The organism is Microbacterium sp. zg-Y1090, assembly GCF_030246945.1.
GTDB lineage: Bacteria > Actinomycetota > Actinomycetes > Actinomycetales > Microbacteriaceae > Microbacterium > Microbacterium wangruii.
Window position 1 is genome coordinate 2,029,833 of sequence record NZ_CP126742.1, and the last position, 57,047, is coordinate 2,086,879.

At 70.6% G+C, this 57,047-nt stretch carries 53 protein-coding genes (2 of these 53 cut by a window edge); 10 read left to right on the top strand and 43 right to left on the bottom strand.

The genetic code is table 11. The features are described 5' to 3' along the window. Together QNO26_RS09685 and dnaE are read right to left on the bottom strand one after the other, a co-directional pair. Nucleotides 1-963: the 5' portion of a hypothetical protein gene (locus QNO26_RS09685; protein WP_257530120.1), read on the bottom strand. 234 nt of this gene lie to the left of the window's left edge; the window shows 963 of its 1,197 coding nt (coding positions 1-963); its start codon is at nt 961-963; the stop codon falls past the left edge of the window. 50 nt (nt 964-1,013) lie between these two features. Next, a complete protein-coding gene (gene dnaE, locus QNO26_RS09690) occupies nt 1,014-4,484 on the bottom strand; it encodes a DNA polymerase III subunit alpha (RefSeq protein WP_374679381.1) in 3,471 nt (1,156 codons plus the stop codon). Between the two features lie 116 nt (nt 4,485-4,600). Between dnaE and QNO26_RS09695 the strand changes: the two genes are divergently transcribed. After that, nucleotides 4,601-5,074 carry an NUDIX hydrolase gene (locus tag QNO26_RS09695; protein WP_257530117.1) on the top strand — a complete coding sequence of 158 codons (474 nt, stop codon included), beginning with the start codon at nt 4,601-4,603 and terminating at the stop codon, nt 5,072-5,074. Here the strand turns inward: QNO26_RS09695 and QNO26_RS09700 are convergent. The 20 genes from QNO26_RS09700 to QNO26_RS09795 all read right to left on the bottom strand — a co-directional run bounded on the left by QNO26_RS09700 (nt 5,071) and on the right by QNO26_RS09795 (nt 24,259). After that, nucleotides 5,071-5,640, bottom strand: a complete 570-nt coding sequence (locus QNO26_RS09700; RefSeq protein WP_257530116.1) for a GNAT family N-acetyltransferase — start codon at nt 5,638-5,640, stop codon at nt 5,071-5,073. The genes QNO26_RS09695 and QNO26_RS09700 overlap by 4 nt on opposite strands. 20 nt (nt 5,641-5,660) lie before the next feature. Then, entirely contained in the window at nt 5,661-6,581 is a 921-nt protein-coding gene (locus tag QNO26_RS09705) for an RluA family pseudouridine synthase (protein ID WP_257530080.1), read from the bottom strand. 2 nt (nt 6,582-6,583) lie between these two features. Continuing rightward, nucleotides 6,584-7,192, bottom strand: a complete 609-nt coding sequence (gene lspA / locus QNO26_RS09710) for a signal peptidase II (RefSeq protein ID WP_257530078.1) — start codon at nt 7,190-7,192, stop codon at nt 6,584-6,586. A 9-nt stretch (nt 7,193-7,201) separates the two neighbouring features. Next, nucleotides 7,202-7,804 carry a DivIVA domain-containing protein gene (locus tag QNO26_RS09715; RefSeq protein ID WP_257530076.1) on the bottom strand — a complete coding sequence of 201 codons (603 nt, stop codon included), beginning with the start codon at nt 7,802-7,804 and terminating at the stop codon, nt 7,202-7,204. A 120-nt stretch (nt 7,805-7,924) separates the two neighbouring features. Next, a complete protein-coding gene (locus tag QNO26_RS09720) occupies nt 7,925-8,227 on the bottom strand; it encodes a YggT family protein (protein ID WP_257530073.1) in 303 nt (100 codons plus the stop codon). Nucleotides 8,228-8,233: 6 nt separating this feature from the next. Then, nucleotides 8,234-8,698 (bottom strand): cell division protein SepF, encoded by a 465-nt coding sequence (locus QNO26_RS09725; protein ID WP_257530071.1) that lies wholly within the window; start codon nt 8,696-8,698, stop codon nt 8,234-8,236. A 35-nt stretch (nt 8,699-8,733) separates the two neighbouring features. Beyond that, entirely contained in the window at nt 8,734-9,426 is a 693-nt protein-coding gene (locus tag QNO26_RS09730; RefSeq protein ID WP_257530069.1) for a YggS family pyridoxal phosphate-dependent enzyme, read from the bottom strand. Further along, nucleotides 9,423-10,583, bottom strand: a complete 1,161-nt coding sequence (gene ftsZ / locus QNO26_RS09735) for a cell division protein FtsZ (protein ID WP_257530067.1) — start codon at nt 10,581-10,583, stop codon at nt 9,423-9,425. The genes QNO26_RS09730 and ftsZ overlap by 4 nt, the downstream gene beginning before the upstream one ends. 177 nt (nt 10,584-10,760) lie before the next feature. Next, nucleotides 10,761-11,993, bottom strand: coding sequence for an FtsQ-type POTRA domain-containing protein (locus tag QNO26_RS09740; protein WP_306816311.1), 1,233 nt, complete (start codon nt 11,991-11,993; stop codon nt 10,761-10,763). 5 nt (nt 11,994-11,998) lie between these two features. After that, nucleotides 11,999-13,411, bottom strand: coding sequence for a UDP-N-acetylmuramate--L-alanine ligase (murC, locus tag QNO26_RS09745; protein ID WP_257530056.1), 1,413 nt, complete (start codon nt 13,409-13,411; stop codon nt 11,999-12,001). Between the two features lie 53 nt (nt 13,412-13,464). Further along, nucleotides 13,465-14,538 (bottom strand): undecaprenyldiphospho-muramoylpentapeptide beta-N-acetylglucosaminyltransferase, encoded by a 1,074-nt coding sequence (gene murG / locus QNO26_RS09750; protein ID WP_257530054.1) that lies wholly within the window; start codon nt 14,536-14,538, stop codon nt 13,465-13,467. A 22-nt stretch (nt 14,539-14,560) separates the two neighbouring features. Then, a complete protein-coding gene (ftsW, locus tag QNO26_RS09755; RefSeq protein ID WP_257530052.1) occupies nt 14,561-15,787 on the bottom strand; it encodes a putative lipid II flippase FtsW in 1,227 nt (408 codons plus the stop codon). Continuing rightward, nucleotides 15,738-17,300, bottom strand: coding sequence for a UDP-N-acetylmuramoyl-L-alanine--D-glutamate ligase (murD, locus tag QNO26_RS09760; RefSeq protein ID WP_257530050.1), 1,563 nt, complete (start codon nt 17,298-17,300; stop codon nt 15,738-15,740). Before murD ends, ftsW begins: the two co-directional genes overlap by 50 nt. Next, nucleotides 17,282-18,391, bottom strand: coding sequence for a phospho-N-acetylmuramoyl-pentapeptide-transferase (mraY, locus tag QNO26_RS09765; RefSeq protein WP_257530048.1), 1,110 nt, complete (start codon nt 18,389-18,391; stop codon nt 17,282-17,284). The genes murD and mraY overlap by 19 nt, the downstream gene beginning before the upstream one ends. Then, nucleotides 18,388-19,800 carry a UDP-N-acetylmuramoyl-tripeptide--D-alanyl-D-alanine ligase gene (locus tag QNO26_RS09770; RefSeq protein ID WP_257530046.1) on the bottom strand — a complete coding sequence of 471 codons (1,413 nt, stop codon included), beginning with the start codon at nt 19,798-19,800 and terminating at the stop codon, nt 18,388-18,390. The genes mraY and QNO26_RS09770 overlap by 4 nt, the downstream gene beginning before the upstream one ends. A 48-nt stretch (nt 19,801-19,848) precedes the next feature. Continuing rightward, nucleotides 19,849-21,627, bottom strand: a complete 1,779-nt coding sequence (locus tag QNO26_RS09775) for a peptidoglycan D,D-transpeptidase FtsI family protein (RefSeq protein WP_257530044.1) — start codon at nt 21,625-21,627, stop codon at nt 19,849-19,851. 5 nt (nt 21,628-21,632) lie between these two features. After that, nucleotides 21,633-22,238: a cell division protein FtsL gene (ftsL, locus tag QNO26_RS09780; protein WP_257638507.1), complete on the bottom strand. Its 606-nt coding sequence runs from the start codon at nt 22,236-22,238 to the stop codon at nt 21,633-21,635. Beyond that, a complete protein-coding gene (rsmH, locus tag QNO26_RS09785) occupies nt 22,235-23,188 on the bottom strand; it encodes a 16S rRNA (cytosine(1402)-N(4))-methyltransferase RsmH (RefSeq protein WP_257530040.1) in 954 nt (317 codons plus the stop codon). The genes ftsL and rsmH overlap by 4 nt, the downstream gene beginning before the upstream one ends. 98 nt (nt 23,189-23,286) lie before the next feature. Next, nucleotides 23,287-23,718 carry a division/cell wall cluster transcriptional repressor MraZ gene (gene mraZ / locus QNO26_RS09790; RefSeq protein WP_257530505.1) on the bottom strand — a complete coding sequence of 144 codons (432 nt, stop codon included), beginning with the start codon at nt 23,716-23,718 and terminating at the stop codon, nt 23,287-23,289. A 169-nt stretch (nt 23,719-23,887) separates the two neighbouring features. Next, a complete protein-coding gene (locus QNO26_RS09795; RefSeq protein ID WP_257530038.1) occupies nt 23,888-24,259 on the bottom strand; it encodes an SCO2097 family morphological protein in 372 nt (123 codons plus the stop codon). 66 nt (nt 24,260-24,325) lie between these two features. Between QNO26_RS09795 and QNO26_RS09800 the strand changes: the two genes are divergently transcribed. Continuing rightward, the gene (locus QNO26_RS09800) at nt 24,326-25,417 is read left to right on the top strand and encodes a polyprenyl synthetase family protein (RefSeq protein WP_257530037.1); all 1,092 of its coding nucleotides are present in this window, start codon (nt 24,326-24,328) and stop codon (nt 25,415-25,417) included. A 41-nt stretch (nt 25,418-25,458) separates the two neighbouring features. Here the strand turns inward: QNO26_RS09800 and QNO26_RS09805 are convergent, their stop codons facing one another. After that, the gene (locus QNO26_RS09805) at nt 25,459-25,812 is read right to left on the bottom strand and encodes an Rv2175c family DNA-binding protein (protein WP_374679378.1); all 354 of its coding nucleotides are present in this window, start codon (nt 25,810-25,812) and stop codon (nt 25,459-25,461) included. A gap of 140 nt (nt 25,813-25,952) precedes the next feature. On the opposite strand from QNO26_RS09805, the gene QNO26_RS09810 reads away from it, so the two are divergent. Further along, complete coding sequence (locus QNO26_RS09810) at nt 25,953-27,182, top strand: lytic transglycosylase (RefSeq protein ID WP_257638508.1); 1,230 nt, start codon at nt 25,953-25,955, stop codon at nt 27,180-27,182. 70 nt (nt 27,183-27,252) lie between these two features. Continuing rightward, the gene (pknB, locus tag QNO26_RS09815; protein WP_257638509.1) at nt 27,253-29,181 is read left to right on the top strand and encodes a Stk1 family PASTA domain-containing Ser/Thr kinase; all 1,929 of its coding nucleotides are present in this window, start codon (nt 27,253-27,255) and stop codon (nt 29,179-29,181) included. A 336-nt stretch (nt 29,182-29,517) separates the two neighbouring features. Here pknB and QNO26_RS09820 read toward each other — a convergent pair whose 3' ends face one another. From QNO26_RS09820 to QNO26_RS09830, 3 genes are all read right to left on the bottom strand, one after another. Continuing rightward, entirely contained in the window at nt 29,518-30,852 is a 1,335-nt protein-coding gene (locus QNO26_RS09820; protein WP_257530030.1) for a class II 3-deoxy-7-phosphoheptulonate synthase, read from the bottom strand. Between the two features lie 61 nt (nt 30,853-30,913). Continuing rightward, complete coding sequence (locus QNO26_RS09825) at nt 30,914-31,600, bottom strand: lysophospholipid acyltransferase family protein (protein WP_257638510.1); 687 nt, start codon at nt 31,598-31,600, stop codon at nt 30,914-30,916. A 2-nt stretch (nt 31,601-31,602) separates the two neighbouring features. After that, nucleotides 31,603-32,538: an ROK family glucokinase gene (locus tag QNO26_RS09830; protein ID WP_257530027.1), complete on the bottom strand. Its 936-nt coding sequence runs from the start codon at nt 32,536-32,538 to the stop codon at nt 31,603-31,605. 144 nt (nt 32,539-32,682) lie between these two features. Here QNO26_RS09830 and QNO26_RS09835 point away from each other — a divergent pair, with 144 nt between their 5' ends. Continuing rightward, nucleotides 32,683-34,509, top strand: coding sequence for an AMP-dependent synthetase/ligase (locus QNO26_RS09835; RefSeq protein ID WP_257530024.1), 1,827 nt, complete (start codon nt 32,683-32,685; stop codon nt 34,507-34,509). Nucleotides 34,510-34,608: 99 nt separating this feature from the next. Here QNO26_RS09835 and QNO26_RS09840 read toward each other — a convergent pair whose 3' ends face one another. The 3 genes from QNO26_RS09840 to QNO26_RS09850 are packed head-to-tail and all read right to left on the bottom strand — an operon-like array spanning nt 34,609 to nt 40,345. Next, nucleotides 34,609-35,100, bottom strand: a complete 492-nt coding sequence (locus tag QNO26_RS09840; RefSeq protein ID WP_257530022.1) for a peptide deformylase — start codon at nt 35,098-35,100, stop codon at nt 34,609-34,611. Beyond that, nucleotides 35,100-36,890: a MinD/ParA family ATP-binding protein gene (locus tag QNO26_RS09845; RefSeq protein WP_257530019.1), complete on the bottom strand. Its 1,791-nt coding sequence runs from the start codon at nt 36,888-36,890 to the stop codon at nt 35,100-35,102. Before QNO26_RS09845 ends, QNO26_RS09840 begins: the two co-directional genes overlap by 1 nt. Before the next feature lie 47 nt (nt 36,891-36,937). Further along, entirely contained in the window at nt 36,938-40,345 is a 3,408-nt protein-coding gene (locus tag QNO26_RS09850; RefSeq protein ID WP_257530017.1) for a pyruvate carboxylase, read from the bottom strand. Between the two features lie 93 nt (nt 40,346-40,438). Between QNO26_RS09850 and QNO26_RS09855 the strand changes: the two genes are divergently transcribed. Further along, nucleotides 40,439-41,248 carry a ParA family protein gene (locus QNO26_RS09855; RefSeq protein ID WP_257530015.1) on the top strand — a complete coding sequence of 270 codons (810 nt, stop codon included), beginning with the start codon at nt 40,439-40,441 and terminating at the stop codon, nt 41,246-41,248. Nucleotides 41,249-41,526: 278 nt separating this feature from the next. On the opposite strand, the gene QNO26_RS09860 is transcribed toward QNO26_RS09855, so the two are convergent. From QNO26_RS09860 to QNO26_RS09870, 3 genes are all read right to left on the bottom strand, one after another. Continuing rightward, nucleotides 41,527-42,072 carry a MerR family transcriptional regulator gene (locus QNO26_RS09860; RefSeq protein WP_257530013.1) on the bottom strand — a complete coding sequence of 182 codons (546 nt, stop codon included), beginning with the start codon at nt 42,070-42,072 and terminating at the stop codon, nt 41,527-41,529. Nucleotides 42,073-42,166: 94 nt separating this feature from the next. Then, complete coding sequence (ftsR, locus tag QNO26_RS09865; RefSeq protein ID WP_257530011.1) at nt 42,167-42,850, bottom strand: transcriptional regulator FtsR; 684 nt, start codon at nt 42,848-42,850, stop codon at nt 42,167-42,169. Then, nucleotides 42,850-43,344 (bottom strand): FHA domain-containing protein, encoded by a 495-nt coding sequence (locus QNO26_RS09870; protein WP_374679379.1) that lies wholly within the window; start codon nt 43,342-43,344, stop codon nt 42,850-42,852. Before QNO26_RS09870 ends, ftsR begins: the two co-directional genes overlap by 1 nt. A 161-nt stretch (nt 43,345-43,505) precedes the next feature. Here QNO26_RS09870 and QNO26_RS09875 point away from each other — a divergent pair, with 161 nt between their 5' ends. Next, nucleotides 43,506-43,895 (top strand): hypothetical protein, encoded by a 390-nt coding sequence (locus QNO26_RS09875; protein ID WP_257530009.1) that lies wholly within the window; start codon nt 43,506-43,508, stop codon nt 43,893-43,895. Between the two features lie 16 nt (nt 43,896-43,911). Here the strand turns inward: QNO26_RS09875 and QNO26_RS09880 are convergent, their stop codons facing one another. After that, nucleotides 43,912-44,307, bottom strand: coding sequence for a four-helix bundle copper-binding protein (locus QNO26_RS09880; protein ID WP_257638514.1), 396 nt, complete (start codon nt 44,305-44,307; stop codon nt 43,912-43,914). Between the two features lie 103 nt (nt 44,308-44,410). On the opposite strand from QNO26_RS09880, the gene QNO26_RS09885 reads away from it, so the two are divergent. Together QNO26_RS09885 and lpdA are read left to right on the top strand one after the other, a co-directional pair. Beyond that, the gene (locus tag QNO26_RS09885) at nt 44,411-45,094 is read left to right on the top strand and encodes a copper resistance CopC family protein (protein ID WP_257530007.1); all 684 of its coding nucleotides are present in this window, start codon (nt 44,411-44,413) and stop codon (nt 45,092-45,094) included. 10 nt (nt 45,095-45,104) lie between these two features. Further along, a complete protein-coding gene (gene lpdA, locus QNO26_RS09890; protein ID WP_257530005.1) occupies nt 45,105-46,505 on the top strand; it encodes a dihydrolipoyl dehydrogenase in 1,401 nt (466 codons plus the stop codon). 397 nt (nt 46,506-46,902) lie between these two features. Here the strand turns inward: lpdA and QNO26_RS09895 are convergent, their stop codons facing one another. The 3 genes from QNO26_RS09895 to QNO26_RS09905 form a co-directional block, all read right to left on the bottom strand. Further along, complete coding sequence (locus tag QNO26_RS09895) at nt 46,903-47,568, bottom strand: CYTH domain-containing protein (protein ID WP_257638727.1); 666 nt, start codon at nt 47,566-47,568, stop codon at nt 46,903-46,905. Between the two features lie 4 nt (nt 47,569-47,572). Next, on the bottom strand, nt 47,573-47,806 hold the full coding sequence (locus tag QNO26_RS09900) for a response regulator (protein ID WP_257533936.1): 234 nt from the start codon (nt 47,804-47,806) through the stop codon (nt 47,573-47,575). A 75-nt stretch (nt 47,807-47,881) separates the two neighbouring features. Further along, entirely contained in the window at nt 47,882-48,802 is a 921-nt protein-coding gene (locus QNO26_RS09905) for an NAD(P)-dependent oxidoreductase (RefSeq protein WP_257533937.1), read from the bottom strand. A 156-nt stretch (nt 48,803-48,958) separates the two neighbouring features. Here QNO26_RS09905 and QNO26_RS09910 point away from each other — a divergent pair, with 156 nt between their 5' ends. Then, on the top strand, nt 48,959-49,690 hold the full coding sequence (locus QNO26_RS09910; protein ID WP_257533940.1) for a glutamine amidotransferase: 732 nt from the start codon (nt 48,959-48,961) through the stop codon (nt 49,688-49,690). A gap of 17 nt (nt 49,691-49,707) precedes the next feature. On the opposite strand, the gene QNO26_RS09915 is transcribed toward QNO26_RS09910, so the two are convergent. The 7 genes from QNO26_RS09915 to QNO26_RS09945 all read right to left on the bottom strand — a co-directional run. Next, nucleotides 49,708-52,158: a glycogen/starch/alpha-glucan phosphorylase gene (locus tag QNO26_RS09915; RefSeq protein ID WP_306816836.1), complete on the bottom strand. Its 2,451-nt coding sequence runs from the start codon at nt 52,156-52,158 to the stop codon at nt 49,708-49,710. Nucleotides 52,159-52,294: 136 nt separating this feature from the next. Continuing rightward, the gene (locus tag QNO26_RS09920; RefSeq protein WP_257638728.1) at nt 52,295-52,978 is read right to left on the bottom strand and encodes an NAD(P)H-hydrate epimerase; all 684 of its coding nucleotides are present in this window, start codon (nt 52,976-52,978) and stop codon (nt 52,295-52,297) included. Next, nucleotides 52,975-54,012, bottom strand: a complete 1,038-nt coding sequence (locus QNO26_RS09925; RefSeq protein ID WP_257533943.1) for a YihY/virulence factor BrkB family protein — start codon at nt 54,010-54,012, stop codon at nt 52,975-52,977. Before QNO26_RS09925 ends, QNO26_RS09920 begins: the two co-directional genes overlap by 4 nt. 96 nt (nt 54,013-54,108) lie before the next feature. Beyond that, on the bottom strand, nt 54,109-54,672 hold the full coding sequence (locus QNO26_RS09930; protein ID WP_257533945.1) for a hypothetical protein: 564 nt from the start codon (nt 54,670-54,672) through the stop codon (nt 54,109-54,111). A gap of 3 nt (nt 54,673-54,675) precedes the next feature. Beyond that, on the bottom strand, nt 54,676-55,515 hold the full coding sequence (locus QNO26_RS09935; protein WP_257638729.1) for a hypothetical protein: 840 nt from the start codon (nt 55,513-55,515) through the stop codon (nt 54,676-54,678). Then, nucleotides 55,512-56,696: a type IV pilus assembly protein PilM gene (pilM, locus tag QNO26_RS09940; RefSeq protein ID WP_257638730.1), complete on the bottom strand. Its 1,185-nt coding sequence runs from the start codon at nt 56,694-56,696 to the stop codon at nt 55,512-55,514. Before pilM ends, QNO26_RS09935 begins: the two co-directional genes overlap by 4 nt. Nucleotides 56,697-56,715: 19 nt before the next feature. Continuing rightward, nucleotides 56,716-57,047: the 3' portion of a prepilin peptidase gene (locus QNO26_RS09945; RefSeq protein WP_257533951.1), read on the bottom strand. Its footprint extends 517 nt past the window's final position; 332 of the gene's 849 nt are visible here — the last part of the coding sequence; the start codon falls outside the window, past its right edge; the stop codon is at nt 56,716-56,718.

Consider the following 57,047-nt stretch of genomic DNA (forward strand, 5'->3'; position numbering starts at 1 on the left):
GTCGACGTCGTCCGGCGCGGAGACGATGACGGCCTCCTCGGAATCGGTCACGATGACCGCCTCGGTTTCCCCGTCGTCGACGACCGCGGCGGACGCGAACGGCTCATCGTCGTAGGACCGCTCGACATCGGGGTTCTCGCCGAAGGCGGCGACGTCGTCGGCAGGGGTGCCCGCGGGCGCGGAGGCGTCGCGCGACGCGTCATCGGCCGGAACGTCGTACCGGGGCGCCGGTGCGGAACCTCCCGGCGCGGAGGCATACCCTGCGGGAACCGCGGCGGGAGGGGTGGCGCCGGCCGCGTCAGCAGGCTGCGCCTCATGAGAGGAAGCAGGACGCGGGGTCCGCGGACGGGGGGTCACCGGCCGCAGGGGGCGGGCGTTACGGTGCGCGGGCACTTCGCGGCGGTGCTGGAAGTCCTCCGCCAGCGCCGGGATGAGCGGGGCGAACACCGTCAGCACCACTCCGGCGAGCATGAGGAAGAACTCCACCCACACCACCCAGCTGCTCAGCCAGATGCCGGACTGCACACCCCGCGCGACGTTCGTCCACAGCGCGGCGAGCCACACCGTCGCCGACACCGAGAAGGCGACCGAGGCGAATTGGTCGATGCCGAGCGAGCCGACCCGGCGGATGCCGTCGGGCGAGAAGCGGCGCAGCACGATGAGGAAGACCGCCACCGTCGGCACGCCGATGGTGAGGATCCAGTCGAGGCCGGCGTTCCATACCGAGCCGCCCAGTCCCAGGCCTGCCTCGAGTCGCGGGTCGTGGTACAGCGAGAAGAACGACACGACGAAGGCGAGGACCCACACCGCGATCAGCGCCACTTCGCGCACCGAGAACGGGCCGACGCCGTACTGCACGGGGGTCCCGGTCGTGTCCTGTTCGGCCGTCGCGCCGCCGTGCGGCGCATCGGTGCTGTGGTCGGAGGTCGTAGCGGTGCTGTCGTCGATTCGATCGTCGGTCACGGTGCTCCCTTCGTCGTTGCGCCGAGGCGCGTGTACCGATGCTAGCGGTCTCATCCCAGGCAGTGGGGACCCAGCAGGCCTTTCAGCTCGCCGTAGAGGTCGGCGGTGATCTGAACATGCATGGGCACTTCGAACACCTTCGCCACACCGCCCTTGTGCACCTTCAGCGTCACTTCGGTGTCACCGCGGTGACGGGTGAGCACGTGCGCGAGCTCTCCGATCACCGCCTCGGTCGCCCGATGCTCGGGCAGGGTGAGGGTCAGCGGACCCGATGCCTCGGTGCTGCCGAGGTCGGGCGAGAACGCGGACTGCCCGTGCAGATTCAGCCCGTCGTCGCGACGCGACACGCGGCCGCGCACGACCAGGATCGAGTCGGCCACGAGCATCGACTGGAACTCGGTGTAGGTCTTGCCCATGAACATCACGGTGACCTCGCCGTTGAAGTCCTCCACCGTGATCATGCCGTAGGGGTTGCCGCTCTGCTTCGCGACGCGGTGCTGCACGCTCGTGACGAGACCGGCGATGGTCACCTGGTCGCCGTCCTGCACGTCTTCGGAGGCCAGCAGATCGTGGATCGACATCGAGGCGTGCTTGGCCAGTGGGATCTCCAGCCCCGCCAGCGGGTGGTCGGAGACGTACAGACCGAGCATCTCCCGCTCGAAGGCGAGCTTGTCCTTCTTGGTCCACTCCGGACGCTCGGGCACCTTGGCGGGCGCGACCTCCTCGGCCTCGTCGTACAGGCTGTCGAAGTCGAACCCGATGGCGCCCGTCGCGGCCTTCCGCTTGGAATCCACGGCCGCCTCGGTGGCATCCTCGTGGATCTCCATGAGCGCGCGGCGCGTCGAGCCCAGTGAGTCGAACGCACCGGCCTTGATGAGCGATTCGACCGTGCGCTTGTTGGCGACGTGGATCGGCACCTTGGTGAGGAAGTCGTGGAAGCTGACGAAATTGTCGTCGGCGCGGGCGGTGACGATGCCGTCGACGACGTTCGTGCCCACGTTGCGCACCGCACCCAGTCCGAAGCGGATGTCCTCTCCCACGGCGGCGAAGTACCGGATGGACTCGCGCACGTCCGGCGGCAGCACCCGGATGCCCATGCGGCGGCACTCGTTGAGGTACACCGCGAGCTTGTCCTTCGCGTCGCCCACGCTCGTCAGCAGCGCAGCCATGTACTCAGCCGGGTAGTGCGCCTTCAGGTACGCCGTCCAGTACGACACCAGGCCGTAGGCGGCGGAGTGGGCCTTGTTGAAGGCGTAGTCGGAGAAGGGCAGGAGGATGTCCCACAGCTTCTGGACGGCGGCGTCGGAGAATCCGTTCGCGTGCATGCCGGCCTGGAAGCCCGCGTACTGCTTGTCGAGCTCGGACTTCTTCTTCTTGCCCATCGCGCGACGCAGGATGTCGGCCTGGCCCAGGCTGAACCCGGCGACCCGCTGGGCGATCGCCATGACCTGCTCCTGGTAGATGATCAGGCCGTAGCTGGTGCTGAGGATCTCGGCGAGGGGCTCCTCGAGCTCCGGGTGGATCGGGGTGATCTCCTGCAGCCCGTTCTTGCGCAGCGCATAGTTGGTGTGCGAGTTCGCGCCCATCGGGCCGGGCCGGTACAGGGCGATGACGGCCGAGATGTCCTCGAAGTTGTCGGGCTTCAGCAGCCGCAGCAGCGACCGCATGGGCCCGCCGTCGAGCTGGAACACGCCCAGCGTGTCACCCCGCGCCAGCAGGTCGTACGCCGCCTGGTCGTCGAGGGCGAGATCTTCGAGCACGACCTTCTCGCCGCGGTTGGCCTCGATGTTGTCCAGCGCGTCGTCGATGATCGTGAGGTTGCGCAGCCCCAGGAAGTCCATCTTGATCAGGCCCAGGGACTCGCACGCCGGGTAGTCGAACTGCGTGACGATCTGGCCGTCCTGCTCGCGCTTCATGATCGGGATGATGTCGATCAGCGGCTCGCTGGACATGATGACGCCGGCGGCGTGCACGCCCCACTGGCGCTTCAAGTTCTCGAGCCCCACCGCCGTGTCGAAGACGGTCTTGGCCTCGGGGTCGCTCTCGATGACGGAGCGGAACTCCGACGCCTCCTTGTAACGGGGGTGCTTCGGGTCGAACATGCCGCCCAGGGGCATGTCCTTGCCCATGACCGCCGGGGGCATGGCCTTGGTGAGCTTCTCCCCCATGCTGAACGGGAAGCCGAGCACCCGCCCGGCATCCTTCAGTGCCTGCTTGGCCTTGATGGTGCCGTAGGTGACGATCTGCGCGACGCGCTCGTCGCCGTACTTCTCGGTGACGTACTGGATCACCTCGCCGCGGCGACGGTCGTCGAAGTCGACGTCGAAGTCGGGCATCGAGACGCGGTCGGGGTTGAGGAAGCGCTCGAAGATCAGCCCGTGCTCGAGCGGGTCGAGGTCGGTGATCTTCATCGCGTACGCCGCCATGGAGCCGGCACCGGAGCCACGGCCGGGGCCGACGCGGATGCCGTTGCGCTTGGCCCAGTTGATGAAGTCGGCGACGACGAGGAAGTAGCCGGGGAAGCCCATCTGGACGATGACGCCGGTCTCGTACTCGGCCTGCTTGCGCACCGCGTCGGGGATGCCGCCGGGGTACCGCTCGTGCAGGCCGTTCTCGACCTCCTTGACGAACCAGCTCTCCTCGGTCTCCCCCTCGGGCACCGGGTAGCGCGGCATGTAGTTGGCCGAGGTGTTGAACTCGACGTCGCACCGCTCGGCGATGAGCAGCGTGTTGTCGCACGCGATGGGGTGGTCGCGGAAGATCTGCCGCATCTCCGCGGGCGTCTTGACGTAGTAGCCGTCGCCGTCGAACTTGAACCGGTTGGGGTCGTCGAGGGTGGACCCCGACTGCACGCACAGCAGCGCCGCGTGGCTGGTCGCGTCATGCTGGTGGGTGTAGTGCAGGTCGTTGGTGGCCAGGAGCGGAATGTCGAGGTCCTTCGCGAGGCGGTGCAGGTCGGTCATGACCCGCCGCTCGATGGACAGCCCGTGATCCATGATCTCGGCGAAGTAGTTGTCCTTGCCGAAGATGTCCTGGAACTCCGCCGCCGCTGCGCGCGCCGCGTCGTACTGCCCCAGGCGCAGGCGCGTCTGCACCTCGCCGGACGGGCAGCCGGTGGTGGCGATGAGGCCCTTGGAGTACGTCTGCAGCAGCTCGCGGTCCATGCGCGGCTTGAAGTAATAGCCCTCGATCGAGGCCTTGCTCGAGAGCCGGAAGAGGTTGTGCATGCCCTCGGTCGTCTCCGAAAGCAGGGTCATGTGCGTGTAGGCACCCGAGCCCGAGACGTCGTCGCTGCTCTGCTCCGGCGTGCCCCAGCGCACCCGGGACTTGTCGCTGCGGTGGGTGCCCGGGGTGACGTACGCCTCGATGCCGATGATCGGCTTGATGCCGGCATCCTTGGCCGTCTTGTAGAACTCGTAGGCGGCGAACGTGTTGCCGTGGTCGGTGACGGCGATGGCCGGCATCTCGAGCCGCACCGCCTCCTGCACCATGGCGCCGATGCGAGCGGCGCCGTCGAGCATCGAGTACTCGCTGTGGACGTGAAGATGAGCGAAGGAATCGGATGCCACGGGCTCCAGTCTACGAGGGGCGGCCGACAACGCCGGCCGGAGGGAGGCGCGCCGCCTAGGCTGGGAGCATGGCCACACCCGACTTCGTCCTGTCGCTGCGCGAGCGGATCGGACACGACCCGCTCCCCCTCGTCGGCGTGACCGCGATCGTCTTCCGAGACGAGAAGATCCTCCTCGGCAAGCGCGCCGACACCGGATCGTGGCAGCCCGTGTCCGGCATCGTCGACCCGGGCGAAGAGCCGGCGGATGCCGCCGTGCGCGAGTGCCTCGAAGAGGCGGGGGTCGTGGTGAAGGCCACCCGGCTCGCGCTCGTGCACCAGGTGCCGCGCATCACCTACGCCAACGGCGACCAGGTGGACTACCTCGATCTCGTGTTCCGCTGCGACTGGGTCTCCGGCGATCCGCACCCGGCGGACGGCGAACTCACCGAGGTGGGCTTCTACGGTCTCGGCGAACTGACCGAGGTGGCCGAGGAGCACGTCCGCAAGATCGCGCTCGCGATCGCCGAGGACGACCCCGCCACCTTCCGCGGCGGTCGCTAGAGCTCCCGGCGCATCAGCACCCGAGGGAAGCCGGCCAGCACCGACGAGGTGTCGGCGGCCTTGACGAACCCGGCGCGCTCGAACAGCGCCCGCGTGCCCACGTACGCCATGGTCAGGTCGACCTTCTCGCCGCGGTTGTCGACGGGGTAGCCCTCCACGGCGGGTGCACCGCACGCACGCGCGTACGCGACGGCGCCGTCGATGAGCGCGTGCGCGATGCCCTGCTTGCGGTGCCCCGGCCGCACCCGCACGCACCACAGCGACCAGACGTCGACGTCATCGATGTGCGGGATGCGCCGGTTGCGTGCGAACGTGGTGTCCGCCCTCGGATGGATCGCCGCCCACCCCACCGGCTCCGCCCCGTCGTAGGCGAGCACACCCGGTGGCGGGGTCTCGTCGCACAGGCGTCGCACGCGCTCGGCCCGCGCCTGACCGCGCAGCGCGTTGTTCTCCTTCGAGGGGATGCGGTAGCTCAGGCAGAAGCACACGTTCGACCCCGGCTTCTTCGGTCCGAGCACCGCCGCGACATCGTCGAAGACGGTGGCAGGACGCACGTCGATGACCATGACGGCATCCTGCCCGCAGGTCAGTCCCCGCGCAGCACGTCGAGGGCGTGCTGCAGATCGGCCGGATAGGGCGAGGTGAACGTCACCCAGTCGGTCGTGGCCGGGTGCGCGAACGACAGCTCGCGCGCGTGCAGCCACTGACGGCTGAGTCCGAGGCGGGCCGACAGCGTCGGGTCGGCGCCGTAGAGCGGATCGCCGACGCACGGATGCCGGTGCGCGGCCATGTGCACGCGGATCTGATGGGTGCGCCCCGTCTCGAGGTGGATCTCCAGCAGCGACGCGCCCGGGAAGGCCTCGATCGTCTCGTAGTGCGTGACGGAGTCCTTGCCCTCGGGTGTGACGGCGAACTTCCACGAGTGCGACGGATGCCGGCCGATCGGGGCGTCGATCGTGCCGGCCAGCGGGTCGGGGTGCCCCTGCACGACGGCGTGGTAGATCTTCTCCACCGTGCGCTCCTTGAACGCCCGCTTGAGCGCGGTGTAGGCGCTCTCGGTCTTCGCCACGACCATGAGGCCGCTGGTTCCGACGTCGAGGCGGTGCACGATGCCCTGCCGTTCCGCGGCACCGGTCGTGGCGACGCGGAAGCCGGCAGCCGCCAGCGCGCCGAGCACGGTGGGCCCCTCCCACCCCAGCGAGGGATGGGCCGCGACCCCGACCGGCTTGTCGATCACGATGATGTCGTCGTCGTCGTAGACGATGCCGAGGTCGGGAACGGCCACCGGGACGACCCGCGGCGGCTCCTTCTCGGCCCAGGTCACCTCGAGCCAGCCACCGGCTCGGAGCTTGTCGGACTTACCCAGCGTGCGACCGTCGAGCACCACACCGCCGGCTTCGGCGACCTCCGCGGCGAACGTGCGGGAGAACCCCAGGAGCTTGGCGAGGGCGGCATCCACGCGCACTCCGTCGAGCCCGTCGGGGACGGGGACATTGCGACTGTCCATGATCAGGCCTTCGCGGCCTCGTCCGAGGGCGCGGCCGCGTCACCGGAGTCTGAGGCGTCGTCGGATGCCGTCGCGTGCCGGTGATGCGCCTCGCGCGTGCCGTCGAAGCGCACTCCCACGAGGACGAGCAGCGCGACGGTGATCATCATCGTGACGATGAAGACGTCGGCGACGTTGTAGATCGCCGACGGCAGACCCAGCCACATCCACGGCGTATGGATGAAGTCGACGACGTGGCCGACGAGAAAGCCGGGCTCACGCAGCAGCCGGTCGGTGAGGTTGCCCAGGATGCCGCCGAGCAGCAGACCCAGCACCACCGCCCACAGGCGCGAGCGGACCGAACGGAGGGTGAGGACCACGATCGTCACGGCCGCAGCGGCCAGCACGATCGTGAAGATCCAGGTGACGCCCTCGCCGAGGGAGAACGCCGCACCCGGGTTGCGGGTCAGGTACAGCTGGAAGAAGTCACCGAGAACGGGAACCGCCTCCTGATAGGGCAGGTTCTCGATCGCGAGGTACTTGGTGAACTGGTCGGCGGCCAGCACCAGAGCCGCGAGGATCGCGGTGATGGTGCCGGCCGCCGCCGTACGCAGAGGGGCGCGTGCCGTCAAGAACCGGGCCTAGTGGCCGACCGAGACCGGCGCGGAGCCGGACGTCGTGCCCGTGGTGTCGAGGTCGCGCAGCTTGCCCTCGATGTAGGTGCGCAGCTGCGAGCGGTAGTCGCGCTCGAACTGACGCAGCTCCGAGATGCGAGCCTCCAGCACGCTGCGCTCCTTCTCGAGCCGAGCCATCTCGTCGCGGCCGCGGGCCTCCGCCTCGGCGACGATGGACGCCGCGTGGGCCTGAGCCTCGGAGATGAGCTTGTCGCGCTGGGCGACACCCTCGGCGACGTGCTCGTCGTGCAGACGCTGCGCGAGCTCGATGATGCCGGCGCTGGCGGCGGCGGGGGCGGCGGCGGACTCCGCGGCCGGTGCCTCGGCGACGACCTCGACGGCCTCGTACTCGGCGACCTCGGGCTGTGCGGCAGGAGCCTGCGCGGCGGGCGCCTGGCCCGACTCGTAGGCGGCCAGCTTGGCCTTCAGCTCGTCGTTCTCCGCGATCGTCTTGCGCCACTCGACGACGATTTCGTCGAGGAAGTCATCGACCTCGTCCGGGTCGAATCCCTCCTTGAAGCGCACGTGCTGGAACTGCTTGGTGACGACGTCATCGGGGGTCAAAGCCATTGTCTGGTCCTCTTTCGGAGCTCACGTCGCGGGCCGATCGGGAGAGGCCCGACATCTGCGGGCCGATCATCACAGCATAGTGGGAGCACCGCCGACTCGCGAGGCGGGGCCGGCGGGCGATCAGCTCGCGGCGATGGTGCGGGTGATCGACAGCAGAACGAAGCACACGAGCATCGTGAGCGGGAACGCGAAGTCGACGGCCACCGCACCCAGGCGCAGCGGCGGGATGAAACGGCGGATCAGCTTGATCGGCGGATCGGTCACCGTGTAGACGATCTCTGCCGCGATCAGTCCCGCGCCGCGCGGGCGCCACGCCCGGTTGAACATCGGGATGTACTCGAGGATCAGCCGCACGAGCAGCAGCAGAACATAGAAGAGCAGAAGCGTGTTGACGATCGCAGCGACGAGCTGGAGCACTCCCACGATCGGCTACTGCGCGAAGGCAGGGGTTTCGGGGTCGGCCTGCGCGACGGCGCCGTCCCCGGACACGGCGATGTTCTCGGGCGACAGCAGGAAGACCTTGCTGGTGACCCGTTCGATGCGCCCGTACAGACCCAGCGACAGACCGCTGGCGAAGTCGATGAGGCGGCGCGCGTCGGCGTCGCTCATCTGCGAGAGGTTGATGATGACCGGGATGCCGTCGCGGAAGTTCTCGGCGATGATCTGCGCGTCGCGGTACTGCTTGGGGTGCACCGTGAGGATCTCGCTGACCGCACTGGGCGCAGGCTGGCGCACGACCGCGGGGCGGTGGATGGGCGTCACGGGAGCAGGCGCCTTCTCGACCGGCTTGTCACGGCGCGGCTGAGGCTGCTGCTGCGCTGCGGGCTCCTCATAGGCCTCTTCTTCGTCGGCCAGACCGAGATACACCATGGTCTTCTTGAGCGGGTTCGACATCGCATCCTCCGTGGGTTCGCTCGTGTGTTCCGAGGCTATCCGTGCACGGGCCTCGGGCCCGTGATTGCCGAGCCGATCCGCAGGTGTGTCGCGCCCGCGGCGATGGCCTCGGCGAAATCGCCGGTCATGCCGGCGGAGATCCATTCAGCGTCCGGCACGATCGTGCGCACCCGGGCACCGGCTTCGGCCAGTCGTGCGAACGCCGACGCCGCCGGCTCGTCCAGCGGCGCAACCCCCATCACGCCGCGCAGCCGCAGCGTGGGGCAGGACGCGGCGATGTGCTCGGCGAGGGCGGCGACCTCGCCGGGGGCGGTGCCACCGCGGCCGGGGTCGTCGGTGAGGTTGACCTGCACGAGCACGTCGAGCATGTCGCCTCCCGGCTCCCCCGCGGCGTCGAGCGCATCCGCGAGACGGCTGCGGTCGACGGAGTGCACGGTGGATGCCGCGGCGCGGATCGCGCGCGCCTTGTTCGTCTGCGCCTGTCCGACGAAATGCCAGCGCAGATCGCTCAGGTCCGACAGCTCGGCCACCTTCGCGGTGAGCTCCTGCTGCCGGTTCTCCCCCACATCGCGCACACCCAGCCCGTGGAGCTCGCGCACCAGGGCTGCGGGGTGGAACTTCGTCACGACGATGCGGGTGATCCCGCTCGGGTCACGGCCCGCCGATCGCGCGGCATCCGAGATGCGCGCGTCGACGTCGGCGAGCCGTGCCCGGAGGTCGTCGTTCACTTCAGGAAGTCGGGGATGTCCAGGTCGTCGTCGCCGAAGGCCGACTCATACGCGTCGGTCGACGACGTCGAGGCGACGCTCACGGGCTCGCGCTCGCGCACCGGCTCGGCGACGGGCACCTCGCGGGCGGCGTCGGCGGCGGGGACGGCGGGCAGCACGGGGGTGGAGGCGGGACGCTGCGCCGCGACCGGGTCGATCCGCAGCGAGGGCTCTCCGCCGTCGAAACCGGCGGCGATGACCGTGACGCGCACCTCGTCACCGAGGGTGTCGTCGATCACGGTTCCGAAGATGATGTTCGCCTCCGGGTGGGCGGCTTCCTTCACCAGCTGTGCGGCGTCGTTGATCTCGAAGATGCCGAGGTTCGAACCACCCTGGATCGACAGCAGCACTCCGTGGGCGCCTTCGATCGAGGCCTCCAGCAGCGGCGACTCGACGGCCAGCTCGGCGGCCTTGATCGCACGATCGGCGCCGCGAGCGGAGCCGATGCCCATGAGGGCGGATCCCGCCCCCTGCATGACGGACTTCACGTCGGCGAAGTCGAGGTTGATCAGACCCGGCGTGGTGATGAGGTCGGTGATGCCCTGCACACCGGCGAGCAGCACCTGGTCGGCGGTCGCGAACGCCTCGATCATCGAGATGCCGCGGTCGCTGATCTCCAGGAGACGGTCGTTGGGGACGACGATGAGGGTGTCGACCTCTTCCTTCAGCTTCGACACGCCCGACTCCGCCTGGCTCTGGCGGCGGCGGCCTTCGAAGGAGAACGGCTTGGTCACGACGCCGATGGTCAGTGCGCCGATGGACTTGGCGATGCGCGCCACCACGGGCGCGCCGCCCGTGCCGGTCCCGCCGCCTTCTCCGGCGGTGACGAAGACCATGTCGGCCCCGGTGAGGGCCTCCTCGATCTCCTCCGCGTGGTCCTCGGCGGCACGGCGGCCCACCTCGGGGTCGGCTCCTGCGCCGAGTCCGCGGGTGAGTTCGCGTCCGACGTCGAGCTTCACGTCGGCGTCGCTCATGAGCAACGCCTGGGCGTCGGTGTTCACCGCGATGAACTCCACGCCACGCAGGCCAAGCTCGATCATGCGGTTGACGGCGTTCACGCCGCCGCCTCCCACACCCACGACCTTGATCACCGCGAGGTAGTTCTGGTTCTGGCTCATGCGCCGGCCTCCGTATCGTCCCGAACCCTGTAACCTTCAACCTCATGTAGAGGTTTAAAGAATTGCCGAGTATGCAATTCCCGCTGCTCCGAAGCTAGGGGGACGGCGCGTCGCGGCGTGCACCGTTGCGGGCGTGTCGCCGGATGCGGATTCTGCGGAGGGCTCGGACGCGCCGGCTCAGCGGAGCACGATCGCGTCCGGCGACGACACGTCGTAGGCGGCGACGGTCTCGGGCGGGCGCGTCTTCATGATGGTCTCCAACGCCAGCGCCTTCATGGCCGACTTGTCGGGACCGCCCCAGACCACCTGTGTGCCCGTGGCGCCGAGGGTGAGGGTGACGTCGTTCGGGGTCGTCGCCGACACCGCCGTCACCTGCGTGCGGATGCCTGCGGGCAGCGACCGCACGACGTGACCGACCGCTTCGAAGGCAGCCGACCCCACCCCGCCGCGCACGTCCAGCACAGGCTCACCCGGCGGTGGAGCGCTCGTGGTGGACAGCGCGACACCGGCCGCGTCGACCAGCGTGAACCCGGCCGCCGAGGACAGCACGCCGATCGGCGTGCGCTCCACGACGCGCACGACGAGCTCGTGCGGGGGACGCGCCTCGAGGGCGTACGTCTCAACGAGGGGGAAGCCGACGAGAGCGGCCTTGACCTCGCTGGAGTCCACCAGGGGCATGGGGGTGCCCAGCTGACCCGAGAGCGCCTCCTCGACCGCAGCGGCATCCAGACGCTGGGTGCCCTCGACCCTGATCGTCTCGACGGCGAACAGCGGACTGTAGGCGACGCCGAGGGTGCCGAGGACGAGGAGCACCACGGCGGCCACGGCCCCGAGCCAGGCGAAGCGGCGGTGCCGCTGGCGCGCGGTGAACCGACGCGCCTCCGCGCGGAGCGCCCGGCGCCGCGCGCGGGCGGCGCGCAGCACGTCGCGCACGCCGACCTCCTCGCGCGGGACCTCGGGCTCTGCGTCGACGGGCGGCGCGGTCGCGTCGCCTGCGCCGGGTGCCGGGCGCGTCACGGGCCCGGCATCGGCGACCGTCGTCATCCCGCCGGGGTGGTCATCGCGCAGGTGGAACGGGATGACCGGCGCCAGCGGGGCGGTCTCGGCCTCATCCGCCGACAGGTCGGTCGCGGCGGAACCGCTCGCGCCCGCAGTGGCGGTGTCGGCGCCCGGTACGGGTGGCGCGGGCACGACGTCGGTCGCGGCGTCGGGGGCGGGCTCTGGTGCAGCCGACGCGGAGACGTCGTCCGCTGCGGGGTCCGCGGAGACGGGAGACGGCGCATCGGGCGAGGGCCGCCGCCGCGGCGGGGCGACCTGGCGCGGCGGTTGCACGGTGGCGGGGTCGGGCGCGGCCGCGGCCTCCTCCGGTCGCTGCTCCGCCGGCGGCGGAAGAGGGCTCGGCCGGCGCATGCGCCCTACTCCCCCGGCTGCGCGGGCGCGGCGGCGAGGGCGCCGAGCACCTGCGGGACGATGAGGTTCACGTTGCCGCAGCCGAGCGTGACGATGAAGTCGCCGTCGCGCGCGACCGCAGCGGCGCGCTCGGCGGCCTGCTGCCAGTCGGCGACGAAGTCCACGTGCGAGCGGTCGGCGAACGCGCCGCTGACGAGCGCGCCGGTGACGCCGGGCACCGGGTCCTCCCGCGCTCCGTACACGTCCAACACGACCGTGTGGTCGGCGTGGCTCTCGAGCACCTGCGCGAACTCGCGGTACATCTCCTGCGTGCGGGAGTAGGTGTGCGGCTGGTGCAGCGCGATGATGCGGCCGGAGCCCACGACCGTGCGGGCGGCCGACAGCGCAGCGGCGACCTCGGTGGGGTGGTGGGCGTAGTCGTCGTACACGCTGACGCCGCGCTGCGTGCCATGCAGCTCGAAGCGGCGGGCGGTGCCCGCGAAGTCCTCCACGGCGCGCAGCGACGCCTCGAACGGGTGTCCGAGCGTCAGCAGCACCGCGACCGCGCCGGCGGCGTTGATCGCGTTGTGCGCGCCGGGCACGCTCAACCGACCCTCGAGGCTGACTCCGTCGTGCGTGAGGGTGAAGGCCACCGGCCCGTCGGTGCGCATGCCGGTGACGCGCACGTCGGCATCCGGGTGCTCGCCGAAGGTCAGCACGTTCGGGTGACTGAGGGCGGCGGCCACGCGCTGGGCGCCCGGGTCGTCGCTCGAGATCACGACGGCCTCGCGCGCGCCGTCGGCGAAGCGGACGAACCCGTCGTAGAACGCCTCGCGGCTGCCCCAGTGGTCCAGGTGGTCCGGGTCCACGTTGGTGATGAGGGCGACCGAGGTGTCGTACAGCAGGAACGTGCCGTCGGATTCGTCCGCCTCGATGACGACCAGCTCGTCCGCGCCGGTGCCGCTCGACACACCGAGCTCGGCGATCACCCCGCCGTTGACGAAGGTGGGGTCCTCCCCCAGGCGCTGCAGCGCCGTGACGATCATGCCGGTCGACGTGGTCTTGCCGTGCGCGCCGGCCACGCTGACCAGTCGCCGCGAGCCGATGAGCCAGGCCAGCGCCTGCGACCGGTGGATGACGTGCAGTCCGCGCTGCTTGGCGAGGACGAACTCGGGGTTCTCGGGCCAGATCGCCCCCGTGTGCACGACCGTGTCGACGTCGTCGGCGAGATGCGACGCGTCGTGCCCGACGTGCACGACCGCGCCGCGGGCGGCGAGGGCCCGCAGTGCCGGGCTGTCGGCGCGGTCGGATCCGGATACGCGGATGCCGCGGTCGAGGAACATCCCGGCGAGTCCGGACATGCCCGACCCCCCGATGCCGATGAAGTGCGCGGCGGTGATGTCGTCGGGGAGGGGAAGGCTCAGGTCGGGTCGGATCATGACCCGACAAGTCTAGGTCGGGTGCCGTGAGGGACCGCTGTGCGGCGCGCCCGTCAGCGGCCGAGCGCCGCGTCGATCATCGCGATGACGTCCTCGGTGCCGGTGCGGCTGCCGACGGTCGCCGCCGCGCGGCGCATGCGCTCGCGCTCGGCCTCGTCGCCCAGCAGCGGCACGATCTCCGTGCGCACCCGATCGGCGGTGAACTCCGCGTCGGGGATCAGTCGGGCGGCACCCGCCCGCACCGCCGACGACGCGTTGAGCGCCTGCTCGCCGTTGCCGACGGCGTAGGGCACGTACACGGCAGGGATGCCGAGGGCGCTGATCTCGCTGACGGTCGCGGCGCCGGCGCGGGAGACGACGAGGTCGGCCAGCGCCAAGGCGAGGTCCATCCGATCGATGTAGGGCAGCAGCGCATAGCCCGGAACCTCAGGATCGCGCAGCTCGTTCTTCTCCCCCGCCGCCTGGAGCAGCTGCCAGCCGGCATCGAGCACGTCCTGCCACGCACCGGCGAACGCGGTGTTCAGCCGCTCGGCGCCGAGGGATCCGCCGAAGACCAGCAGCGTCGGCCGGGCGGGGTCGAGGCCGAAGTGAGCCGCGGCCTCGTCGCGCAGCGCTGCGGCATCGAGGTCGGCGATCTCCCGGCGCAGCGGCATCCCGACCACGCGGGAACGCTTCATCGGGGTGCCGGCGAAGGCGACGCCCACGCCGGCGGCGCGACGCGCACCCAGCCGGTTGGCCAGCCCCGGCCGCGCATTGGCCTCGTGCACCACGTACGGCACGCCTTCACGGGCGGCGGCGAGATAGGCCGGCGCCGAGGCGTACCCGCCGAAGCCCACGACAACGTCCACACCGTGTCGGCGGATGTGCGCACGCACCTGGGCGACCGCGCGCTGCAGGCGGGCGGGGAAGCCCGCCGCGGTGCGGTTCGGTCGGCGCGGGAAGGGCACCTTGTCGACGAACAGCAGCTCGTACCCGCGCTCGGGTACCAGCCGCGTCTCGAGGCCCTCGCGCGTGCCGAGCACCAGCACCTCGGCATCGTCGTCGCGCGCGCGGAGGCCGTCCGCGACGGCCAGCAGCGGGTTCACGTGCCCGGCGGTGCCACCGCCGGCGAGAAGGTACGTCGTCACCAGACGACCCTAACCCGGCGCGTCAGGGCAGCACGTGGGCGGCGGGCCGCGCCGGCAGGCTGCGCGCGAACGACAGCAGCACGCCGCAGGCCATGAGCACCGACAGCAGGGCGGTGCCGCCCTGCGACATGAACGGCAGCGGCACGCCCAGCGAGGGGAACACGCGCAGCACGACGCCGATGTTGATGAGCGCCTGCCCGACGATCCACACCGTGATCGCACCGGCGGCGATGCGCACGAACGGGTCGTCGGTCTTGCGCACGACGTGGAAGGCGCCCACCGCGAAGATCGCGAACAGGCACAGCACGACGAAGCATCCGATGAGCCCGACCTCCTCGCCGACGATCGCGAAGATGTAGTCGTTCTCGGCGGCGGGCAGCCACGCGTACTTCTCGCGGGAGTTGCCCAGGCCCAGGCCGAACAGGCCGCCGCTGGCCAGCGCCCAGGTCGCGTGCAGCGGCTGGTAGCACAGGCCCAGGTAGTCGTCGATGCAGTTCGGGTCGAGGAAGCTCGTGATGCGCGCCATGCGGTTGTCGCTGGTGAGGGCGAAGCCGAGCACGGCGACGACGGCCAGCAGCAGCGGCGCGATGAACAGGCGCAGCCGCACGCCGGAGAAGAACAGCGCCGCCAGCAGGATCAGGAACAGCACCATCGACGTGCCCAGGTCCTTGCCCGCGAGCACCGTCGCGATGACGAGGCCGCCGAGCGGAATCACCGGGATGAACACGTGCTGCCATTTGGTGAGCAGCGACCGCTTGCGGAACAGCACGATCGCCAGCCACAGCGCGAGGGTGAGTTTGAGGAACTCCGACGGCTGCGCCTGCTGGCCGGCGATGGAGATCCAGTTGCGGTTGCCGCCGTGCTCGACGCCGATGCCCGGGACGAAGACGAGCAGCTGCAGCATGGTGGCCAGGATCAGGCCCGGCCACGCGATCTTCTTCCAGAAGGCCACGGGGAACCGGCTGAACACCAGCATGAGCGGAATGCCGATGAGGGCGAACACGCCCTGCTTCACGAGGGTGTCGTATGGGCCGAGGCCGCCCGCCGTGGAGGTCGCCGAGGTGGCCGACAGCACCATGACCAGTCCGAACCCGGTGAGCAGCAGCGCGGCGGAGACGATCAGCAGGAACTCGCTGGGCACAGGTGCGAAGACCTTGCCGAGCGATACGCGTGCGGCGAGCCCGCGCCGGGTCTCGCCGTCAGCCGGCGGCGTCGGGGGTGTCGTCCGGCTGTGCGTCGTGCTGGCCATCGCTCCCCCTTCCGATACGTTCGCGCACCGCGGCGGCGAAGCGGTTGCCGCGGTCTGTGTAGGACGCGAACTGGTCGAAGGATGCTGCGGCGGGGGCGAGCAGAACCACATCCCCGTCACGGGCGATCCCCGCCGCCAGTTCGACGACCCGCGTCATGACCTCTTCAGTGTCCGTGTCGTCGACCTCGAACACCGGGACCGCCGGGGCGTGTCGCCCGAACGCCTCGACCACCGCGGTGCGGTCGGTGCCGATGACGATGGCCGCCTTGGAGCGCGCGCCGCGACCGGCGACGAGGTCGCTGATGTCGACGCCCTTCAGCAGGCCTCCCACGACCCACACGGCACCGGGATAGGCCGCCAGCGACGAGGCCGCGGCGTGCGGATTGGTCGCCTTGGAGTCGTCGACCCAGGTCACCCCGTCCGCGACAGCGACGACCTCGATGCGGTGCGGGTCGAGCCGGAAGCGCCGCAGTGCCGCGTCGATCGCCTCGGGGGCGACGCCCAACGCCCTGGCCAGGGCGGCCGCGGCGAGGATGTTCGCGACGATGTGCGGGGCGGCGAGGCCCCGTGCCTGCAGCTCGGCGACCGTGGTCAGCTCCAGTGCGCTGGTCGCCCGCTCTTCGAGGAACGCCCGGTCCACCAGGATGCCGTCCACGACACCCAGGTCGCTCGGGCCAGGCACGCCCAGGTCGAATCCGATGGCGCGGCATCCTTCGACGACATCGGCCTGCTCGACCATCGTGCGGGTGGCCACGTCGGCCTTGTTGTACACGCACGCCACGCGCGTGTAGGAGTACACCACCGCCTTGGCGTCGCGGTACGCCTCGAAGGAGCCGTGCCACTCCAGGTGGTCGTCGGCGAGGTTCAGGCACACCGATGCCGCGGGTGAGACGGGCTGCGGTCCCGACTGCAGTCCGAGATACCAGAGCTGGTGGCTGGACAGCTCGACGACGAGAGCGTCGAACCCGGCGGGGTCGCGCACCGCGTCGAGCACGGGGACGCCGATGTTGCCGCAGGGCGCGGCGCGCAGTCCCCCCTCGACCATCATGGTCGCCGCCATCCGCGTGGTCGTGGTCTTGCCGTTGGTGCCGGTCACCAGCACCCACTCGGCCGGGCGCCCGTCCGGCCGCAGCACCTTGTCGCGCACGCGCCAGGCCAGTTCGACGTCGCCCCACAGGGGCACGCCGGCATCCTGCGCCCAGCGGATCACGGGGTGATGCGGCGGGAATCCGGGTGAGGCGACGATCACCTCGGGCGCGAAGTCGGTGAGTTCCGCCGGCACCTGCTGCAGCGACCCCGTCCAGAGCTCGGCGCCGATCACGGGCAGGAGCCGGGCGTACTCCTCCGCGGCGTTCTCGGTGAGCACGAGCACCCGCGCGCCGAGCTCGGCGAGCGTGTCGGCGACCGAGAACCCCGTCACGGACAACCCGAGCACGGCCACCCGCAGCCCGCTCCAGTCCGCATGCCAGCTGGTCAGTGCGTCCAGGCGCGAGGTCACTGCGCTGCCAGCCATTCGACGTAGAAGAAGCCCACGCCCGTGACGGCGAGCATGCCGGCGATGATCCACATGCGCACCACGATGGTGATCTCGGGCCAGCCGCGCAGTTCGAGGTGGTGGTGGAACGGACTCATCAGGAAGATGCGCTTGCCGCCGGTGGCCTTGAAGTAGTACCGCTGCAGCACGACCGATCCCGGCGCGATGACGAAGACGCCGGCGATGAGCACGGCCAGCAGCTCGGTGCGGGTCAGGATCGACATGGCGACGATCACGCCGCCGATGGACATCGAGCCCACATCGCCCATGAAGATCTTCGCCTTGGGCGCGTTCCACCAGAGGAAGCCGACGAGCGCGCCGACGAACGACGCCGCGACGATCGTCAGGTCCAGCGGGTCGCGCGTGTAGTAGCAGGCATCGGCGTACGACGGCACCAGGGCGACGCTGCTGCATCGCTGCTGGAACTGCCAGAACGCCACCAGGCTGTATGCCGAGACGGTGAAGATGCCCGCGCCGGCGGCGAGGCCGTCGAGGCCGTCGGTGAGGTTCGTCGCGTTGGACCACGCCACCGACAGGAACGACACCCACACCAGGTACAGGATCCAGCCGACGATGGCACCGAGCGCCATGAACGACAGCACCGGGATGTCGCGGAAGAGGGAGATGTAGGGCGAAGCCGGGGTGATCCCGCGGACGTTGGGGAAGTTCAGGGCGAGGATGCCGAAGGGCACCGCCACCAGCACCTGACCGAGCACCTTGCGCCAGCCGGAGAGACCGAGGCTGCGCTGACTGCGCACCTTCATCGCGTCGTCGATGAGGCCGACCACACCCAGTCCCACCATCATCCACAGCACCAGCAGGCCCGACGCGGTGGGCGGGCTCCCGCCGGTGAAGGTGCCGGTGAAGTAGCCGACCAGGGCGCCCAGGATGAAGACGATGCCGCCCATCGTGGGCGTGCCGCGCTTGGCGGCGTGCTGCGGGTTGTTGCCGTCTTCGGGGGTGCGGATCACCTGCCCCCAGCCCAGCCGCTCGAACAGGCGGATGAACAGGGGCGTGAGGAACAGCGTGAACGCCAATGAGATCGTGGCGGCGACGAGGAGGGATCTCACGAGAACGATTCTCCCAGACGATCGCCCAGATGCCTCAGGCCGGCCGAATTGGACGACTTCACCAGCACGCGGTCGCCGTCGCGAAGCTCCCCCATGAGGTAGTCGTACGCCTCATCGGCGGTCGCGAAGAACACCGCCTCGCCGTCCCACGACCCTTCGGAGATCACGGAGATGAACAGGCGCCGCGCTTCAGCGCCGATCACCACGATGCGGCGGATGTTCAGCCGAACGGCCAGCAGACCGATGCGGTCGTGCTCCTCGCCGGCGTACTCCCCCAGTTCGCTCATGGCGCCCAGCACCGCCACCGTGCGCTCCCCGGGGCCGACGATCTGCGCGAGGGTGCGCAGCGCCGCGGCCATCGAGTCGGGGCTGGCGTTGTAGGCGTCGTTGATGATGCGGACGCGCTCGGACCCGAGCGGCTGCATGCGCCACCGCTCGGCGAGGTCCATCGTCTCCAGGCGCGCGACGGCGGACGCCGCAGGCACCCCGAGGGCGACGGCGGCGGTCAGGGCGGCCAGCGCGTTCATGACGTGGTGCTCCCCCAGCACCCGCAGGCGCAGCGGCATCCGCTCGCCGTCGACGACGACCGTGCAGGTGGTGCCGTCGGCGTGCACCTCGACGTCCTCCGCGCGGACGTCGGCCGCGCTCGTGCGGCCGAACCAGCGCACGTCCTGATCGCGCTCGGCGGCGATGGACGCCATCGTCGCCACACGCGAATCGTCGGCGTTCAGCACGGCGACGCCGCCGCGGCGCACCGCGTGGATCAGCTCGGACTTCGCCCGCAGCGTCGCCTCGACACCGCCGAACCCGCCGGCGTGGGCCATCCCCACCATGAGCACCACCCCGATGTCGGGCTCGACGAGCCCCGCGAGGCGCGCGATCTCGCCGGGACCGCTCGCGCCGAACTCACTGACGAGGTACCGGGTGTCGGCCGTGACCCGCAGCATGGTCAGCGGGGCGCCGACCTCGTTGTTGAACGACGCGCGCGGCGCCACGGTCTCACCCTCGTCCTGCAGGATGCGGGCGAGCATGTTCTTGGTCGTGGTCTTGCCGTTCGAGCCGGTGATGCCCACGATGCGCAGGTCTCCCCCGGCCCGCACGCGTGCGACGACCTCGCGCGCCAGGTCGGCCAGGGCCGCCACGGCGTCGGCGACGACGATCTGCGAGATCTCGGCATCCACCGGTCGCTCGACGAGCGCCAGCACGGCACCGCGCTCGAGGGCGGCGCCGACAAACAGGTGTCCGTCGGTGTCGGCCCCCGGCTTGGCGACGAACAGTCCGCCGGGTTCGATGAGGCGGGAATCGGTGTCCACCCCGCCGGACACGACGGTGTCGGGACCGGCACCGGCAACCGGGCGCAGCTCGCCTCCGGTGGCGCGGGCGACTTCCGCGAACGTCAAGGGGATCATGGGTGTCCGTTCTCGATCATGAGCACGCACGCCCGTGCAGGGGCGCGATCAGTGCGTCTTGGGAAGAAGGGGCGTCTGCGAGCCGGAGGGCAGAACGCGGTAGTTCTTGAGCACCTGCGTCATGGCCTTCTGGAAGGCCTGACGGTTCGCAGCAGACGACTTAATCGTAGTCGGCTCGTCCAGGGTGGTCAGCACGATGTACTGCGGATCGTCAGCCGGCACGATGCCGATGAGCGAGGTGAAGTAGACCCCCGCCTTGTACGCCCCGTCGCCGGCGATCTGCGCGGTGCCGGTCTTGGCGGCGATGCGGTAGCCGTCGACGGCGATGAACGGACCCATCTGCGCCTGCACTGCGACGTTCTCGAGCATGAGCGTGACCGCATCGGCAGCCTCCTGCGAGACCACCCGCTCGGGCTCGGGCAGGTCGGGCTCGACCACGGTGCCGTCGGCGAGTGTGCACGACTCCACGAGCGACAGCGGCATCTTGATCCCGCCGTTGGCGAGCGCCTGGTAGGCGCTGGCCACCTGGGGCGAGGTCATCGTGAAGCCCTGCCCGAAGGTCGTGGCGTAGAAAGTCTGGTTGTCCCACTCCGACGCGGGGTACAGCACGCCCTGCGGCTCCTGAGGCCATCCGACCGCGGTGCCCCGCCCCACGCCGAACCGCTCCAGGTAGTCGTGTCGCACCTCGGCGGAGAGCATCTCGCCGAATTTCGACAGGGCCACGTTCGACGAGTCGATGAGGGCGCCGGTCAGGGTGTAGTTGAGCACCGGGTGCGATTCGAAGTCGCCCACGCGTGCGCCGTTGGGGAAGACCTCGTAGTCGCCCGCCGTCACCGTGGTGTCGGGCGTCGCCACGCCCGCGTCGATGACGCTGGCGGCGGTGATCGCCTTCAGGGTGGAGCCCGGCTCGTACGACTCGAGGAACAGCCGCGACCCCCGGTCCTCTGCGGCGGATCCGTCGACGTTGTTGGGGTCGACCGTGGGGTACTCCGCTGCCGCCCGGATCTTCCCCGTGGCGACTTCGACCACGAGGATCGCGCCGCTGTTGGCCTGCTTGTTCTGCACTTCTTCGGCGACGAGCTGCTGCAGGTACCACTGCAGGTCGCGGTCGATCGTCAGCTGCAGTGTGCCGCCGTCGACAGCGGGCGTCTCCGTCACCGTGCCCGGGATGACGACGCCGTCCTTGCCCCGCTGGTAGAGGCGCTCCCCGTCGGCCGCGGAGAGGCAGGTGTTCTCCATCTGCTCGATACCCGCCAGCGGCTCGCCGTCACCGCCCATGAAGCCCAGGAGGTTGCCGGCGACGGCGCCGTCGGGGTACGTGCGCTGCGGGTGCATGTCGAACCGCAGGTACGGGGCGCGCAGCTCGGCAAGGGCACGGTACTGCTCGGTCGTCAGCCCGCGCTTCAGGTAGGCGAAGCGGCTGCCCGGATCCTTGGCGAGTGCCTGCGCGACGATCCCCTGCACTTCGGCGGCGGTCTGTCCGGTGATCGCCGCCATCTCCGCCGACACCTGCTCCCACGGCACCTCGACGGTGACGCCGTCGACCTCGCGCTCGATGGGACCGACATTGAGCGGGTCGAGCTTGCCGTCGTACATCAGGATGCTCGTGGCCAGCGCGTCGCCGTCGGCATCCACGATCTCGCCTCGCGTGCCGTACAGGTGCTCCCGGGCGCCCAGCGCCAGTGCCTGCGAGTCGGCGATGTGCTCGTCGGCGTTGACGACCTGGATGTCGACGAGCCGCACGATGAAGCCGGCCAGCACCGCCAGGACCACGGCGAGGGCGACGATGGTGCGCCGACGCGGGCTGCGGGAGGCTCGGGTCGTCATGTCAGTCAGTGTGTGCGGGGAACGGGGAGACCGTCGGACACGGGCGGGGGTGTCGCGGCATCGGCCGCGGCAGCGGCGTCGGATGCCGTCTCCTCGGGCACGGCCACGCCGCCGATGGTGGCGCTGGGCGCGGTGACCAGCGGTGCGTCGGCGATGAGGGCGTTGGGCACGGCGGGTCGGCCGAGCGCGTCGATCGTGGAGCCTCCGAGCGCTGCGGCGCCGGAGCCGAGGACCGCCCCGTCGCTCAGGCGCAGGTAGCTGGGCGACTCGGCGATGACCATGCCGAGCGCGGAGGCGTTCGCCGCGAGGAACTGCGGAGAGCTCAAGCCGGCGACGTCGTCGATGAGGATCTGCTTCTGGTAGGTCAGGTCGCGCTGCTCGCGGGTGAGTTGGGACACCTCGTAGGAGCCCTGGGTCATGAGGATCGACAGGCCCATCTGCGCCGTGCCGATGGCGATGGCGCCGCTGACGGCGATGATTCCGTACAGCAGGCGCGGCCGACGGCGCGGCGTGGGAACGGGAACGGCTTCGAGGCGCCGACCGGGGGCGGGCGACGGTGTCGGCAGAGCGCGTGCGGCGGCGGCCGCGGAGCTCAAGGGCAGCGTGCTCATGCGTCCTCCCGCAGTCGCTCGGCGGCGCGCAGGCGCACGGGCGTGGCCCGGGGGTTGCGTGCGCGCTCCTCGGCGGTGGCGAGCTCCGCGCCCCTGACCAGCAGCCGCATCCGCGGGGCGTGCTCGGGCAGCTCCACCGGCAGTCCGGCCGGAGCAGTGGATGCCGACGCCGCCGCCAGCTCACGCTTGACCAGGCGGTCCTCCAGCGACTGGTACGACAGCACGACGATGCGTCCGCCGACGGGCAGGAGCCCCAGCGCGGCCGGGATCGCGCGCTCCAGCGCGGACAGTTCGGCGTTGACTTCGACGCGCAGCGCCTGGAAGACGCGCTTGGCGGGGTGGCCGGCGTTCATCAGAGCCGCCGGGGTCGCCGCCTGCAGGATGTCCACCAGCCGGCCGGAGCGCTCGATCGGCTCCGTACGGCGGGCCTCGATGATCGCGCGGGCGTAGCGGCCGGCGAGCTTCTCCTCGCCATAGCGCTCGAAGATGCGGCGCAGATCCCCTTCGCCGTAGGTGGCGAGGATGTCCGCGGCGGTGGTGCCGGCGCTCTGGTCCATGCGCATGTCCAGCGGCGCGTCCTGCGCATAGGCGAAGCCGCGGTCGGCCTCGTCCAGCTGCAGGGACGACACGCCCAGGTCGAACAGGATCGCGTCGGCCGCGTGCGCGCCGGCGCCGCGCACCGCGTCGACGATGCCGTCGTAGACGGTGTGCACCAGGGTGACCCGGTCGCCGAAGCGGGCCAGGCGCTCCCCCGCGATCCGCAGGGCGTCGCTGTCGCGGTCCAGACCGATCAGGCGCGCCTGCGGGAACCGCTCGAGCATGGCCTCGGAGTGGCCTCCCATGCCGAGGGTGGCGTCGACGTACACGGCCCCCTCGTGCTGCAGGGCGGGACCGAGCAGCTCGACGCAGCGGTCGAGCATGACGGGGGTGTGGATGTCACGGGCTTCCATGATGTGAAGGGCGTGGCCCTCGATCCTGATCCCCATCCGCTCCGACCTGGCACCGGGGAAGTGTGTCAGGGCGTGCGGCTGGGAGTCACGATCGAGGCTCAGAACAGGCCCGGGATCACCTCCTCCTCCATGTCGGAGTAGCTGTCTTCGTTTCCTTCGGCGTACGCGTTCCACGCGTCGGCGTTCCAGATCTCGGCGTGCGCGCCGACGCCGGTGACCACGAGCTCGCGGTCGAGGTTGGCGTAGGCGCGCAGGGGCGGCGGGATCGTGATGCGGTTCTGGCTGTCGGGCTTCTCCGCGCTGGCTGCGGAGAGGAACATGCGCTGGAAGTCACGCGACTGCTTGTTGGTCAGCGGCGCCTCACGGATGCGCTCGTACACCCGCTCGAACTCGGCGGTGCTGAACACGTACAGGCAGCGTTCCTGCCCGCGCGTGATGACGATGCCCGGACCGAGGTCGTCGCGGAACTTCGCCGGAAGGATGACGCGGCCCTTGTCGTCGAGCTTGGGAGTGTGCGTGCCCAACAGCATCGCCACCACCCCCTTCGTCCGGCCCCGTCCAGGTAGCGCCACTTTACTCCACTTCCCTCCACTTCACTACACATCAGGAAGAATCCCCTCCACGATCGGCACGAGGGTGCGGGCGCACGAAAAAAGAGCACCGACCCGGAGGTCGATGCTCTTTTGCGAAGCGGAGGGATCAGCTCCCGCCGTGGCGGCGATCCCAGCGTTCGTTCATGCGGTCCATGAACGAGGTGGAGGAACGTGGAGAGCCGGTGCGCGGCGACCGGTCTGCCGTCGGCGCACGACCGGGGTCGCGGGTGGGGGTGACGGCCAGCACGACGCCGCCCAGCATGACGATGAACGCCACGACGCCGATGGCCACGATGCTCGAGGAGACCCCCGCGATCAGCCCCCCGAGGCCGAGCAGCACGAGAACCGTGCCGTAGACGATGTTGCGGTAGCTGAGCGTGCGTCCGTCGCGAGGCGCGCTCACCACGTCGGCGTCGTTGCGCATGAGATGGCGTTCCATCTCATCGAGCAGGCGCTGCTCCTGTTCGGACAGTGGCATGCATCCCCCTTGTGAGGTCCCAATAGCGACGATTCTACCCGTCGCTCTGAGAACTAGGCTAGGCCCGTGTCGCCCTTCCCGGATCCCGTCGAAGCTGTTTCCCAGCGACTGATCGCATTCTTCGCAGAGCAGCGTGAGTCCACCCGAGCCGACGGGCCGGAGGCGGTGTCGTTCGTCGACGCGGCAGCCGCTGCCGTCACCGGCGGAAAGCGCCTGCGCGCGCGGTTCTGCATCACGGGCTGGCGCGCGGTCGCCGAAGCAGGCGGACGGCGACCGGGAGCCGTGCCGACCGAGGTGATCGACGCCGCCGCCGCCCTCGAGATCTTCCAGGCCGCCGCCCTCGTGCACGACGACCTCATCGACAACTCCGACACCCGCCGCGGCCGCCCTGCCGCGCACCGAGCGCTCGAAGCCGGGCATCGGGATGCGGGCTGGCTCGGTGACGAGGCCGAGTTCGGCCGCTCTGCGGCCATCCTGCTCGGCGACCTGCTGGTCGCCTGGAGCGACGACCTCTTCGAGACGGGACTGCGCTCCGCCACGCACGCGCCGACGGCGCGCCAGGAGTACGCCCGCATGCGCCGCGACGTCACGGTGGGGCAGTTCCTCGACATCGCCGAGGAGGCCGCCTTCCGCCAGTCGCCCGACAGCGAGCACGCCGAGCGGGCACTGCGGGTCGCGTCCCTGAAATCCGCGCGGTACAGCGTGCAGCAGCCTCTGCTGGTGGGAGCGGCACTCGCCGGCGCCGACGCGTCGCAGCATGCCGCCCTGGCTGCGTTCGGTCACCCAGTCGGCCTGGCGTTCCAGCTGCGCGACGACGTGCTGGGCGTGTTCGGGGACGCAGCCGTGACGGGCAAGCCCTCCGGAGACGACCTGCGCGAAGGAAAGCGCACGGTGCTGATCGCCTATGCGCGCGAGGCGCTGCCCGCCGGTGCCCGTCACACGCTCGACGAGCTCGTGGGCGATCCGCTGCTGGACGCCGACCAGGTCGCCGCCCTGCAGCGGACCATCTCGGAATCGGGCGCGCTCGCTCGGGTGGAGGCTCTGATCGCGGATTACACCGCCGAGGCGGACCGCGCCCTGCGCGGTGCACGACTGGGGGATGCCGCGGTGGGCGAACTGCGCGACCTCACCCGGGCGGCGACGGCACGCACCTCCTGAGCGACGGACGGCCGGCGCCCGCGGGGGTCAGTCGGCGCGCGTCAGGCGAGCGTCTGCGCGACGCGGCGCACTTCGCTCTTGCGACCCTGCCGCAGCGCCTGGATGGGCGGCATGCCGATCGAGTCGTCGTGCTCGAGCAGCCAGTCGATGACCTCGTCGTCGCTGAAGCCGGCGTCGTGCAGCACGATGGCCGTGCCCCGCAGCGACGACAGCGGCTGCCCGTCGACGATGAACACCTCCGGCACGGCGAGATTGCCGGTGCGGCGGGATGCCACCAGGTGGCTCTCGTCGATGAGTCGCCGCACCCGGCCGAGCGGCTCGCCGAGGATCTCGACGAGGTCGGGCAGGGTCAGCCAGGTGGTCTCGATGCGTGCAGGGGTGGTGTCGCCGGTCACCCTTCCATGATGGCATCCGCTCGGCGGCGGATCGCGCGGAGGATGAGAATCTCATCATCAACACCGGTAACTTGCGTCACACCCGTTGCCTCCTTCACCACCTCCGTGACACCGTGACGACGTCGAGAAGGAGACCCGCCATGCGACGACGCCCTGCCCTCGTGCCCGCCCGAGCCGCCACCCCCACGACGGCCGCGTTCGCTCGACCGGCCGCCACGGCCGTGAAGCGGCACTGGCCCGCCGCCGTCGCCGGCTCGGTCGCGCTGCTGCTGACGAGCGCGCCCGCCGCGCAGGCGGCGCCGCACCCCGTCAGCCGCGAAGCCCGCACGCCGGCTGCCTCCGGTGCGGCGGCGAAGACCGTCGCCCGCGTGCTGCCCGCCACCGCTCCCCCGGCCACGCACACCGTGCAGTCCGGCGACACCGTCACCTCGATCGCCGCCGCCTACGGGCTGCGCGTCGCCGACGTGCTCGCGCTGAACGGCCTGGACCGGTCCTCCCTCATCCACCCCGGGCAGACGCTGCTCCTCGCCGCCACCGCCCCCGCCGCGCCGCAGGCCGCCCCCGTACCCGCCGCTGCGCAGGCTCATACGGTCGCCGCCGGCGACACGATGCACGCCATCGCCGGACGCCACGGCGTCTCGCTCGACGCCCTGCTGGCCGCCAACGGCATGGACCGCTCGTCGATCATCTACCCGGGACAGGAGATCGTCCTGCCCGGGGCCGAGATGCAGCGCGCGGCATCCGTCGCCCCCGCCGCACCCGCCGCACCGGCTGCACCCGCGGCACCGCCGACGCCTGCTCCGGTGGGCGCCACGCACGAGATCGCGGCCGGCGACACGATGACCGCCGTCGCGGCCCGCTACGGAGTCACGCTCGACGCCCTGCTCGCGGCCAACGGCATGGACCGCACCTCGATCATCTTCCCCGGGCAGCGGGTCGAGATCCCCGCCGCCACCGTGGCCGGCCTCGACGCCGAGCAGGTGGACACCGCACGCACCATCATCCGGATCGGAAGGGAACTAGGGGTGCCCGACCGGGGCATCGCCATCGCCCTGGCGACCGGAATGGTCGAATCCTGGCTGCGCAACCTCGACTGGGGCGACCGCGACTCGCTGGGCGTGTTCCAGCAGCGGCCGAGCCAGGGGTGGGGCACCGCCGAGCAGGTGCGCGATGTGGAACGAGCCACGCGGGTCTTCTTCGGCGGTCCCGCCGATCCCAACGGCGACGCGAGCCGCGGACTGCTGGATACCCCGGGCTGGGAGTCCCTGGCGTTCACCGACGCCGCCCAGGCCGTGCAGGTCTCGGCCTATCCCGACCGCTACGGCGAGTGGGAGAAGCAGGCCTTCGGCTGGCTCGCCACCCTCGGCTGAGCGCATCAGCCCTTCGGGTCAGGGTGAGCCGCTACCCGGCCAGACCCGGCGTGCTCCGTAGACTCTCAGCGTGAGCACGAGCCAGCAGACGGACCCGCTGATCGGCCGTCTGGTCGACGGCCGGTACCGGGTGCGCGCTCGCATCGCCCGCGGAGGCATGGCCACGGTGTACGTGGCGACCGATCTGCGCCTCGAACGGCGCATCGCGCTGAAGGTCATGCACGGGCATCTTTCGGATGATTCGATCTTCCAGAGCCGCTTCATCCAGGAGGCGCGCGCCGCCGCCCGGCTGGCCGATCCGCACGTGGTGAACGTGTTCGACCAGGGCCAGGACGGCGACATGGCGTACCTCGTCATGGAGTACCTGCCGGGCATCACGCTGCGCGAACTGCTGCGCGAGCAGCGACGCCTGACGGTGCCCCAGACCATCACGATCATGGATGCCGTGCTCTCGGGGCTGGCGGCGGCGCACCGCGCCGGCATCGTGCACCGCGACGTCAAACCCGAGAACGTGCTGCTTGCCGAAGACGGCCGCATCAAGATCGGCGACTTCGGCCTGGCGCGCGCCACCACCGCCAACACCACGACCGGGCAGCAGCTGCTGGGCACCATCGCCTACCTCGCCCCCGAGCTCGTCACCCGCGGCAGCGCCGACGCCCGCAGCGACATCTACGCCCTCGGCATCATGCTGTACGAGATGCTCACCGGAGAGCAGCCCTACCAGGGCGAGCAGCCGATGCAGATCGCCTATCAGCACGCCACTGATTCGGTGCCGCGGCCCAGCGCGAAGAACCCGGGCGTTCCGGAGCCGCTGGACGAGCTCGTGCTCTGGGCGACGGAGCGCTCCCCCGACGAGCGCCCCTCCGACGCGCGCGAGATGCTGGACCGGCTGCGCGAGATCGAACGGGAGCTCGGCGTCAGCCCGCAAGTCGTGCGCACCGCGCCGGTGGGGATCATCGTCGACGACGAGACCCTCGACTCCGACGAGATGACGAAGGTCCTGCCGGGCGCCTTCACCGCCCCCACCGTGACCTCCGAAGTGGACAACGCCACCCGACTGCGGCGCCGCACGAAGCGCAACGCCATCAAGGGCGGCTGGCTGATCGCCCTGGTGCTGCTGCTGGCCGGCCTCGCCGGTGGCGCCGGCTGGTGGTTCGGCTCCGGACCCGGCTCCCAGGTGGCCGTGCCCGACGTCATCGGGTCGACCTTCGCCGAGGCGCAGGCGGCCTTCGCTGCCGAGACCCTGCAGGCGGTCGAAGAGGGCGAGAACAACCTCGACGTGCCGGTGGGGCAGGTGATCCGCACCGACCCGACGCCGGGCACGCGCGTCGACCAGGAGACCACCGTCACGGTGTTCGTCTCCCGCGGGCCGGCCGAGATCTCGCTGAGCGCGCTGGCGGGTATGTCCGAGGCGCAGGCGCGCGAGTACCTGACCCAGAACATCGTGCGGGTGCAGGACGAGGTGGGCCGGGAGTTCCGGGACGATGCCGAGCGGGACATCGTGATCGCGGCATCGGTCACCCCGCGTGACGGCGGCGACCCGGTGGACTGCACCGGCGGCTGCACCGCGCGGCAGGACGACGTCGCCTCCCTCACCGTCTCGGCCGGTGCGGTGCCCAACGTGACCGATACGAGCGTCGACACCGCCACACGCACCCTCGAGGATGTGGGGCTCGTCGTCTCCCCCGACCGACTCGGCGAATGGAGCGGCAGCATCGCCGAGGGACGCGTCCTGTGGGTCGCGGGGGTCGACGGGACGCTGCGCCCCGGCGATACGGTCACGCTCGTCGTCTCGAAGGGCCCGGAGCCGATCCAGGTGCCCGATGTGGTCGACCTGACCGTCGCCGAGGCCATGGACGTGCTCACCGAGGCCGGCTTCGAGCCCGGCACCGCGCTCCCCCGGATCGTCTGGGGGATCTTCACCGTCAGCGGCACGTCCCCCGCGGCCGGCTCGTGGGAGCGCCCGGGCACCACGGTGACGGTCCGCGCGACCGGCTGAGGCGTGCCGCTGGGCGCCTGAGCGCGCGGCAACCGTCGCAGCGCGCGGCATCCCTCTCACCGCGCGGTATCCGTCGCCGCACCGCGCGGCATCCCTCTCAGCGCGCGGCAACCGCCGCCGAGATGCGGGGATCTGCCCGAATGCGGACCGGATGCCGCACGGGCATCCGCATCTCGGCAGATCGCCGCACCCGGGCGCAGGCGGCCGCGCACCACCGGGCGCAGGCGGCTGCGTCCGCGCTCCGCACTCGGCGCACGCGGCGCCGCCCCGCACCCGGGCGCACGCGGCTGCGCCCGGGCCCGCGCCCGAACGCGCGGGGCAGGCGCGGCACGCGGCTCAGCGCTTCTCGAGCTCCTCGGCGACGAGGAACGCCAGCTCCAGGCTCTGCATGTGGTTCAGGCGCGGGTCGCACAGCGACTCGTACCGCGTCGCCAAGGTGGCCTCGTCGATCATCTCCGACCCACCCAGGCACTCGGTCACGTCGTCGCCGGTGAGCTCGACGTGGATGCCGCCGGGGAAGGTCCCCACGGCGCGATGCGCCTCGAAGAAGCCACGCACCTCGTCCACGACGTCGTCGAAGCGACGCGTCTTGTAGCCGGTGGGCGTCGTGATGCCGTTGCCGTGCATCGGGTCGGTCACCCACAGCGGCGTCGCCCCGGAGTCCTTGACGGCCTCCAGCAGAGGCGGCAGCGCGTCGCGGATCTTGCCCGCGCCCATGCGCGTGATGAAGGTCAGCCGGCCCGGCTCGCGCTCGGGATCGAGCTTGTCGATCAACGCCAGCGCGGTGTCGGTCGACGTGGTCGGGCCGAGCTTCACGCCGATCGGGTTGCGGATCTTCGAGAAGTAATCGACGTGCGCGCCGTCGAGGTCGCGGGTGCGCTCCCCGATCCACAGGAAGTGCGCCGAGGTGTTGTACGGCGTGCCGGTGCGCGAGTCGATGCGGGTCATCGGCCGCTCGTAGTCCATCAGCAGGCCCTCGTGCCCGGTGTAGAACTCCACGCGACGCAGCTCGTCGAAGTCCGCGCCCGCGGCCTCCATGAACTTGATGGCACGGTCGATCTCGCCCGCCAGGCGCTCGTAGCGCTGGTTGGCCGGGTTCGAGGCGAACCCCTTGTTCCAGCTGTGCACCTCGCGCAGGTCCGCGAAGCCACCCTGGGTGAACGCGCGGATGAGGTTCAGGGTGGAAACCGCGGTGTGGTAGCCCTTCAGCAGGCGCTGCGGGTCGGGCTGACGCGACAGCTCGGTGAAGTCGAAGCCGTTGACGATGTCGCCGCGGTAGGCCGGCAGCGTGACGTCGCCGCGGGTCTCGGTGTCGCTCGAGCGGGGCTTGGCGAACTGCCCGGCCATGCGGCCCATCTTCACCACGGGCATGGAGGCGCCGTAGGTCAGCACGACGGCCATCTGCAGCACCGTCTTGATGCGGTTGCGGATCTGCTCGGCCGTGGCACCGGCGAAGGTCTCGGCGCAGTCGCCTCCCTGCAGCAGGAACGCCTGACCCGACGCGGCGCGGGCGAGCCGCTCGCGCAGCAGGTCCACCTCGCCGGCGAAGACCAGCGGCGGCAACGTCGCGATCTCGCTCGAAACGGCGGCCACGGCGTCCGGGTCCGCCCACAGGGGCTGTTGCTTGATGGGCAGTCCCCGCCAGGCGTCAAGGGGGTCGTTCTGGGGCATACGGCCAGTCTATCCGCGCCCCATCGGCGGGCCGCGCCGTGTGACGACGGTGCGGGAGGGGTCAGGATGCCGCGGCGGCGCGGCTCTTGACGGTCGAGGCGTAGACGTCGTCGTACCGCTGCTCTCCCAGGCGCTGCAGAGCCACCATGATCTCGTCGGTGACCGAGCGCAGCACGTACCGGTCCCCCTCCATCCCGCGGAAGCGGGAGAAGTCCAGCGGCTCGCCGATCACCATGCCCACGCGACCGACCCGCGGGATGGTGCGCCCTATGGGCATGACCGCGTCGGTGTCGACCATCACGACGGGGATCACCGGGACGCGCGCCTCCAGCGCCATGCGCGCGATGCCGGTGCGCCCCCGGTAGAGCTTGCCGTCGGGGCTGCGGGTGCCTTCGGGGTAGATGCCGAGCAGGTCCCCCCGCCCGAGCACCTGCAGGCCGGTGTTCAGCGAGGCTTCGGACGCCTTGCCGCCGGTGCGATCGATGGGGATCTGACCGGTGGCCTTCATGAACATGCGCGTGGCCCAGCCTTTGATCCCCTTGCCGGTGAAGTAGTCGCTCTTGGCGAGGAACGACATCGGCCGGTCGATCATGAGCGGCAGGAAGACCGAGTCGCTCACGGACAGGTGGTTGCTGGCGAGGATGGCGGCGCCGTCGCGCGGCACGTTCGAGCGGCCCACGATCCACGGTCGGAAGATCGCTTTCACGACCGGCCCGATCACGATGTATTTCATGAGCCAGTAGAACACCGCTACACGCTCCTGCCCGCCAGATCGGCGACGCCGATCAAGCCGGCGTCGTTGCCGAGCTGGGCGATGACGAAGGCGGCGATGGGTCTCTCGCCGAACCCGGGGAGCGACGTCTCGTACGCCGCGCGCACCGGCTCCAGCAGGGTCTCGCCCAGCTGCGCCACGCCCCCGCCGATGACGAAGAGCTCGGGGTCGAGCGCGGCTTGGATGCCGCCGCACGCCTCGCCCAGTGCCGTCGCCACCCGATGCAGCGCTTCAACGGCGCCCGGGTCGTCGGCCAGGATGAGCCGCGAGATGGCGGCGCCGGCGATCTCGCCCTTCTCGGCGCGCACCTCCGCCAGGGCCGCACCGATGCCGCCGGCGTCGGCGATGTCGTTCGCCTCGCGCTGCAGGGCCCTGCCGGAGGCGTACTGCTCCAGGCATCCGTGCTGACCGCATCCGCACAGCCGTCCCTCGCGGATGAACCGCGTGTGGCCGAGTTCTGCGGCGATGCCGTGACCGCCGTAGGCCAGCTCGCCGCGCGTGACGATCGCGCCGCCGACACCGGTGCCGAGGGTCAGCATGACCATCTCGTCCACGCCGCGTCCCGCCCCGAAGCGGAACTCGCCCCACCCGGCGGCGTTGGCGTCGTTCTCGATGACCACGGGGCGGCCGATGCGCTTCTCGAGGTTCTCGCGGAGAGGCTCATTGCGCCACGCGATGTTCGGCGCATGCAGCACGACCGAGCGGGTGCGATCGATGAAGCCGGCCGCAGCGACCCCCACCGCCGCGATGTCGTGCTCCTGCATGAAGTGGCGGGCCATGTCGCCGACGGCGTCGGCGAGGTCTGCGGTGTCCACCGGGGTGTCCACGCGGAGCTTCTCGACGATGGTGCCGTCGTCGTCGACCACGCCTCCCGCGATCTTCGTTCCACCGATGTCGATTCCGACCTTGAGCACGCGGCATCCTTCCCGCCGCTGCAGCGCGCAGGGCGTCTTGAAGTCTAGTGCGCGGCGGCTTTTCCCGGAGTGAGGGCATCCTATGGATACACTCAGTTTCGACGCTATAACCCGATTTTCCCGTTCGGTACCGAAGGAGTTGCCGTGGTTCAATTCGAAACCCCCGCGATCGTCACCCCCGACCCGCAGGCCAACATCAGCGACCTGCTCGCGGAGCGTGTCAAAGCCACCCCCGATCTGGCACTGTTCGCCGTGCCCGAGAACGGCGGCTGGCGCGACATCACCGCGGCCGACTTCGAGCGGGAGGTGATCAGCCTCGCGAAGGGCCTCGTGGCCGCCGGCATCGAGCCGGGCGACAAGGTCGGCTTCCTGGCGCGCACGACCTACCAGTGGACGCTGGTCGATTTCGCGATCTTCTACGCCGGCGCCGTCATGGTGCCGATCTACGAGACCAGCTCCGCTGCGCAGATCCAGTGGAACCTCGCCGACTCCGGCGCGATCGCCTGCATCGTCGAGTCCGCCGCCCACGAAGCGCGGCTGGCGGAGGTGCGCGGCGAACTGCCCCTCATCCGCGAGACCTGGACGATGGAGACCGGCGGCCTCGACACCCTGCGTGCGCAGGGCACGTCGGTGCCGGACGAGGAGATCGAGCGACGTCGCAACCTCGCCGTCGGCTCGGACATCGCCACGCTGATCTACACCTCCGGCTCGACCGGGCGCCCCAAGGGCTGCGTGCTGACGCACAGCAACTTCGTCGAGCTCTCGCGCAACTCGGGCAAGGCGCTGAGCGAGGTCGTCGCCGAGCCGGGCGCCTCGACGCTGCTGTTCATCACGACCGCTCACGTCTTCGCACGGTTCATCTCGATCCTGAACGTCCACGCGGGCGTGAAGACGGGTCACGAGCCCGACACCAAGCAGCTGCTCACCGCGCTCGGCAGCTTCAAGCCGACCTACCTGCTGGCTGTGCCGCGCGTGTTCGAGAAGGTGTACAACTCCGCCGAGCAGAAGGCCGAGGCCGGCGGCAAGGGCAAGATCTTCCGCGCCGCCGCGAACGCCGCCATCGAGCACTCGACGCTGCTGCAGGACGGCAAGAAGGTCCCGCTGGGACTGGCGCTGAAGTTCCGCGTCTTCGACAAGCTCGTCTACAGCAAGCTGCGCACCGCCATGGGCGGCCGCGTGAAGTTCGCCGTGTCGGGCTCGGCCCCCCTCGGCCCGCGCCTGGGTCACTTCTTCCACAGCCTGGGTGTCGTCATCCTCGAGGGCTACGGCCTCACCGAGACCACGGCACCGGCCACGGTGAACCTCGCCACCAAGTCGAAGATCGGCACCGTCGGTCCCGTGCTGCCCGGCGTCGGCATCCGGCTCGGCGAGGACAACGAGATCGAGGTGCGCGGCATCAACGTCTTCAAGGAGTACTGGCGCAACCCCGAGGCCACGGCCGCGGCGTTCGACGACGGGTGGTTCAAGACCGGCGACATCGGCTCGTTCGACGCCGACGGCTTCCTCACCATCACGGGCCGCAAGAAGGAGATCATCGTCACCGCCGGCGGCAAGAACGTCGCCCCCGCCGCGCTCGAGGACCCGATCCGCGCGAACCCGATCGTCGGCCAGGTGGTCGTCGTCGGCGATCAGAAGCCGTTCATCTCCGCCCTGATCACGCTCGACTCCGAGATGCTGCCGACCTGGCTCGCCAACAACGGGCTGCCTGCCGACATGTCGCTGGAAGCCGCGTCACGCGACCCGAAGGTGCGCGCGGAGGTGCAGCGGGCGGTCGACAACGCCAACGCGCACGTGTCGCGGGCCGAGTCGATCCGCAAGTTCGTCGTGCTGAGCACCGAGTGGAGCGAGGCGAGCGGTCACCTGACGCCGAAGATGTCGATCAAGCGGAACGTCATCATGGACGACTTCTCGTCCGAGATCGAGGACCTCTACTCGGTCCCCGTGTCGACCACGAACGTCCCGCTCGGCTGAGCGGAGACCGTGAGACCGCAACTGGCGGCCGAGACAGTGGGTGTTCCCCACGGTTTCGGCCGCCAGTTGCTGTTTCAGCGTTCGGGGTCGCGCGGCGGGTCAGAACCAGGCCGACTCGCGGACCTCGCGCATCGCGATGCGGCGATCCTCGGGGGTCAGCCGCTCGAGGTAGACCTTGCCGTCGAGGTGATCGGTCTCGTGCTGCAGCGCCTGCGCGAGCAGCCCGTCACCCTCGAGCACGACCTCGTCCCCGTCGAGGTCGATGCCGACGACCTTCGCATGCGGGTAGCGGATCGCGTCGTGCCAGAGGCCGGGCACCGAGAGGCATCCCTCCCCCATCGGCACCGGTTCGCCCGACACCTCCACGAGCCGCGGGTTCAGGACGTACCCGATGTCGCCGTCGATGTTGTAGCTGAAGGCCCGCAGGCCCACGCCGATCTGATTCGCGGCGACGCCGGCACGGCCGGGCAGTTCCACGGTGTCCAGCAGATCCTTCACGAGAGCCCGCACGCCGTCGTCGATGTCGCCGATGGGCGCGCAGGAGCTGCGCAGCACGGGGTCGCCGAACAGGCGGATGTCGCGGACGGCCATCAGGCGGCGGAGGTGAGGCCGCGCAGACCCTCGACGACGATGGCGGCGAGCTCGCGCGATGCCTGTCGTGTCTCGGGCTGCAGCTCGCGGAACGAGATCTTGCTGCCTGCGGCGATCTGCGGGTCGTAGGGCACGCGCACGACAGCGCGCACGCGCGTGCGGAAGTGCGACTCCAGCTCCTCCGGGCGCACGAGGGGGGCGCCTGGACGACTGGCGTTGAGCACCACGACGGCATTGCGCGCGAGGTCGGCGCGGCCGTTGGACTCCAGCCACGTCAGCGTCTCGGATGCCAGTCGCGCCTCGTCGACGCTCAGGCCGGTCACCACGATGATCGCGTCGGCGAGATCGAGGGTCGACTCCATGACCGAGTGCACGATGCCGGTGCCGGTGTCGGTGAGGACGACCGAGTAGTAGTGCGCTGCGAACTCGGCGACCGCCTGGTAGTCACGGTCGCTGAACGCCTCGGACACGTGGGGGTCGGTGTCGGAGGCGAGCACGTCCAGGCGCGTCTCGTCACGGGCGACGATGGTCGACAGGTCGTGGTAGCCGGAGATCTCGCCGCGGCGGCGCACCAGGTCGCGCACCGTCTTGCCGCTGAGGTTGCCGACGCGCTCGGCCAGGGTGCCGCGGTCGGGGTTGGCGTCGACGGCGATGATGCGGTCGTCGCGCGCGTCTGCCAGCGCCATGCCGAGCAGGGTCGTGATGGTGGTCTTGCCCACACCGCCCTTGCGCGACATCACGGGGACGAACTTCGCACTGCCCTGGAGACCGGCGGCGATCCGGCGGTCCAGTTCCTTGCGGCGACGCGCGCGGCGGCCGTCACCGAGATTGATGCGACGACCGGAGATGGAGTAGACGAAGTGCTGCCAGGCGCCCTCCGGCTCGGGCTTGACCACGTGATGCGGATCGAGCAGACGGTCGGCGGTGAGGAGATCGGCGGACTCGCGGCCCTGCTCGAACTCGCCCAGTCGGCGCGGGGCGAGCTCCTCGGTCCGGGAGCGGCGACGCTCGGCCAGCCGCGGGTGCAGGTCGTCGTCCGTGGCGGCGGAGTCGCCGGCGGGGCCGAGGGCGGACTGCGCCTTCGGCTGCGCGACGGATGCCGGGGTGGATGCCGACGGCGCCTGGGTCGCGGTGCGGAGCGAACCGGTGGCCGTGCGCAGGCTGCCGGTGGTCGTCGGCACGGATCCTGTCGCGGGCTGCGCCGCGAGGGCAGAGGCGGCGGACGCCGCTTCGAGCCCACCCGTGGCCGCCGCCGTCGCCGTCGTCTCGTCAGCCGGCGATGCGGCATCCCCCGTCTCGTCGGCGGCGGCCTCGTCGGCGGCGACTGCCTCGACGTCGGCCGCCTCGGTCTCGTCGGCAGTGTCGTCCGTCACGGCAGCGGCGTCGGCGTCATCCGCGTCGGCGTCGTCGCCGTCTTCGTCGGATGCCTCGCCGTCGCGGGAAGCGGTGTCGTCGACCTCTTCGGCGAACTCCTCGCCGTCGGCCAACCCGCTCACGACGGGGTGCGCGTCGGTCTCATCGTCGACGGTCACGTCTTCCGCCGCGACGACCTCGACGCCTTCGGTGCCGAAGTGCACGGGCACGAATCCCTCACCGGGGAAGCTGCTGTCGTCGACGGCCTCGTCGTTCGCGTCGTCGTCATCGTCGGCCAGCTGCGGCAGCACGACATCGACCTGCGCTGTCGGGGCACCGAGGATGCCGATGCCGGCCATATCCAGGTTCGCACCGTCGGCGAGAACGCCGTTCTCGGCCTCGTCGTCGTGCATGGGTTCGTTGCGCTCGGGCGTCACTGCTCACTCCAAGTAGGGTTCGGGCGGCCAGCGCCCATCCCCTCAGGCTACTCGGAGGGGCGGACCACGACCAAAAGGTCTCCGGCCTCCACCTGGGCGGTGCCCGTGATGGCCAGGCGCTCGATCACGCCGTCGACGGGCGAGGTGATCGCGGCCTCCATCTTCATCGCCTCGATGGAGGCGACCGGCTGGCCGGCCGTGACGGTGTCACCCGCCGCCACCTTGACGGTGACGACGCCCGAGAAGGGGGCTGCCACCTGTCCGGGCTTGGAGGTGTCGGCCTTCTCCGCCTGCCTGGCCGCGACGTCGATGGCACGGTCGCGGACGAATACCGGCCGCAGCTGTCCGTTGAGGGTGGTCATGACCGTGCGCATGCCCTTGTCGTCGGCCTCGCCGATCGCCTCGAGGCCGACGTACAGCTGCACGCCGCGCTCGATCTCCACGACGTGCTCGGTGCCCGAAGCCAGCCCGTACAGGTAGTCGACGGTGTCGAGCGCGCTGAGGTCGCCGTACGTGTCGCGCACCTCCTGGAACGCGCGGGTGGGCGCGGGGAACAGCAGCCGGTTGAGCGTCTGACGGCGCGTGGCGGCGTCGGCGTCGAGTGCCGCGGCATCCGCGTCGGCGAGATCCACCGCGCCGACCTTGATCTCGCGGCCCTGCAGGACTTTGGTGCGGAACGGCTCCGGCCAGCCACCGGGCAGGTCGCCGAGCTCGCCGGCCATGAAGCCCACGACCGAATCGGGCACGTCGTACTTCTGCGGGTTCGCCTCGAAGTCGGCCGGATCGGCCTTGACCGCCGCCAGGTGCAGGGCCAGGTCACCCACGACCTTCGACGACGGGGTCACCTTCGGCACCCGACCGAGGATCGCATCGGCGGCCGCATACATGTCCTCGATGAGCTCGAAGTCGTCGGCAAGCCCCAGGGCGATGGCCTGCTGGCGCAGGTTCGACAGCTGCCCACCCGGGATCTCGTGCCGGTAGACGCGGCCGGTGGGTCCCGGAAGGCCCGACTCGAACGGGCGGTAGAGGGCGCGGACCGCCTCCCAGTAGGGCTCGAGGTCGCTGACGGCGGAGAGATCGAGGCCCGTGTCGCGCTCGGTGTTCGCCAGGGCGGCAACGAGGGCCGACAGCGACGGCTGGCTGGTGGTGCCCGACATGGGCGCCGCCGCGGCGTCCACGGCATCCGCCCCGGCCGCGCTGGCGGCCAGCAGGGTCGCGAGCTGACCGCCCGCGGTGTCGTGGGTGTGCACGTGCACCGGCTGGTCGAACCGCTCGCGCAGCGCCGAGACCAGACGGGCGGCGGCGGCGGGACGCAGCAGCCCGGCCATGTCCTTGATGGCGAGGACGTGCGCGCCGGCATCCACCATCTGCTCGGCCAGCCGCAGGTAGTAGTCGAGGGTGTAGAGGTTCTCGGCGGGGTCGAGCAGGTCGCCCGTGTAGCAGAGGGCCACCTCGGCGACGGCGCTGTCGGTGGCGAGCACCGCGTCGATGGCCGGTCGCATCTGGCTCACATCGTTGAGCGCGTCGAAGATGCGGAAAATGTCCACGCCGGATGCCGCGGCCTCGCGGACGAAGGCGTCGGTGACGGCCGTGGGGTACGGGGTGTAGCCGACGGTGTTGCGCCCGCGCAGCAGCATCTGGATCGCGATGTTGGGCAGGGCCGCCCGGAGGGCGTCGAGCCGCTCCCAGGGGTCTTCGCCGAGGAAGCGCAGCGCCACGTCGTAGGTGGCGCCGCCCCAGGCCTCCACCGACAGCAGCTGCGGGGTGAGGCGGGCGACGTACGGCGCGACGGTGACGAGGTCCTTCGTGCGCACCCGCGTCGCGAGCAGCGACTGATGGGCGTCGCGGAACGTCGTCTCGGTGACGGCGAGGGAGGTCTGATCACGCAGCGACTTCGCGAAACCGGCGGGGCCGAGCTCCAGCAGACGCTGGCGCGAGCCCGCGGGAGCGGGCGTGGCGAGGTCGAGCGCCGGCAGCTTGGATGCCGGGTCGACGGTGACCGGGTTCGCACCGTTGGGCCGGTTGACGGTGACATCGGCGAGCCAGCCGAGGATCTTCGAGCCGCGATCCTTGGACTCACGGCCCTTCGCCAGGTGCGGACGCTCGTCGATGAACGCCGTCGATAGATCGCCCGCGATGAACGCCGGGTCCTCGAGCACGGTCTGCAGGAACGGGATGTTGGTGGAGACGCCGCGGATGCGGAACTCCGCCAGCGCACGACGGGAGCGCAGGACGGCGGCCCCGAAGTCACGGCCACGGCAGGTGAGCTTGGCGAGCATCGAATCGAAGTGCGGGCTGATCTGCGAACCCGCGGCCGTGGTGCCGCCGTCGAGACGGATGCCGGCGCCACCGGGCGAGCGGTAGGTGGTGATCTTGCCGGTGTCCGGCCGGAAGCCCTGCGAGGGGTCTTCCGTGGTGATGCGGCACTGCAGGGCCGCGCCGCGCAGGTGGATGTCCTGCTGGCGCAGGCCCATGTCCTCGAGGGTCTCCCCCGCCGCGATGCGCATCTGCGCCTGCACGAGGTCGACGTCGGTGACCTCCTCGGTCACCGTGTGCTCCACCTGGATGCGCGGATTCATCTCGATGAAGACGACCTCGCCGGCGCGCGGACCGGCCGTCTCCAGCAGGAACTCCACGGTTCCGGCGTTCTGGTATCCGATCGACTCCGCGAACGCGATGGCGTAGCGGTGCAGCGCGTCGCGCACGTCGTCGTCGAGGTTCGGCGCGGGGGCGATCTCGATCACCTTCTGATGGCGACGCTGCACCGAGCAGTCCCGCTCGAACAGGTGCACCGTGTGTCCGGCCTTGTCGGCGAGGATCTGCACCTCGACGTGGCGCGGGCGCTGCACGGCCTGTTCGAGGAACACCCGGGCGTCACCGAAGGCGCTCTCGGCCTCGCGCATCGCCTCGGACAGCGCGGGCGCCAGTTCTTCGGGCCGCTCCACCCGGCGCATGCCGCGGCCGCCGCCCCCGGCAACCGCCTTGACGAAGATCGGGAAGCCGATATCCGCGGCCTGGGCGACGAGCTCATCGACGTCGGCGGAGGCTTCGGTGGAGCGGAGCACCGGAACGCCCGCGGCGACGGCGTGGTGCTTGGCGGTGACCTTGTTGCCCGCCATCTCGAGGACCTCGGCGGGAGGCCCGATGAAGGTGATGCCCGCCTCGGCGGCGCGAGCGGCGAGATCGGGGTTCTCCGAGAGGAAGCCGTAGCCGGGGTAGATGGCATCCGCGCCGCACTCGGTGGCCACACGGATGATCTCGTCCACGTCGAGGTACGCGCGCACCGGGTGGCCCTCCTCGCCGATCCGGTAGGCCTCGTCTGCCTTCAGCCGGTGGAGCGAGTAGCGGTCCTCGTAAGGGAACACCGCGACCGTGCGGGCGCCGAGTTCGAACGCGGCTCGGAACGCTCTGATGGCGATTTCGCCGCGGTTCGCGACCAGGATCTTTCGGAACATGCTCACCTCGCGTGGGATGACCGGGCGTGCGTCACCGAACGCCGGGAGTGCCTGAGTGTGCACTCAGCCTAGGGGACGGTAACGTAGACCTCTGTGCACGTACTCTCCGTCAGTTCGCTCAAGGGCGGGGTCGGCAAGACGACGGTCACGCTAGGGCTCGCATCCGCTGCGTTCGCTCGCGGTGTCCGCACCCTCGTCGTCGACCTCGACCCGCAGTCCGACGTCTCGACGGGGATGGACATCCAGATCGCCGGCCGTCTCAACGTCGCCGATGTGCTGGCCAACCCGAAGGAGAAGGTCGTCCGTCAGGCGATCACCTCCAGCGGATGGGCGAAGGCGCACCCCGGCACGATCGACGTGATGATCGGCAGCCCTTCCGCCATCAACTTCGACGGCCCGCACCCGAGCGTGCGCGACGTGTGGAAGCTCGAAGAGGCGCTCGCGACGATCGAGGCCGACTACGACCTCGTGCTGATCGACTGCGCGCCGTCGCTCAACGCCCTGACCCGCACCGCATGGGCGGCATCCGACCGTGTGGTCGTCGTGACCGAGCCCGGCCTGTTCTCCGTCGCCGCGGCCGACCGTGCGCTTCGGGCGATCGAGGAGATCCGACGGGGACTGTCACCGCGGCTGCAGCCGCTGGGCATCGTCGTGAACCGCGTGCGCCCGCAGTCGATCGAGCACCAGTTCCGCATCAAGGAGCTGCGCGACATGTTCGGCCCGCTCGTGCTGTCGCCTCAGCTGCCGGAGCGCACGTCGCTGCAGCAGGCCCAGGGCGCCGCGAAGCCGCTGCACATCTGGCCCGGTGACTCCGCGCAGGAGCTCGCAGCAGATTTCGACGCGCTGCTGGACCGGATCATCCGCACCGGCCGCATTCCCGACCCCGCCGAAGCCCGCGCCTGATCGGAACACCCGCGTGCGGGTATTCCGCATGTCGAATGGTTGTTCGGCATGCCGCGTCGATATTCGGCGTCCTGCGTGGCGACCGGGTCGCGCAAGGGAATTTCGCCATGTCTGATCACGCATTTCTGCGGCCATTGTGACGACCCCCTCGACGTCACGAAGCACGTTTTTGCTGCCGTGTTCTCCGCATGGCGGCGGCGCGTGAAAGAGACGCCGGGCAACGATGGTGGCGCGCCGTCGCGCATCGTCGCTCCCCGGAGGGACGACCCGGTCGTGGGTCAGGCGGTGCGCTTGGCGCGGTGTGCGGCGAGCTCGTCCACCGAGTCGGGAGACTGCGCGTCGAAGTCGACCAGCGTCGACTCGACCTCGCGCAGAACCTTGCCCACGGCGATGCCGAACACGCCCTGCCCGCGGCTGACGAGATCGATGACCTCGTCGTTCGACGTGCACAGGTACACCGAAGCACCATCGCTCATGAGCGTGGTCCCGGCGAGATCGCGGATGCCGGCGGCGCGCAGCTGATCCACCGCGGTGCGGATCTGCTGGAGCGAGATTCCGGTGTCGAGCAGGCGCTTGACGAGCTTCAGCACGAGGATGTCGCGGAAGCCGTAGAGGCGCTGCGAACCCGATCCCGAGGCCCCACGCACGGTCGGCACCACGAGTTCGGTGCGTGCCCAGTAGTCGAGCTGACGGTACGTGATGCCGGCGGCGCGTGCCGCCTGCGCTCCTCGATAGCCTGCTTCGTCGTCCATCTGCGGGAGCCCGTCTGTGAACAGGAGGTCGGCGACGAACTGCTGCCCCTCGGCGGCTTTGTCCGCGGTCATGCGCTCCTCCTCACTGTTCGGGTCGGTGCTTCCACGCTAGATCAGCAAGGGGGCACCGGCAATGACATTCGCCTGTCGGCGGCGGCGTGTCGCGCTACGGGGTGATGCGCTCGAGCGCGGTCAGCACGAATGCCGTGCGCAGCTCGTCCAGCCGGCGCACGAGCTCGGGCGCCAACTCCCCCGCGCGGGCACGGGCATTGGTGTCCGAGCGACGCAGCAGTGGCGCCAGCGCGGTCTCGACCAGCGCGACGTCCCGCTCGGCGTTCTGGCGCAGCGACCGCACGTGACGCGGCTGGATGCCGTGATCGGCCAGGCCGGCGAGGGCCCGCAGCAGCGTCAGCGCACGCTCGTCGTAGGTGTCCGCTCCCGGGAGCAGGCCGGCCGTGATCGCGTCGCCCAGCAGGGCGGGCGCCGCGCCCGCTGCAGCGATGAGTTCATCGCGGCGGTACCGGCGGGGGGTCGCGGTGATCGACTGCGGCACCAGCGCGCCGATGTCCTGTCCGGCATCGCGCTGATCGAGCACCTCGCGGATGCGCTGCAGCGGCATGTAGTGGTCCCGCTGCAGCGACAGCGCCAAACGCAGCCGCTCCAGGTCGGCGGGCGAGAACTTGCGGTAACCGGACTCGGTGCGCGTGGGGGTGACGATCCCCTGCACCTCGAGGAAGCGCAGCTTGCTGCTGGTCAGCGACGGGAATTCGGGCGCCAGTCTCGCGAGGACCTGGCCGATGCTGAGATAACCCGCCGGCGTGGAGCGCCCGCGGGGTGAGGCCTGCGCCATCAAGCGCTCGCCGCGCGGTCGACCGGGGAGATGAAGAAGTTGAGACGGAACTTGCCGATGCGCACCTCGGCGCCGTCGGTGAGCAGCGCGCGGTCGACACGCTCCCCGTTGACGTAGGTGCCGTTGAGCGAGCGCTGGTCGACGATCTCGAACGCAAGGCCCGTGCGCGTGATCTCCGCGTGACGGCGCGACACGGTCACGTCGTCGAAGAAGATGTCCGCTTCGGGGTGACGGCCGATCGTCGCCACGTCGTTGTCGAGCAGGTAGCGAGCGCCGGCAGTGGGTCCCGAACGCACCATCAGCAGCGCGGAACGCGACGGCAGGGCCGCAATGGCCTCGAGCTCCGCCGCCGTCAGTTCGCTGCCGAAAGGCACGAACGACAGGTCCGACTCATGGCCGAAGGTCTGCGTGGTGTCCGATCCACCCGCGGGCGTGTGAGCGTCCGCCGCGTCGCGGTGAATGCTTCCGTGCTCTGAACGGCTGTTGTGTTCCACGCTTCCTCCTTTGGGCCAGCCTAGTGGATGCCGGCGGGCCGCGTCAGCGCGGAAAGCCCCCGAATGCGAGCCGATGGGCGTGTTTCGGCGTGTGTCGCGGCCGGATGCGATGCCGCGCACCCCGACGTAGCGTGGCCGCACCCGTTCGAGAGGACCATGCCGTGTCGACGCCAGACAGCCACCGCCCGCCCGCCCCGGTGCGTGAGCAGCCGGCGTGCATGTGCGCCTTCGGCCACGCGTGCTCGACCGTCGCCCCCGGCCACGCGCTGCATCTCATCCAGGCGCGTCTTGCCTCGGCGACGCCGTTGGAGTGGACCGACGCGATCGTGACACGGGTGGATGCCGAGGAGGGCACGGTGCAACTGCGCGCCGTGGCTGACGGCGCGCAGCTGCGTGTGTGGAGCGCCGCCTCCGGCCTGCGCCGTGTCGAGCCGGGCACCCCGGTCGCGGTCCACCGCCGCTACCACGTGCTGGCCGTCGGCCCTCGGCGCTTCAACGTCGCTCCGCTGCCCGCGGCATCCGACGCCCGCGCCTCGGTCGGGCGCAGCTGACGGACTGCGGGCGGGCTCAGACGGCCATCGACTCCTTCAGCGCCTGGCAGGCGTTGATGCAGGCGCGGCACGCCTGGGCGCACATGCGGCAGACCTCGCTCATCTCGGCGTGCGGCAGGCACATGTCCTCGCACGTCTGACACATCGCGATGCAGGCGTCGAGCATCGCCATCATGGATGCCGGGGTGAGCCCCTGCATCCGCAGCAGGGCGCGCATCATCGTGTTGCACATGTCGGCGCAGTTCGCGCACGCGGGCGCGCAGTCCATCATCTGCGTCGAACAGACAGCGCACGCCTGCTCGCACGCGGCACACGCGTCGAGGCACGCCTGCAGCAGCCCCATGTCCATCGTGTCCATACCGGGCACGGTCATCATGTCCTCGGACATGGCATCCATCATCCTGACGTCCATCACGTACCTCTTCTCGTCGGTGTCGGCGGGCGGGAGGCCGGCCTGGCGTCATGCTAGGAGCCCGGTCCCCGCCGCGACAGGCCCGGGTAGGGTCGGCGGGGTGATGTCTTCGCGCACCCGCACCCCGTTCCGAAACCGACTGGCCGCCGTCACCTCTGCCGCGGCACTTGCAGCCATGGGCCTGCTCGCGGTGGCCGCACCGGCGGCCGCACACGACGAGCTGGTGACCAGCGACCCTGCCGGCGGCAGCACCGTGGCAGCCCTTCCCGACGAGGTCACGCTGACCTTCTCCGACTTCCCGCTCGACGAGCCGGGCGCCACCCTCGTCACCGTGACGGATGCCGCCGGTGGGGACCTCACCGCCGGCGACCCCGTCGTCGACGGCACCGAGGTCCTCCAGGCGCTGCAGGGCGAGGCCACCGGTGCGGTCACCGTCGTGTGGAAGGTGGTCTCCAGCGACGGGCACCCGATCGACGGCGAGTTCGCGTTCGAGGTGACCGGGGACGACTCCTCCCCCGTCGCCACACCGGAGACCACCGCACCGGCATCCCCCACGACCGACCCGACGGCCGAAGCGAGCACCGCACCCACCGACGACGCGACGGCGACCGCCGTGCCCGCCGGGGATGACGGCGCCGCGCCGGTGCTGCCCTGGGTGATCGGCGGCATCCTGCTCGTCGCCGTCATCGCGGCCGTGGCCTACCTGCTCGGCTCGCGCGCGCGGCGGACCCGTCAGCACCAGCCCGATGCCACCACCCCCGGGGTCCGCCCCGCCGACGAGGACTAGGCTGGTAGGCATGCCTCACTACGACGTCGTCATCCTCGGCGCGGGCCCCGGCGGGTATGTCGCAGCGGTCCGCAGCGCACAGCTCGGCCTGTCCGTCGCGATCATCGAAGAGAAGTACTGGGGCGGTGTGTGCCTGAACGTGGGCTGCATCCCCTCCAAGGCTCTCCTGCGCAACGCCGATCTCGCCCACACCTTCCTGCACAAGGCCGAACTCTTCGGCATCTCCGGTGACGTGAGCTTCGACTTCGGCACCGCGTGGGATCGCAGCCGCAAGGTCGCGGATACCCACGTCAAGGGCATCCACTACCTCATGAAGAAGAACAAGGTCACCGAGTACGAGGGCCGCGGCACGTTCGCCGACGCGCACACGATCGACGTGGCCAAGGCCGACGGCTCCACCGAGCGCGTCACCTTCGACAACGCGATCATCTCCACCGGCTCGAAGGTGCGCCTGCTGCCGGGCGTGCAGCTGAGCAAGAACGTCGTGACCTACGAGGAGCAGATCCTCACCCGCGACCTGCCGGAGTCGATCGTCATCGTCGGCGCGGGCGCGATCGGCATGGAGTTCGCCTTCGTGCTGAGCAACTACGGCGTGAAGGTCACCATCATCGAGTTCCTCGACCGGGCTCTCCCCAACGAGGACGTCGAGGTCTCGAAGGAGATCCAGAAGCAGTACAAGAAGTACGGCATCGACATCCTCACCTCCACCAAGGTGGAGTCGGTCACCGACGACGGCTCGAAGGTCACCGTCGCGTACAGCGCGAACGCCGACGGCGCGAAGGGATCGATCGAGGCCGACAAGGTCATGATGTCGATCGGCTTCGCTGCCAACGTCGAGGGCTACGGCCTGGAGAACACCGGGGTCAAGCTCACCGACCGCGGCGCCATCGAGATCGACGACTACATGCGCACGAACGTCGAGGGCATCTACGCCATCGGCGACGTGACCGCGAAGCTGCAGCTGGCCCACGTGGCCGAGGCGCAGGGCGTCGTGGCCGCCGAGACCATCGCGAAGGCCGAGACCCAGACGCTGGGCGACTACCGCATGATGCCGCGGGCGACGTTCTGCTCGCCGCAGGTGGCGTCGTTCGGTCTCACCGAGCAGCAGGCACGGGATGCCGGCTACGACGTGAAGGTCGCGAAGTTCCCCTTCAGCGCCAACGGCAAGGCCAACGGCCTGGGCGAGCCCATCGGCTTCGTCAAGCTCATCGCCGACGCCGAGCACCTGGAGCTGCTGGGCGGGCACCTCATCGGCCCCGACGTGTCGGAGCTGCTGCCCGAGCTGACCCTCGCCCAGAAGTGGGACCTCACCGCGCTCGAGGCCGCCCGCAACGTGCACACGCACCCGACGCTGTCGGAGGCGCTGCAGGAGGCCTTCCACGGTCTCGCGGGCCACATGATCAACATCTGACGCCAGCCGTCACCGCACCACCTGACGCCGCCCCGCCCGAAGCCGGGGGCGGCGTCAGGCGTTTGCGCCGTGGGGTCGTTGAGCGAGGGAGCGCGTTTCGTCTCGCTCCGCTCGCTCAACGACCGGCAAGACGGCGCGGGTCGTTGAGCGAGGGAGCGCGTTTCGTCTCGCTCCGCTCGCTCAACGACCGGGAGAACGGCGCGGGTCGTTGAGCGAGGGAGCGGAGCGACCGAGACGAAACGCCGGGAGAAGCGCGCGTTTCGTCTCGCTCCGCTCGCTCAACGACCGGCAGGACGGCGCGGGTCGTTGAGCGAGGGAGCGGAGCGACCGAGACGAAACGCCGGAAGAAGCGCGCGTTTCGTCTCGCTGCGCTCGCTCAACGACCAGGGGGCGGCGCTCAAGGACCGGTGAGGGCGCGGCCCAGCTTTGAGTCGGATGCCGCGGGACGCCCGCCCGCGGCGGACACCAGGGCGTCGGCGGCGGCGAACAGCGCCGCCCGCCCCTCCGCATCGGCGGGCGCGGCGGGGCCGAGCTCCAGCTCCCACTCGCGCCACGACGCCTCGGTGCCGCGGCGTTCATCGCGGGCGGTGACGTGATCGTCGACGAACTCCGCCACCAGCGCACCCTCGGCGTCACGCAACGCGTAGGCGTGACGCTCGTTGCGAATCCGCGCGAGCGCGGCGAAGGGCGGCGACGCCCACTGTGCCAGCGCGGCGACCACCGGTTCGGGAACCGGCAGATCGCTCACGTCGGCCGCAGGCTCGGCGCCGAGGGGCCACGCCCACTCGTGCTTGCCCTCGGGCGTGGAGATCTTGATGTGCCAGCCGGCGTCGGGACCGCCGGAGCGACGCCGCACCGCGACGCCCGACCGGGCGAGATGTCCCTCCGCGGTGTCGAGGTAGCGGGCGTCGAGTCGTCGGTGCTCGGCCTCACCGACGCCCGCGACTCCGGGCAGTGCCGTCCAATCGGGCACGGCCGTCGCGTCGTCGACGTCGTATTTGCGCTCCACTTCCAGCGAGCGCTGCGGCTCGGCGGCTGCGGCGCGGTCGGCGCTGTCCTCCATGCGGTTACGGCAGGTCAGGGTGGTCGTCGGGGTCGGGGTCGATGTCGTCCTGCGACTCGACATAACGGAAGACCGCCTCGGTCGGGCCGTCGTCGTCGCCGGTGTTCTCCGGTGCGCCCTCCCGTTCGTAGACGACCTGCGTCTCGCTGTAGGGCAGGATCAGCCGGTCCATGTCGGGGTCGTCGAGGGGAAGCATCTGTCCGTCGAGCGGACCTCCGTGCATACGTGCAATAGCCATGATGTGACCTCCTGATCCGACCCTAGACCCGGGTGCCCGGGTGCTCCGCGTCGTTGCCCGGCGAGGTCGGAAATGCTAGGCGCGAGCGCCCTCCCAGCCCTGCAGCGTGCCGTCGGGCGAGGCGAAGCGCGCCATGAGCGTGCAGTCCTTGCCGCCCAGCCCTTCCGCGGCGAGCTGCTCGAGCTGCGCCAGCGCGAGCTGCGCCGCAGGCAGGTGCACACCGGTGGCCTCCCCCGCTGCCACCGCCAGCGCGGCATCCTTGCGCGCCAGGTCGACGGAGAACGTCGCATCGAAGTCGTGGTTCGCGGCTGCGGTCGGCACGACGCCCGGCACGGGGTACCAGGTGCGCTGCGCCCAGGACTGGCCGGACGAGGCATCCACCACCTGCCAGAACACGTGCGGATCCAGGCCGAGCCGCTGGGCGAGCTGCGACCCCTCCGACATCGCCAGCACGCTGATGAACAGCATCATGTTGTTCGCGAGCTTGGCGGCGATGCCGCTGGTGGCCTCGCCGCACGCGATCACCGTGCGCGCCATCGGGTCGACGATCCCGCGCGCGCGCTCGACGTGGTCGGGGCGGCCGCCGAGCAGGAACGACAGCGTGCCGCCTTCCGCTCCCGCCGTCCCGCCCGAGATCGGGCTGTCCACGAACGCGAGTCCGCGTGCGGTCGCCTCGTCGTGGCACCACTGCGATGTGCCGACGTCGACCGTCGAGGTGTCCAGCAGCAGCGTGGTGGATGCCGCGTGCGCGAAGATGCCGCCCTCTCCCCCGTACACGGCGCGCACCTGGTCGGGGCCGGGAAGCGAGGTGAAGCAGGCATCCGCCCCTGCCAGCGCAGCGGCGAGGCCGTCGACGACGTCGATGCCGCGTGCGGCAGCCGCGTCCCGCGCGGCGGGTGATGGGTCGGCGCCGCGCACCGTGTGACCGGCGGAGACGAGGTGGGCGGCCATGGGCGCACCCATGTGGCCGAGACCGATGAAGGCGATGGTGGACATGGGGTTCTCCCTGCGACGTCGTCGTCGCGGCCGCGGGGTGTGCGACCGACACCAGCCACCCTAGGGCGCGCCGCGCGCCCGATCGAGCATCGACCGCTCCGGCAGCGGCGTCGGCACCGTTCGGGCGGCGGTGCACGGCGGAATAGACTCGTGCCGATGAAGCCCTTCCTGCTGTTGGCGACCCGCGCCGAAGACGTGCCCGCCGACGAGGAGTACGCGCTGTTCCTGCGCTACACCGGGCTGGACGAGCGCGATCTCGAGCGCCGACGCCTCGAAGCGGAGTCCTTGGGCCACGTGGACCTCGATGCCTACTCCGGCATCTTCGTCGGCGGCGGACCGTTCAACGCCTCCGATCCGCCGGAGAAGAAGTCCGCCGTGCAGCGCCGCGCCGAGACGGAGGTCGCAGGGCTGCTCGACGAGGTGGTGGCGCGCGACTTCCCGTTCCTCGGCGCCTGCTACGGGGTCGGCACGCTCGGCGCCCATCAGGGCGCGGTGATCGACCGCACCTACGGCGAGCCGATCAGCGTGATCGAGGTGCAGCGCACGCCCGAGGGTGCCGCCGACCCGCTGCTGGCCGGCCTGCCCGACGCGTTCGCGGCGTTCGTCGGCCACAAGGAGGCCATCACCCGGCTCCCCCCGTCGGCGACGCTGCTGGCGACGTCGACGGCGTGCCCCGTGCAGATGTTCCGCGTCGGACGGAATGTGTATGCGACCCAGTTCCACCCCGAATGCGACGTGGAGGGCATCTCCACGCGCATCCGCGCCTACGCCCGGCACGGGTACTTCGCTCCCGACGAGCTCGACCTGACCCTCGACGCGGTCAGGAGGCTGCCGGTCACCCACACCGGCAGCATCCTGCGCACGTTCGTCGAGCGCTACGCCCGCTGAGCCGCGCCGCCGGCGGCTCAGGCCACCGGCGAGGCGTGCCAGATGCGGTCGAGATACTCCCGCATGGAGCGGTCGGACGAGAAGTACCCGGTGCGTGCGACGTTGAGGATCGCCGAACGGGTCCACGCGTCGCGGTCGGCGTAGGCGGCATCCACCCGCGCCTGCGCGTCGAGGTAGGAGCGGTAGTCCGCCAGCACCATGAACCGGTCGTCGTAGAGCAGGTTCGACACGATCGGCTCGAACACCGAAGCGTCTCCGCCGGAGAACGCCCCCGAGGCGATGAGGTCGATGGCACGACGCAGGTCGTCGTCGGCCTGGTAGAACTCGCTCGGCCGGTAGCCGGCGACAGCCAGCGCCTCGACCTCGGGCTCGCGCATGCCGAACAGGAAGAAGTTCTCGTCGCCGACGAGTTCGCGGATCTCGATGTTCGCGCCGTCATCGGTGCCGATGGTGAGCGCGCCGTTGAGGGCGAACTTCATGTTCCCGGTACCCGACGCCTCCTTGCCCGCGAGCGAGATCTGCTCGGACAGGTCGGCGGCGGGGATCACCCGCTCGGCGAGGGTGACGTTGTAGTTCGGGGGGAACAGCACCTGCAGGCGCCCCTCGACGCGGGGGTCGGTGTTGACGACCGAACCGACTGCGTTGATGAGGTGGATGATGCGCTTGGCCATGCCGTATCCCGGCGCCGCCTTCGCGCCGAAGATCACCGTGCGAGGCTGCACGTCGGACGCAGCGAGCCGTCCCGACACGATGCCCTCGTAGAGGGTCACCACGTGCAGCAGCTTGAGGGTCTGGCGCTTGTATTCGTGCAGGCGCTTGACCATCACATCGAGCAGGTGGCCCTCGCGCACCTCGAGCCCGTCGCGGGCGCGCAGCACCTCGTCGAGACGGCGCTTATTGCGCGCCTTGACGTCGGCGAAGGCGTCTCGGAAGGCGGGGTCGTCGGCGTAGGGCTCGAGCTCGCGCAGCCGCTCCAGGTCGGTCTCCCAGCCGTCGCCGATCGCGGCGGTGATCAGCGCCGACAGCTCGGGGTTGGCCAGCCGCAGGAAGCGGCGGGGCGTCACCCCGTTGGTGACGTTGGTGAACTTGCCGGGGAAGAACTCGTCGAAGTCGTGCAGCACGGTCTCGCGCAGCAGCTGCGAGTGCAGCTCGGCCACACCGTTGACCTTCGACGCGGCGACGGTCGCGAGGTACGCCATGCGCACCGACCGCTCGGGGAACTCCGCGATGATCGACATGTCGCGCACGCGCATCTCGTCGTTCGGGTAGGCCTCCCGCACCTCCGCGAGGAAGTCGGCGTTGATGCGGAAGATGATCTCCAGGTGGCGCGGCAGCAGCCGGCCCAACAGGTCCACCGGCCAGGTCTCGAGCGCCTCGGGCATGAGCGTGTGGCAGGTGTACCCGAAGCACTGGCGGGCGATCTCCCACGCGGCATCCCAGTGCATGCCCCGCTCGTCCACGAGCACCCGCATGAGTTCGGGCACGGCGATGACGGGGTGGGTGTCGTTGAGCTGGAAGGCGACGCGGTCGGGCAGCGTGCGCAGGTCGGCGTCACCCATGTCGTGCATCACATCGGCGATGGATGCCGCGACGAAGAAGTACTGCTGCTGCAGGCGCAGCTGCTTGCCCTGGGGCGTGGAGTCCTCGGGGTAGAGCACCTTGGAGATGTTCTCGGCGTAGGTCTGCGCGCGCACGGCCTCTTCGTAGTCTCCGGCGTTGAAGATGCGCAGGTCGAAGGCATCCGTCGCCTGAGCGGACCACAGCCGCAGGGTGTTCACGCGCCCGTTGCGGTAGCCGGGGACCATGTAGTTGTACGGCACCGCCCGCACGCTCCAGTCGGGGATCCAGCGCGTGCGCGTCTGCCCGCCGTCGTCGTAGGTCTCGGTGTGACCGCCGAACGAGACGGTCTGAGCTGCCTCGGGGTGCGGGAACTCCCACGGCGAGCCGAGAGCGAGCCACGCGTCGGGCTGCTCGACCTGCTGTCCATCGACGAACGTCTGACGGAAGATGCCGTACTCGTACCGGATGCCGTAGCCGACGTTGGGCACGCCCATCGTGGCGAGCGAGTCGATGAAGCAGGCGGCGAGGCGCCCCAGTCCCCCGTTGCCGAGGCCCGGCTCGACCTCCACGGCGCGGAGCTCGTCGATGTCGACGCCGCAGGCCGCCATCGCCTCGGTGGCGATGCCGGTCAGGTCGGCGGCGAGCAGATTGTTGTCGAGCTGGCGCCCGAGCAGGTACTCGGCCGAGAGGTAGCAGACCGTCTTGGCCCGCGTCTCGCGCTGCGCGCGGCGGTCCTCCAGCCAGCGGGCGACGAGGTAGTCCCGCACGGTGGTGGCCAGGGCGACGTAGCGGTCGTTGACGGTGGATGCCGACAGCGTGACCCCTCGTTCGAGGTTCAGGTTCTGCAGGAACTCCTGCACGAAGCCGTCGACCGTGGGTTCCGGCGGCGTCACGGGCTCCAGTGCCAGGGGGTGCGTCGCCCCGAGCGGGTGGGCGGGAATCTGGGTCTCGGACTGTTCTGTCACAGGTACGACGCTACCCATCCCGGAGGCGTGCGCGCACCACGGTGCCCTCTGCGCCACCCGAAGGGCACGGGTGGCCGTGTCAGCGAGCGCCGTCGAAGAGGTCCACGTCGCCGGTCGCGACCGCTTCGTCCTCGGGGAGGCGCAGCCCCAGGTCGACCAGCACGATGCGTCCCGCCCGTCGCGCGCCCTCCGCGCAGACGAGTCCGGCCTTGACGGCGCCGAACGTGACGGTCACCGCTGCGGGCAGCACGACGTCGTCGCCGACGGTGCCGTCGTCGGGCTGAACGCCGCTGGGGATGTCGACCGCGACCACGCGGGAGCGGCCGGCGCGCACCGCAGGCAGCAGCCGCGCCACCGCCTCTCGCGCTCCGCCACGCAGGGTGGGGTCGGCGGACGAGCCGATGCCCACGATCCCGTCCACGATGAGGGCGTAGTCCGGCCCGGCCACCGCTTCGTCGAGGCTCACCACGCGCGCGCCGGCATCCCGCGCGGCGGCCAGGCCCCGCGGATGCGCGGCATCCGCCGTCAGCAGCACGTCGACGTGCACCCCCGCGCTCGCCAGCGTCGCGCCGGCCAGCAGCGCATCGCCGCCGTTGTCCCCGCGGCCGGCGACGACGAGCACCCGCCCCGCCGGGGGAAGCTCCGCCCGCAGCACCGCGGCCAGGGCGGCGGCTGCTCGGTCCATCAGCGGTTCGCCGGCGGCGAGCAGCGGCGCTTCGGCAGCCCGCACCTGTGCGGCGGTGTACGCGCGTACGCGGGTCATGCGTCCACCTTCTCGCTGGCCTTCTCGGCTTTCTCCTGCGCCGCGCGGCGCTCTTCCGCCTCGGCGTCGCGGGCGGCGTCGAGTTCGCCGGACGCGACGACGACGGCGTTCTCGGCGCGGCGCACCCGCCGCTGCGCGAACGTCTGCGCCCCGTAGCGAGCGCGCACCCGGTCGGCCTCCTCCTCCACCCCGGTGACGATGTAGGCGCTGGCGATGAGGATCACCTGGGCCGACAGGTTGAACCACAGCAGCAGCGCGATGAGGGAGGCGAACGTCGCCAGCAGGGGGTTGGCGGATGCCCCGCCGACGAACAGTCCCGACAGCACCTGCAGCACCGTCAGTCCGATTCCACCCACCACGGCGCCGCTCCACAGCGCCCTGGCGGAGGCACGCAGACCCGAAAGCACACGGAAGGACGCGGCGACGATGGCGGTGTCGAGGACGAAGACGACGACGATCGTGAGCGCGCGACCGCCGATCTCCAGCAGCGCCGACGACGAGGAGACGCCGAACCAGTCGGCGACGATCGCGAGCCCGGTGGTGCCGAGGAACGTGATGGCCGCGGCGGCGACCAGGCCGAGCCCGATGCCGATCGCCAGGGCGAGGTTGCGCAGCAGCACCCACACGATCATGAGGTCCTCGGTGACCCGGTCGGCGATCATGCGGATCGCCGCGCGCAGCGTGCCCACCGCACCGATGGCCGCACCGATCAGTCCGACGAAGGAGAGGATGCCGGTGACGGTGAAGCTCACCGGCACGGCGACGGACCGCGGGTCCTCGATGATGCCTCCGTCCCCGACGATGCCGGGGATGACGCTGTCCACGGCGTCGATCAGCGCGTCGAAGGCGGCGGGGTTGCCCGCCAGCCAGAGGCCGGCCACCGAGAAGCCGAGCAGCACGCCGGCGAAGACGCTGAACAGGGTGCGGTACGTGACGCTGTCGGCGAGGACCGGACCACGGTGCTCGAGGTAGAGCAGCAGCGCGCGCACCGGCTTGATGGAGAGGGCCCAGGCGATGACGCGCGGCAGGTTCATCGCGCCAGGGTATCGGGCGGGTGGGACCGGGACGCGGACCTTGACAGGAGTTCGAGGGGTGGGCCGCGTTCGGGTCGCCGCCCACCCCAGCCTGGGTCACGACGTGGGCATCAGCACCCAGGTCACGCCGGTGATCGTCAGCGAGCTCTGCTCGCCTCCCCGGTAGTCGCTGCCGCCAATCGTGATGACGCGCGTCGAGCCCTGCAGGTTCGCGGCGAACCTCTCCAGGTCGGGCCGCGGGCCTTCGGCGGTGAGAATGAGCGGTACGCCGATGAAGCCGCCGGTGGGAGCGTCCAGACCCACGCCCTCGGGTCCGGCGAAGCTCACCGCCGGCTCGAACGTCAGCGACCGGATGCCGACGCCTGCCGCAGCGGCAGCGGCGTCGATCTGGTTGATCAGCTCCTGCTGGGCGCGCGCAGCGGGAATCCGCTCCTGCCGTGCGGCGAGCTCTGCTTTGTACGTGTCGAGGTTGTCGTTGTCCACGGCCAGCGCGCGGTTGCGCTGCTCCTGCACGTCGTTGGTCTGCCGGATCGAGGTGGTCTGCGCGTCCGCGCGCGTCATGCGATCGAGCTGGGGCTGCACGCCGAGGAACCACCCGCCCAAGACGATGGCGACGGCGAACACGCCGATGACGATGAGGCTGAGCCTGTGCTTGTCCATCGGTCACTCCCCCGCTTCTGTGGCGTCGGTGAGGTCGGTGAGGTCGTCCGCTTCGGCTGCGGCGTCGGCCGCCTCCAGCGCGGCTCCGGTCGCCACCGCTTCGAGCGCGAGCTGCAGCGCCGCGATGACCTCGGGGTCGAGTGCCTCCGCCCGCGCGGTTCCGCCGAGCGCATCGGCCCCGAGCTGGATCACCCCGGTGACGACGTACCCTGCCTCGCCCGTCGCCGAGACGGCGTCGACGGTCGCGCTGACGTACCCGGTGAGCCCGCGCAGCGCGTTGAGCAGCGGGGTGGGCGAGTCGAAGCGGGCGGCGGTGGCGGTGAAGGTGATCTCGATGACACCCTGCGCGTCCAGTCCCGTGCCGCCGGCGCCCCCACGCGTGTCGGTGCTCACGCCCTTGACCGTGATCGACTCCGCCGTGAGGGCGAAGTCCTCGGGCAGGGCGGTGTCGAGCTCTGTCATGAGCCGGAACCAGTCCGCCTCGGCGTAGAGGGTGACGACCTCAGCGAGCTCGTGATCGGCGAGCTGCGATTTCACCGTGGCCAGATCGGTGTACTTGGCCTGCTCGATGAGCAGCATCTGCGTCCGGTTGCGCTCCGCGGCGAGGTGCCCCTCGGCGGTGGTGGCCAGCAGCGACACGGCGACAGCAGCCATGACGACGACGACGAGCAGAACGATGAGTCCCAGGGACAGCAGTCGGACCGTTCTCCCCTGCCGGCGCCGGACTTCGACGATGGGTGGCAGCAGATCGACGCGCGCCACCGAAAGGGTGGAGCCGGTCGGCCACGTGATCGGCGGCTCCGACTGGCGCCGCTCGCGGCGCTCCCTCACCTCGGCGGTCACTTGTGCGCCCCTTTCGTCTTGGCCTTCGCCTTGCCCTGCGATGCTGCGCTGCGCGGGCCGGTGGCGGCGGGACGCGTGCCCCTCGCGGATGCCTCGGCGCTCTTGCGTGCCTTCGCCGCGGCCTTGTCCTCGACGTGCGTGCTGGTCTTCGCGCCGACCGCGACACCCAACGGCGCCGCGAGCTCGAGCCCCCAGTCGTACAGGCCGGAATCGCGCAGCTTGGATGAGACGGTGAACCCGGCGAAGGGGTCGCCGTAGGTGGTCGGGACGCCCAGCGCCCTCGTCAGCACGGGGGCGAGGCCTGTCAGCCGACTGCCGCCGCCGGTGAGCACGACGCTCGCGACCGGGTGATCGGGATGCGCGTTGACCCAGAAGTTGAGGGTGTTGCGGATGCTGTCGATGATGTTGGCGACGTTCTCGCGCAGCACGGTCTCGGCCTCGATGTCGCGCGGTGCCGTCGCGCCGCCCTGCAGCCCACGGGCGATCTTGTCCTGCTCGGCCTCGGCGAAGCTGACCCCGAGCGCACGCTCCATGCTGCGCGTGATGTCGTCGCCCCCGCTGGGCACGATGCGCACGAACTGCGGGCTGGCGGCCGCGGCGATGATCACCGTCGTGCACGACGCGCCGACGTTGACGAGGGCGTGGATGCCGCGCAGCGGTCCCGGCAGCAGGCGCAGCAGCGAGAACCCGGCGAAGTCGATCGCGTCGACATACCGGCCGGAGCGCTCGATGGCGTTGACGGTGGACTCCAGGCTGCTGCGCACCGTCGCCACGAGCAGACCCTCCTGGTGGGGGCCGTCGTCACCGTGGTGGTCGCGCATGGGCAGGAAGTCGAGGATCGCGTCGTCCAGATCGATGGGGATCTGCCCCTCCACGGCGAACCGCAGACCCGCCGCGCGGCGCGGCCCGGTGAGGGTCGGGAGCGTCACCTCGCGCACCACGACCTTGCGGTTGCTGACGCCGAACACGACCTTCTTGGTCGTGAAGCCGCCGACCTTCCACAGCTCCTTGATCGCCTTCACGGCGCGCTGCTGGTCGATGATCTCGCCGTCGAAGACCGTTCCCTCGGGCACCTCGACCGCGGCGAAGCGGGTGAGCTTCGGCCGTGCACTGTAGGGCGCGTCGATCTGCACGCCGCGCAGCCCGCCTCTGCTGAGGTCGAGCGCGACTACTGCTGCCATGTGTGTCCTCCGTGGGGTGTCATGCGAGTCCCGTCGCACTGAGATAGAAGCCGGCGATCGCCGGACCGGCGAAGACGCCGACCCACGACCCGAGAAGCATGAACGGCCCGAACGGAAGGCGGGATTTGCGCCCTGCCCTGCCCGCGACCATGAGCACGACGCCGACGATGCCGCCGATGACGAAGGCGCTGAATCCCCCGACGACCAGCTGCGGCCACCCCAGCCAGCCGAGCAGCAATCCCAGCGAGCCGGCGAGCTTGACGTCACCCAGTCCCATGCCCCCGCGGTAGGCGACGGCGAGCAGCAGGTAGAAACCGCCCAGCAGCGCAAAGCCGGCGGCCGCGGTCAGCA

Bases quoted from the DNA above. Each gene is read 5' to 3' on its own strand.
- dnaE (WP_374679381.1), bottom strand. From the start codon at position 4,484: ATGCTCGACGGCGCCGCTCGCATCGGCGCCATGGTGCAGGAGGCGGTG.
- QNO26_RS09695 (WP_257530117.1), top strand. From the start codon at position 4,601: ATGGCCACACCCGACTTCGTCCTGTCGCTGCGCGAGCGGATCGGACAC.
- QNO26_RS09700 (WP_257530116.1), bottom strand. From the start codon at position 5,640: ATGGTCATCGACGTGCGTCCTGCCACCGTCTTCGACGATGTCGCGGCG.
- QNO26_RS09705 (WP_257530080.1), bottom strand. From the start codon at position 6,581: ATGGACAGTCGCAATGTCCCCGTCCCCGACGGGCTCGACGGAGTGCGC.
- QNO26_RS09715 (WP_257530076.1), bottom strand. From the start codon at position 7,804: ATGGCTTTGACCCCCGATGACGTCGTCACCAAGCAGTTCCAGCACGTG.
- QNO26_RS09725 (WP_257530071.1), bottom strand. From the start codon at position 8,698: ATGTCGAACCCGCTCAAGAAGACCATGGTGTATCTCGGTCTGGCCGAC.
- ftsZ (WP_257530067.1), bottom strand. From the start codon at position 10,583: ATGAGCCAGAACCAGAACTACCTCGCGGTGATCAAGGTCGTGGGTGTG.
- QNO26_RS09740 (WP_306816311.1), bottom strand. From the start codon at position 11,993: ATGCGCCGGCCGAGCCCTCTTCCGCCGCCGGCGGAGCAGCGACCGGAG.
- murC (WP_257530056.1), bottom strand. From the start codon at position 13,411: ATGATCCGACCCGACCTGAGCCTTCCCCTCCCCGACGACATCACCGCC.
- ftsW (WP_257530052.1), bottom strand. From the start codon at position 15,787: ATGGCCAGCACGACGCACAGCCGGACGACACCCCCGACGCCGCCGGCT.
- murD (WP_257530050.1), bottom strand. From the start codon at position 17,300: ATGGCTGGCAGCGCAGTGACCTCGCGCCTGGACGCACTGACCAGCTGG.
- QNO26_RS09770 (WP_257530046.1), bottom strand. From the start codon at position 19,800: ATGATCCCCTTGACGTTCGCGGAAGTCGCCCGCGCCACCGGAGGCGAG.
- QNO26_RS09775 (WP_257530044.1), bottom strand. From the start codon at position 21,627: ATGACGACCCGAGCCTCCCGCAGCCCGCGTCGGCGCACCATCGTCGCC.
- ftsL (WP_257638507.1), bottom strand. From the start codon at position 22,238: ATGAGCACGCTGCCCTTGAGCTCCGCGGCCGCCGCCGCACGCGCTCTG.
- rsmH (WP_257530040.1), bottom strand. From the start codon at position 23,188: ATGGAAGCCCGTGACATCCACACCCCCGTCATGCTCGACCGCTGCGTC.
- mraZ (WP_257530505.1), bottom strand. From the start codon at position 23,718: ATGCTGTTGGGCACGCACACTCCCAAGCTCGACGACAAGGGCCGCGTC.
- QNO26_RS09795 (WP_257530038.1), bottom strand. From the start codon at position 24,259: ATGCCACTGTCCGAACAGGAGCAGCGCCTGCTCGATGAGATGGAACGC.
- QNO26_RS09810 (WP_257638508.1), top strand. From the start codon at position 25,953: ATGCGACGACGCCCTGCCCTCGTGCCCGCCCGAGCCGCCACCCCCACG.
- QNO26_RS09820 (WP_257530030.1), bottom strand. From the start codon at position 30,852: ATGCCCCAGAACGACCCCCTTGACGCCTGGCGGGGACTGCCCATCAAG.
- QNO26_RS09840 (WP_257530022.1), bottom strand. From the start codon at position 35,100: ATGGCCGTCCGCGACATCCGCCTGTTCGGCGACCCCGTGCTGCGCAGC.
- QNO26_RS09850 (WP_257530017.1), bottom strand. From the start codon at position 40,345: ATGTTCCGAAAGATCCTGGTCGCGAACCGCGGCGAAATCGCCATCAGA.
- QNO26_RS09860 (WP_257530013.1), bottom strand. From the start codon at position 42,072: ATGACCGCGGACAAAGCCGCCGAGGGGCAGCAGTTCGTCGCCGACCTC.
- ftsR (WP_257530011.1), bottom strand. From the start codon at position 42,850: ATGGCGCAGGCCTCACCCCGCGGGCGCTCCACGCCGGCGGGTTATCTC.
- QNO26_RS09880 (WP_257638514.1), bottom strand. From the start codon at position 44,307: ATGGACGTCAGGATGATGGATGCCATGTCCGAGGACATGATGACCGTG.
- QNO26_RS09885 (WP_257530007.1), top strand. From the start codon at position 44,411: ATGTCTTCGCGCACCCGCACCCCGTTCCGAAACCGACTGGCCGCCGTC.
- lpdA (WP_257530005.1), top strand. From the start codon at position 45,105: ATGCCTCACTACGACGTCGTCATCCTCGGCGCGGGCCCCGGCGGGTAT.
- QNO26_RS09895 (WP_257638727.1), bottom strand. From the start codon at position 47,568: ATGGAGGACAGCGCCGACCGCGCCGCAGCCGCCGAGCCGCAGCGCTCG.
- QNO26_RS09900 (WP_257533936.1), bottom strand. From the start codon at position 47,806: ATGGCTATTGCACGTATGCACGGAGGTCCGCTCGACGGACAGATGCTT.
- QNO26_RS09905 (WP_257533937.1), bottom strand. From the start codon at position 48,802: ATGTCCACCATCGCCTTCATCGGTCTCGGCCACATGGGTGCGCCCATG.
- QNO26_RS09910 (WP_257533940.1), top strand. From the start codon at position 48,959: ATGAAGCCCTTCCTGCTGTTGGCGACCCGCGCCGAAGACGTGCCCGCC.
- QNO26_RS09920 (WP_257638728.1), bottom strand. From the start codon at position 52,978: ATGACCCGCGTACGCGCGTACACCGCCGCACAGGTGCGGGCTGCCGAA.
- QNO26_RS09925 (WP_257533943.1), bottom strand. From the start codon at position 54,012: ATGAACCTGCCGCGCGTCATCGCCTGGGCCCTCTCCATCAAGCCGGTG.
- QNO26_RS09930 (WP_257533945.1), bottom strand. From the start codon at position 54,672: ATGGACAAGCACAGGCTCAGCCTCATCGTCATCGGCGTGTTCGCCGTC.
- pilM (WP_257638730.1), bottom strand. From the start codon at position 56,696: ATGGCAGCAGTAGTCGCGCTCGACCTCAGCAGAGGCGGGCTGCGCGGC.